Origin of the sequence: Tychonema sp. LEGE 06208, assembly GCF_015207505.1 — a bacterium.
GTDB lineage: Bacteria > Cyanobacteriota > Cyanobacteriia > Cyanobacteriales > Microcoleaceae > Microcoleus.
Window position 1 is genome coordinate 57,672 of the sequence record NZ_JADEWT010000004.1, and the last position, 57,671, is coordinate 115,342.

Genomic DNA, 57,671 nt, shown 5'->3' on the forward strand with positions numbered 1-57,671 from the left:
ATGCTTTTAATCTCCGCGATTCTCTACCTATATTTCCGCTTCCCTTGCGCGAGGAAGATGTAGAACCTATTGTTAACTTACCAGAATTATTTGCAGGTGTTTACGATCGCGCTGGCTATGATTATCGGATCGATTACGATCGAGAACCCGTACCGTCTCTAGCGGAAGAAGATCGGGTTTGGGCTACCCAAATTTTGCAAGAAAAAGAACTTCGAGATAATTAATTATATTTTACTTTATATCCTAGGGTTAGTCGCGAGCGACCATCTCTAAATCAACTTGAAAATTTCGCAGCGAGGCACCCTACAAATATCTCGCATCTTAGCTATGATAATTCACGCAATATTGTTTCTATCGTCACATCTGGCAGACCAAGCAACTGAGCGATTTGGCAGGGTTCGATACCTTGACTGTGCAACTTACAAACGACTTCAGCAACATCAATTTCTAGCCGTTCGATCTGAGTTTTGAATTTCGATTCAGTGGCGTATTTGTTGTCAGATTTGCTAGGCCCAGAAAGACAGGGGTTGAGGTTGAGGGTGTGGACGTATTCGACGTATTGAATATAATCTCTACCGAAGTTTGAAGTATTGCTAATATTTCTGCGATCGATCGCAGCTTTGAGATTGCCTTTTTGCATCTCTTCATTCATAACTACCGATAGAGTTTTGAGTAGCTTGTAGCCGACTTCTCGGACATATTTTGTAGTGTAGCGGGTGTCACGGGCGATCGCTTCGTAGGTTTTGCCATCATACATTCCCTGAAACAGTAGTCGTTGCAGCGTGTTGAGATGTTTGCCAGTTTTCTCAAAGATCAGGAATCAACTAATTTCAGCAGTTCGTTTTCGTCAGGGACGGCTTGCAACGGGCTAGCATCGTTGGGCTGCATGGGTTGAGTAAGGGCAAAATAAAATTGTGTGAAACTTCGGGCTTTTTCAGTCTTTTTCGGGCTTTTTTGGTCAAGACATAAGTGAGACAGATGAGGTACATTCTGAATCAGTTTATTTGTACCAACACGAAGTGAGCGACACAATGCCTGACAATTTAGCTCTGCTGGACAAAAGCGATGAAATACTGAACAGTGATAGCGGGGAGAGTCAAGAGGATTGCGGTTGTCCCTTCAAAAAAGCCGCGACTCAAGAGACGGTATCGAATGCTCAGAATGTTCAGGGTATTCTCAACCTGGCGGGCAACGATACGCTAGAAGGCTCTGTCACGCAAGACTTTTTGAATGGTAACACGGGAAAGGACTTTATCTCCGGTAGTGTTGATGGGGATATCGGGCGATCGACTTCTCAAGTCAGCAGTGGTTCACTTTCAAGCGATGGTAGTGCTTACATTTTAACTGAGGGAAGCGACACATTTACGATCGCGATCGGCTTGCTGGATACCCTCATAGGAGGTTTGCGGGGTTTAGGCGGTGCGGATTCGATTACTGGCTCAGAATCCGGGGATATCGTCTATGGCGATGAAGGAAATGACAGCATTGAGGGCCTCGGTGGTGCTGATTTGCTCTACGGCGGTGCGGGAAACGATTTTCTGAGTGGCGGTGCGGGCCAAAATGGTCTGCTTGGCGGTGAAGGTGCAGACACCTTGCAGGGTGGTGAAACTGCTGATGGTGTTAACGGAAACGCAGGTAAGGACGTAATCTTCGGTGCTGGCGGAGACGACTTTTTGCGAGGTGGTCGCGGTAACGATATTGTGAATGGGGAAGATGGCGATGACTTCCTGATTGGCGATTTGGGCAATGACACTCTGACTGGTGGTGCAGGTCAAGATATATTTTTTCTGCGCTCTGAGGCGGCTTTAGGCTCTCCTACGTTTGACTTAATCACCGACTTTCAAAGAACAATTGATTTCATCGGACTTAGTACAAATCTTAGGGAATCCGATATTGTTTTGGAGTCGAAAGTGCAGCCGTCTGGTGGTTCTGCTGTGGATATTAAGGTGGCTGCAACAGGGTCATTGTTAGGTACTGTTTTGGGAGTGACACCGGACGATTTAAAAGGTCGTTTCAGACCTTATGATGTGGAACCAGAGCGTCCTGAAGATAAAGTTACAATTGATTTACCGGAAGTAACAGAGCTATCTGAAAACAGATTTCAGATGGAGTTTCCGGCGAGTGATGGTAGCAAATATACAGTAGTTTTTCAAGATGATGCTGACGGACGTTTCGTAGAGTCAGTTATATTTGTACCCAATCGCACAACGGGTGTTCGTGGTAGTACAACGCGCTTGAGTCGAGATGGTACAAGCGCGGATATTACTCTTGAAGGCTCTAATGAAACTGTACGAGTTGAGTCTCGCCAGAACGCTGAAAATGGCAATCAGGATGAAGGTGTAATATCGCGGATCAAAGATGGTCAGATTTTTGATACTGTAACTTTTCCTCTGCCAATTGAGCCGACCGTACCTACTAATCCTGAGCCACCAGTTACTCCTCCGACCGTTGGTCAACCAGATTTTGCGACAAATTGTCAGCCGCTTAAAGACTTCTGTGAAGGAATTGGCAAAGTGGCTAAAGTGGTGGATTTTGTTGCTAACGTTGCATTAGTTACTGGTATATTGTTTGCTGCTCCTAGTGGGGGACTTAGCGCATCACTTGACGTTATTGGACTAGGATTGAAGGGAGTATCAACGGCGTTGACAGTCATTGACTACAGTTGCAAACTTCTTACAGGTAGCGATAAAGACCTTGGTGATGCGGTAATTGATCAATTGAAGGGAATAGGAATTGAGAAAGCTCTCAAATCCGCAGGACTTGCTGAAGACTTAGAAAATGCTGTAGGAGGTACTTTAGATTTATCTTCATCTACTAAGGATCTCATTGATTCATTTGGGGAAGAGGAGCCGACAGAACCTTCTAAAACAAACTTTTTGCCTCAGATCCGAAAGTTTCTTGCTAAAAAGTATAATTTTCCATTAGACTTTTGCGACAAACCTGCAACTACGCCTGAACCAGCACCAACTTGTTTGCCAGGAGGAGGTTCATCCATTAAAGTAGAACTCATCCCTGACCGCATCCCCTATGGACAAACGGCACAATACACACTAACATACTGCGATCCAATAAACGACATAGACAATTTTCTCGTACAACTTGATACAAGAAGTGGAACACAAACCAAAATCATTCCCGTTTCCTCTTCCAGTGGGACGATAAGTTTTGGGATACGAAACAAGCCAAACGCTTTTGGGGACTGTATTACATCAGGTCAATCCGTGAGGGTTTCAGCTAGAAATGGCAATCGCGACTTAAATTCTATTTCAAATTTCACAAATTTTGGTCTTGATGGTGGATTACGTGATGGCCCCATTTCTAGTTACTGTGATGTAGAGTTGGTTTAAGGGCGATCGGATTTTTGGGTCGATTCGGGCGATCTAATTTGAAATCCTCGGCGGTTGGAATCCCGGCGGTTGGAAACCGCGTCTACACAAACGATGTCCGCCTACGCGGACTAAGAAATAACCCAATCTTCAACCCGCGAAGGCGGGTTTTGTTTTTGTAGCCGCGGTTTCAACCGCCGGGGTTTTTTGGGTTTCAACCGCCGGGTTTTTGGGTGGATGGGCGATCGGATTTTTGGTTGATGGGCGATCGGGCTATAATACAGAAAACTTGACAACAAAAATGACTGTCATGAGAGAGTTAATCCAACAAGAATTAGAAAAGTTCGATCGAGAACAACTCCAACAAGTATTTGAATTTATTAGCTTCCTGAAATTCCGTGCCAGATTAGTGACTATTCCTGCGATCGATGAAACTAACTTAGCTGCACTCTACAGCGAATTTGCCGAAGAAGACCGACAACTTGCGGAACTCGGAATCAGCGAATATTCAGAACTCCTCAAACATGAGGATTTGGGATGACAATCAGACGAGGTGAAATCTGGATTGCCAACCTCGATCCAACACAAGGTTCCGAACAAGCAGGCGTGCGTCCCACAATTATTTTTCAAAACGATACAATTTCGAGATACACAACTACTGTTATCAGTATTCCTCTCACAACTAATCTGCGCCGCGCCTCTCTTCCTTCCTGTGTTTTAATTCCTGGGGGCGAGGGAGGATTGACTCAAGATTCTGTTGCATTGTGCCATCAAATGCGAGTTTTGGATAAAACAAGATTGCGAAATAAAATTGGTGAAGTCAATCCAGAGATACTGGTAAAATTAGAAAATATCATATTATTTACCTTGGGTTACTTGCCTTAAAAAAGAAATCCTCGGCGATTGAAACCGGCGGTTTCTCACCGCCGGGAATCTAATCATTTTCATCCAATCCCAGCGGCACAAAATACTGACTGTAAACCACACTATCAGGCTCCCAAAGGGGCCGCCAATAGACATTCTGGATCACCGCCTTCTCCCCATCACCCTCAGCCGGCCACTGAAAACTGACGATCGCAATATTACTGTATCCCACAACCTCATCACCCTCTTGTAGCCAGCGATTCCGCCACAACAGCGCTATAAAATTCCACAACCTGTGCAGCCACGACAATTGTTTATTTTTGTGAGTTCTAGTTGACATTTCACCATTTTCATGAGGCAAAAACACCCTAGCTCTTTGTCGTTTAATCCAATCAATTCGATAGCCCCAATCAGGAAAAGATTGCCTATTCCTCACAGCAGCAGCCACAGCCTTCTTTCTGCTACCTCTCGAAATTTTCACCAACTCCAGCGGCTCGTTCCATCCCAAACATTCGTGCGATCGCTCTGGCAATAGCGACTTAACCTTAGTATGAATCACATGAGTTTTCCACTCTTCATTAATCAAAGCACTAGCCGTTAACTGCGCCAATACAGAATATTTTCTACCGGCGATTTGAGATTTTACATCGAACTCAGATGCAGGAGACAAACACTCAACATCCGGGCGACAAATGCCAAAATGCTTGTCAGACCAATAACTCAGCCGCACAGCAGCAGCATAGTGAATATCCCCCGTCAAAACAACCACCCGATCGCGCTGCTTAAAAAACTCCGACAACAGCTTCATAAAAGCCAATTCATGAAAATTCCAAGCATCCCCCGCATCACTATTAAAAACCTTTCCCTGTTTCAAATCTAACTTTTGCACCGCATCAATAATCCACAAACCCACCAAATTAGTCGGCAAAACTACCAGCGTCGCCTCAATCTTAAACTCCCCAGTTTTATTCAACAAATCAGTCTCCCGCAAAGGCTGCTGAATTTGCTCTTCAAAACCCTTGTGAGTCAAAAGCATCGGCGGATCGATCGCACTTTTCACCGGATATCCCCGCCAAGTCCGCGTATCCAGCACAATCACCTCATGCTTAAAACTTCTCACTGTAAAATGCCAACTCAAAACCTCACTTACGCCGTCACAATCGCGATCCAAAATCAAAACATCATCATCTAACTTTAACTTCGGCAAACCAGTCTCAATATCAACCGCCGGAATCCCCAAATACGAAGCCGCCTCTTCCCAAACAGCAACATCAGTCCCCGCCGAATTCGACCACTTTTGGGCAGCCTTTAATAACTTATCTCCGACATTTTCGCGATCGAACTGTGCGGGCGTATTTCCCCAAGCCTGAAACACAGCATAAGCCAGCAAAGCATTCTGCACCACCCGGCGGCCAAGCGGCTTACCCAGCACCCGGTAACACCACTCCCGATTCAAATACCAATCATCACTAACATCATGATCGTCACAAATCATATAAGTCGGAATATTAGCCAGCGCCCGCCTCACCCTCCACAAATTGCCAGCAAAACCGCCAAGTTCAACAACTTCTCTATCCCAGACTTTTGCCAGCTTAGAATCTAGACAAATATCCTTACCCTTCGGAAAATTATCGCACCAAAGTACAGGCGACCAAACTAACAAATACATCGCGCAATATTCGCCCAAACCGAACAAATGACTTTTCGCCTTGTCCGGTTTATTCACCAACATGGCCGTAAAGCCGCCAAAATCTCTGGCAATATCGCTGCGAGTCCCCGGCTTTAACTCAATTGGCTTTTTGTAGTCAGACTCAGCCTTAGACTGTTTCCCAATAGGCGACTCTCTAAAAATTTCCCTTTTTTGGCCAACTACATTTTCGTTTTCTGAATTTTTAGGTATACTGATACACAAATTCAAATTCTTTTTTATTTGGGCATCATTCATCAGGGGCATATTTTCTTCCCAGCCCAAAAGTGTATCGCCAGCATCCGTCAAAGCCCACAGCAGGGGATCTGCAACGTCATCCCCGTAAATTTGGTCGCCTGTTAAAAACAGTTGGTGGGGACGGAAATTTGCCATTCCTGCAAACTGTGCGATCGAATTATCCAAGATTGGCAGCGCATCTCTGCCGTCTCCCTGGGGCTTGCGACAAGAACCGTGAACAATACGCAAATAGTTTAAATCTTGCGGTGGCAGGGCAAAAGTCGGCAACCCGTGAGGGAAATAACCGATCGTCTCCGGCGAGGAAACTGACAAATTAGGGGATGCAGGCCACAAGCAAGAAAGGAGATTTTCTTTCTCTTTGTCTGGAAGTGCAACCTCCGAGGGCGAATCAGGACTTGCAGCAAACTCTATGTCATAAGCATAAATTTTTCCGTATGTCAAGACTTTGCTGTCGATCAGTTGAGCCGTCACGGCCACTACGTGCAGGTATTTCCCGATCGCCACGGTAGTGTTCGTACCTTGGAGTAGCGGTGCACCGAGAATTTCGCCGGTGCCGCCCTCAGTCGCATAAACCTTGAGTTCTACTTCGCGGGGTGCTTTCAGAGCCAGCCAAACTGTCACCGCCCCTGTTTCAGTCCGGCGCAAAATCGGGCCGGCCAGGATGAGCGGCAAGTGATGAATTCGATGATTTAATGGTGTCCACGACATAGGATTAAAAAAAAATAAAATAAAATTAGGGGTTTTCTAGCAATTCAGATGTGAGGCGATCGATCGACCGCAAGTCAATTTTCCATTTTCTATTTTTTATTCACTCCATTTACTTCACAGATCGATCGCCAGAGTCCGAACATCAGTCGAAAATTGGGGGCTTTCCACCACAGCCAGGGGGAGGGTTGTATCTGTTTATCGGTCGGGTAAACCGCTTAATTAATGCTAATTCTGGCAACCCGCGCGCGCAAAATTGTAACAAGTCATTAAGAAAAATTAATAATCACCATGCTACAAGAAGAACATTTACAGCATTTCCTAGATTCAGTCCCGCAACAAGTAATTAAACCATCAGAATCCCCTGTAGAGCGCAACAGCCCACCGCTCTACTTCTCACCTTTAGATCGGGCGATCGACCGCCACCCCCTCACAGTGGCTCCAGAAACCCCGATCGCCCAAGTGTTAGCTCTCATGAACCCGATGCGCGTCTCGTGTCAGCTTTGTAGCGAAAAACAAAAAGCTCTTCCGGGCCCGGCAAAGCGCAGTTGCGTCATAGTTGTGGAGGACGATCGCCCGATCGGCATTTTTACAGAAAGGGATATCGTCAAGCTAACAACCGTCGAAGCTTGCGCCATCAAACTGACAATTGCTGATGTCATGACTCGATCGCCAATTACCCTCAAACAATCCGAGTCTCAAGACATCTTCACAGCTATGTTCACCTTGCGCCAGTACCAAATCCGGCACTTACCCGTAGTGGATGACGGCGATCGACTCGTGGGCATCATCACCCGCGAAGCCATTCACGAAGCCCTGCAACCGGTCAACTTACTCACGAATTTACGCAGTGCAGAAGATGTAATGACTAAGGAAGTCATTTGTGCCCCAGAAACTGCCTCAGCCCTCGATTTAGCCCTGCTAATGGTCAAACATCGAGTTAGTTGTATCGTCATTGTCGAAAAACCAATTCAGCATCCACAGCGGGCGATCGTACCAATAGAAAATTACCTTATTCCCGTCGGCATTGTCACCGAACGCGACATCGTGCAGTTTCACGCCCTCGAATTAAACCTCTCCCAAATTTCCGCCGCTGAGGTGATGAGTGCACCTTTATTTTGTATATCTCCTGTCGATTCCCTCTTCCGGGCCCACCAAGAAATGCAGCGACACGGAGTCCGCCGTTTGGTAGTAGTTGGCAGTCAGAGAGAACTTTTGGGTGTCATCTCTCTCACAAGTTTGCCGCAAGTTTTTAACCAATCTGAAATGTACGGGACGATCGAGCTTTTGCAGCAAGCAGTAGACGATCGAGCCGCCCAATTGCAGAAAACAAACCAACTTTTGCAGCAAGAAATTTTAGAGAAGCAGCGCGCCCAAGAAGCCCTGCGCCAAGCCCACGACGACTTAAAAAAACAAGTTGAAGAACGCACGGCCCAACTTTTAGAATCAAACGAATTATTGAGACGAGATATTATTAAGCGCCAGCGAGTCGAAGAAGTGCTGCGGACAAAGCAAACTTGCTTGAAAAATCAAGCACAGCAATTAGAAGAAACAGTGCGGAAATTGCAGCAAACTCAAAGTCAATTAGTCCAAACCGAAAAAATGTCTTCTTTGGGACAAATGATTGCCGGTATCGCCCACGAAATTAACAATCCCGTGAATTTTATCTACGGCAATCTTTCCCACACCAATCATTACATCAAAGAATTGATCAAACTCTTGGATCTTTACCAGCAGCACTATCCCGAACCAGTCTCGGAAATTCGGGAAGCAGCAGCAGAGATGGAAATCGATTTTTTGGTGGAAGACTTAGCTAAGATGCTGTCTTCAATGCAAGTAGGAACCGAACGCATCCGCCAAATAGTTTTGTCCATGCGTAATTTTTCGCGATCGGATCAATCTAACGTCAAACCCGTTGACATTCACGAAGGACTCGACAGCACTTTGTTGATTTTGCAGCACCGACTCAAAGCTCAAGGCAGACATCCAGCAATTCACATTATTAAGGAATACGGCGATTTGCCCCGCGTCGAGTGCTGTGGCAGTCAAATAAATCAAGTATTTATGAATATTCTCGGTAATGCGATTGATGCCTTAGATGAAGAAATCTATAACGGGGAGTGGGCGAGTAAAAATGGTAAAAATTCACCGCCATCGATTCCTAGTTCTCCCTTAACTATTCCCGCTATTACAATTCGCACTGAAGTTGTTGGCGATTCTGTAGCGATCCGCATTTCTGACAACGGGCGGGGCATACCGGATGATATTCGCAGCCAATTATTTGACCCATTTTTTACTACCAAACCAGTCGGTAAGGGTACGGGTTTGGGGCTGTCTATTTCCTACCACTTAGTCGTAGAAAAGCACCGAGGGCGGCTTGAATGCGTTTCCGAAGTCGGAGTCGGTACCGAATTTGCGATCGAAATTCCGATCGTCAGCAGTTGTTAGGAAAGCAGTTGGTAGTTGGCAGTGGTTAGTGGTTAGGAAAGCAGTTGGCAGTTGGCAGTGGTTAGTGGTTAGTTGTTAGTCAGCAGTTGTTAGTCAGCAGTTGTTAGTCATTAGTCATCAGTCATTAGTCTGATTTTGGAGGAAGAAGGAAGATTTTCCTCATCTCCCACTCTCCAGCAATCTGCCAAATCTGCCAAATCTCCCAAATCTGCCAAATCTCCCACTTTCCCCCAAATCTCCCAGTCCCCCAGCCCGTCGTGCTAAATCCTAAAAATTCACAATTTTTTACATAACACCAGAAACCCTAGCAAAATCAATCTTTCCCAATCTCAAATCGAAAAATGCAAAATCTCAAATCGTCTAACTTTGGCATCCCCATACCCAATTAATCGAACTCACTCTCCCCTTTGGCTCATCCACCAGCGCCTTTGTGCGCGTTCCCCTCGCGCCGTACAAGCCATCAACTGCCCGCATCAGAGCCCCAAAGCCAAAAGCCCAGATTGTTGGAGAAGTTAATTTTTGTTTTATTTTTGTTCCTCTTTAACCAAAAAAAGCATTATAAAATTAACTTAGAATCTAAAAAAAAGCTAAAAATTGATTTGTAAATCAAAAAAGCAGCTAAGATTCCTGAAGATGCAAAATAAATCAAATTACTAGCATTTTCATTTGTCAGCCCCCTTTCTTTTCCTCGCAAGTTAGCTAATAATGCTTTCAACGAGCTAAGACACGGCCGACCCCCAAATAGACAAAAATGGCATAGCAGTAAGGGCATTGGAGGAAAGGCTATTTCATTTGGGCGATCGCAACATCAAAGCGCGAAACCCCAGCCCCGATCGTTTTGATAGAAACCTATAGGAGAACAAAGAGTGAAACTCGCAGTTTACGGAAAAGGTGGAATTGGCAAATCGACAACAAGCTGCAACATCTCCGTTGCCCTAGCCAAGCGCGGCAAGAAAGTTTTGCAAATCGGTTGCGATCCAAAACACGACAGCACATTTACCCTCACAGGCTTTTTAATACCCACAATTATCGACACCCTTCAGCAAAAGGACTATCACTACGAAGACGTTTGGCCTGAAGATGTCATCTACAAAGGCTACGGCGGCGTTGACTGCGTAGAAGCAGGCGGCCCCCCCGCAGGAGCTGGTTGCGGCGGCTACGTAGTCGGAGAGACCGTTAAACTGCTCAAAGAGCTCAATGCCTTCGACGAATACGACATCATCCTGTTTGACGTGCTCGGCGACGTAGTGTGTGGCGGTTTTGCCGCCCCGTTGAACTACGCCGACTACTGCATGATCGTCACCGACAACGGGTTCGACGCATTATTCGCAGCCAACCGCATCGCCGCCTCAGTCCGCGAAAAAGCCCGCACTCACCCGTTGCGACTCGCCGGTTTAATTGGCAACCGCACATCCAAGCGCGACTTGATTGACAAGTACATAGACACCGTACCCATGCCGGTGCTAGAAGTGCTGCCCCTGATTGAAGACATCCGCGTTTCTCGCGTCAAAGGTAAAACATTGTTTGAGATGGCCGAAAGCGATCCATCCCTAAACTACGTCTGCGATTACTACCTCAACATCGCCGACCAGATTTTGGCAATGCCTGAAGGAGTAGTGCCCAACGACACGCCCGATCGCGAATTATTCTCCTTGCTGTCAGATTTTTATCTAAATCCTGTGCAACCAGTGGTCAAGAAGGAGGAAGATGAGCTAGACCTGATGATGGTTTAATACGTCTAGCGATCAGGATGAGGATGAGGTTATGGCTTTTTTTGATACTTTTTCAGTTGCTCTCAAACAGAAGTGGTTGGACTACTACCAGACGAATCGCGCTTGGCTGCTCCTGCACATGACGGCTGACAACACGGTCGCTACACCCGACGGCGGGAAAAGGCCTGTTTCTTACCTCATCCTGGGAATTGCGGCTGCCCTGGAGCCGGAACTCCAGCAACTAATGCTGCCCTTCTCAAAACTAAAGCCGGATGCAGACAGTCTGATAGAAGTGTTGGGGCTAAATTTTGACCCAGACATAGCGCTGGGTATGCCCTCAATTACCGGACTGCAGACTGCAGGCGAATCTCCCGCACCCACAGCAACTCCAACAGCAACTGCTGCACCCACAGCAACTCCAACAGTAACTGCTGCACCCACAGCAACTCCAACAGTAACTGCTGCACCCGCAGCAACTCCAACAGTAACTGCTGCACCCGCTGATGCGAAATCTAATCAATTGGGCGGTGCGGTATTAGCAGCCGGAGTAGTCGCGGGAGTAGCCGGAGTCGCCGGTCTGGTGGCTGCTAATGCACTCAGTTCCGAGGATGAATCCTTCGATGAGTTTGAGGAAGAAGCTGTCTCTGACTTCGACCTGGGCGATGACGAAGAAGAAGTTGTCTCTGACTTCGACCTGGGCGATGACGAGGAAGAAGTTGTCTCTGACTTCGACTTGGGCGATGACGAGGAAGAAGCTGTCTCTGACTTCGACTTGGGCGATGACGAGGAAGAAGCCTCGGCTTTGGACGGTCTCGGTCTAGGCGACGATGAGGAAGACGCCTTATCTGACTTCGATATGGGCGATGACGAGGAAGATGCCGTATCTGGCTTCGATATGGGCGATGACGAGGAAGAAGAAGCCTCGGCTTTGGGCGGTCTCGACCTCGGCGATGACGAGGAAGAAGAAGAAGCCTTGGCTTTGGGCGGTCTCGACCTCGGCGATGACGAGGAAGAAGAAGAAGAAGAAGCCTTGGCTTTGGGCAGTCTCGACCTCGGCGATGACGATCTCGACCTCGGCGATGACGAGGAAGAAGAAGCAGAAGCCTTGGCTTTGGGCGGTCTCGACCTCGGTGATGACGAGGAAGAAGAAGCCTTGGCTTTGGGCGGTCTCGACCTCGGTGATGACGAGGAAGAAGAAGCCTTGGCTTTGGGCGGTTTCGACCTCGGCGATGACGATGAGGAAGAAGCCTCGGCTTTGGACGGTTTCGACCTCGGCGATGACGATGATGAAGAAGTCTCATCACAATTTGGGACTTTGACCTCTGGAGACCTCGAAGCGGCGATATCCGATCCGTTTGGGGAAGAAGAGCCAGATTTTGTCGCCGAAGAAATACCCGATCCGTTTGGGGCATCGACTTCAGATGACCTAGACCTAGACCTGGATCTGGGCGACTTGGACGATGACGGTATGGACGATTTCTCTCTGTCTGATGATGATGATGATGACCTCGACGATCTCGGACTTGACGATCTGGGAGAAGCAACTACCGGAGATCCTGATGAAGATGACTTAGATGCTCTAGGTCTCGGTGATTTGGATGTCGATGATGAAGATGAAGAAATTTCGGGTTTTTTGTCTGATTTTAAATGAGGTTGTTGCGATCGCCCAAGGCTATCTTAGTCTGAAATTTGTCCGCTCTATTTGTGAGTTGTGAGTTGCGAGTTGTTAATTTTTAATTAACTCAAACTCACAACTATCAAAAGGGTTTTTAGCTGAGCGAGTTGAAAAACAAGGCTCTCCCCGCAGTGAGAGATTGTAGACCCTCGTACCGAATTTTTGAAGTTCAATTTGGGATGCTGCGGCTGCAGAAATATTCAGTTTGCTGCATCTATATTGTCAGAGGACTTGCGCCAAGACCAGGTATTTCTATTATTGTTCGCTGCAATTCGAGCGCGATCGCACAAAACAGATATTTTCTCGCCGCTGCACCTTTTATCCTTAGAGATGAAAAAAATCTATGCTTGTCCGCAGCAAGAGATGCGATCGCACAAAACAACTATTTACTCCATCGCGCGCCTGTCCAGTTCGAGACTAAAAACAATTTAAAGGGAGAACACTTGAAATATGACTGCTATTACTACTAACGAACCCGAAGCTTTAAACTTTGAATGCGAAACAGGCAATTATCACACATTTTGTCCCATTAGCTGCGTAGCTTGGCTTTACCAAAAAATTGAAGACAGCTTTTTCCTAGTCATCGGTACCAAGACTTGCGGCTATTTCTTGCAAAATGCAATGGGCGTGATGATTTTTGCCGAACCCCGCTATGCGATGGCTGAGTTGGAAGAAGGCGATATTTCCGCTCAGTTGAACGATTTTGATGAGTTGAAGCGGCTGTGCTTGCAAATTAAGCGCGATCGTAACCCCAGCGTCATTGTCTGGATCGGCACCTGCACCACCGAAATCATCAAAATGGACTTGGAAGGCTTAGCGCCTAAGCTGGAAGCCGAAATCGGCATTCCCATCGTCACAGCCCGCGCTAACGGCTTGGATTACGCCTTTACCCAAGGGGAAGATACCGTTTTAGCAGCAATGGCCGCTAAATGCCCTGACAAAGCTCCTGTAGTAGAATCTCAGAAGCAGGAAAGAAACGCCATCTCTCAACTGCTAAACTTCGGCAAGAAAAAAGAAGAAGTTGCAGCCGATGAATCCGAATATGTCAAGCACACACCGCTGGTACTTTTCGGTTCCTTACCAGACCCAGTTGTCACTCAGCTAACCTTAGAATTGAAGAAGCAAGGAATCAAAGTTTCCGGCTGGCTGCCTTCTAAGCGCTACACAGAATTGCCAGTATTGGAAGAAGGCTATTATGTATCGGGCATGAATCCGTTCTTGTCCCGTACCGCTTCTACGTTGATGCGCCGCCGCAAGTGCAAGCTAATTGGTGCTCCGTTCCCCATCGGGCCAGACGGCACTCGCGCGTGGATTGAAAAGATTTGCTCAGTGTTGGGAATTGAACCCAAAGGTTTAGACGAACGGGAAGCACAAATCTGGGCCGGCTTAGAAGATTACCTGCAAATAATTCGCGGCAAATCTGTCTTCTTCATGGGCGACAATTTGCTAGAGATTTCTTTAGCGCGTTTCTTGATTCGCTGCGGCATGACTTGTCCCGAAATCGGCATTCCCTACATGGACAAACGCTATCAAGCCGCTGAATTGGCTTTGTTAGAAAAGACTTGTCACGAGATGGGAGTTCCTACTCCTCGGATTGTCGAGAAACCAGACAATTACAATCAGCTACAGCGGATTTACGAGCAGAATATCGACTTGGTGATTACTGGTATGGCTCACGCTAATCCTTTGGAAGCGCGGGGAATTAATACTAAGTGGTCAGTAGAGTTTACTTTTGCTCAAATTCACGGCTTTGGTAATGCGCGGGATATTCTGGAGTTGGTGACTCGCCCGCTGCGCCGGAATAATTCGCTGAAGGATTTGGGTTGGGGTAATTTGGTGAAGAATGAAGCGAAGGTTTAGTTTCTGAATTACATCTGATTCCTAGCGAGGGTGGGCAATGCCCACCCTTATTTATTAGAATAGTATAAGCATCCATAAAAAATTATGGGCAAGTTAGGAAAACTGGTAGAACAATTTTTAGCAAATCCACCAGAAGTCCGGTTTGACGATGTGTGCTATATCCTAACTGCTTTTGGGTTTGAAGAAAAGCGATCGAAAGGAAGTCACCATACTTTTGTCAATACTGATGGATTAAATATTACAGTTCCTAAAAAAGGCGGTCAAAAGGTAAAAGGAGTATACGTAAAGCAAATTGTTGCGCTATTGAAACTAGAGGAATGGAGCAATGAATCAGAAGATAGAATTGAAGAATAAATCTTTAGAATATTACTTAAACCTGAGATATGCTGTAAGTTTTTACCCAGATCCAGAAGGAGGCTATACAGTCCTCATCAAAGACATTCCAGGTTGTATGTCTGTAGGAGAAACTTTGCTAGAAGCAATGGAGAACATTGAGGAAGCTAGGGAATTGTGGATAGAGACTGCTTATGAGTGCGGGCATGAGATTCCTTTACCTACAACGGAAATTGAGTATAGCGGAAATTTATCGTTACAGATTCCTAAATCTCTACATTTGAGTTTAGCAGAAAAAGCGGAAAGGGAAGGAGTTAGTCTTGACCAGTACATTTTGGTTCTGTTAAGTAAAGCAAGCTAAAAAATAATATGGATATCAGTGAGCTCATTGTTCAAGGAATTTCTTATTATATGCAACGCAACTACGGCGAGGCTTTTGAATGTTTTAACCAAGCCATCAGTCACGATATAAACTGCGTCCAAGCCTATCACTACCGAGGTTTGATTCGCAGGCGGCAAACAGATAAGCAGGAGGCTCTTGAAGATTTACAGCAAGCGGCAAGGCTCTTAAACGATAAAGAATATACGAATAGATCCCAGAAGTTACAAATATTTATTGAGCAAAATTGTTTCAAGAAAACTGAAAAGGTACAATCAGATACTGAATATAATTGGATATTTCATCATGAAAATTGGTTCGAGTGCTATGACGATCTGGTAGACGCATTTCCCGACGAGTTTATGTCATCTTGCGATATAAATTGTATAATACAAGACATTGAGGGTTCTATAGAAGGCGAGTTTGAACAGCTAGAGGGCAGACTTTCTCGGCGACTAAAACACAGTCAGGTTTTGCAGAAGAAGCGTATTAACAATGCGAAGTTCGATCCGGAGCGATTGCAAAGCAACAACTTGCCATTGTGTAACTCCCATGAAGCGATCGCCCTAGCTATGGAGATTAGTGTCAAAGGATTGCGCTTTCTAGCTTTTTCCCGCAAAAAACACCATTACATCCGTTTCCAAATTCCGAAAAAAACGGGTGGAAATAGGAAAATATCAGCACCAACACACTTGTTGAAGAAAGCTCAAAAGTGGATTCTTGAGAATATTTTAGAAAACATCCAACTACACGAGGCTGCTCACGGTTTTCGCCTTAAACATTCTATAGCTACGAATGCAGAGCATCATATAGGCAAAGAAGTCATCATCAATATCGATCTCAAAGATTTTTTTCCTTCTATTTCCTACATACGAGTTAAGGGACTTTTCAAATCATTCGGCTATTCGGAAACTGCCTCAACAATTTTTGGGTTGATTTGTACTGAACCGAAAATGAAAGAGATTGAAGCGAACGGTAAAACAGCCTTCTTACTTTCGTGGACTGAACGATACTTGCCACAGGGAGCGCCAACAAGTCCCGCAATTACCAATGTTCTGTGTCGCAGACTGGATCGGCGATTACATTCGATGGCGAAACAATATGGCTTTGATTATACTCGCTATGCTGATGACCTAACTTTTTCTACTTCCGGTGAGAGTCTCCGCAATATCTGTAATATCTTCCAAAACACCAGGTTTATTGTTGAGCAAGAAGACTTTGAGATTAATGAACAGAAAACTAGAGTTATTCGCAGATATCAGCAGCAGGAAGTTACTGGTATTGTAGTTAACGACAAACTTAACGTTTCAAGAGAAAAGCTCAAAAATTTTCGTGCTGTTCTTTATCAAATTGAAAAAGACGGTCTCGAAGGTCACAACTGGGGACAGTCTGAGGATATCATAGCATCAATTGAGGGTTTTGCCAATTTTGTCTCAATGGTCCATCCTGAAAAAGGTGCTAAATTTAAAGAGCAGATTGACCGGATTAAAGAGAAATACGGGCGCAAAAAAAATCCTAAAGTTCCTAATGTCAGTCAACCGCTTCTGAGTCGCTCCGACATAGTGGCTCTGATTGATACTAAATTTCAGGAATTGAAATTTTCCAAAATATATACGGATATTTATTTGAATAAAATTTACAAGAAGCAATCACTGAAACAGTTAACAGAGGCAGAATTATTAGAATTGCTGCGTGACTTGACAAGTTCGCCATCAGAAGATGATGACAGAACACAGCTCAATTTTGTAAAAAGATTGAAAGCATTAATAGCCCAACGTATCAGATATTATACTCGCGCTACCAAGGATTCTGATTTTTAAAGATAGGCGCTCGCATTCTTTACTAAAATGCTTGCTATAAATAACTGGAACTTGTTAGAATTAGATAGTCACGCGCCGCTGTAACTCATGTAAAACAGCCTTGCATTTCGGGCGGTGGATCGCCGCCCATACGTTTAAGCTAACTTCTAGTCGCCTATCCTTCGGACTTCGGCGAATTGCCCAGTTACTTACTGACTTTTTAAGTGATTGGATTTCTTCTTTGCGAAGGGGCAACTTGATAGCAGCAGCGCGTGATATTTTTTCAGATTCAACAGTGGTTGTTGAGTTACAATACTCCGGACAGTTTTTATCTGGCCCAATGGCTTATTTTCGCTTGACTTCGCAGCCCCTGTGGATAATTAAATCAATGTCAGCTCCACCCCGCTCATTCATTTAATTAGACTTTTTTACGATCCTTGCCCCGCGTAAGCTTGTAGTCTCGTTCCAAAAACTGTCCGGAGTATTGGAGTTAGAAAGTTATTTATATTGTTTGATCGGCGCGAACAGGATTTTTTGATGAACCGCTGATACAGGCAGATTAACGCAGATGAACGCGGATGAAAAGTGCGATCGCAGTTTTAATTTCGCTCCACCTACTTATTTTCCCAACCCTTCCAGAATCCCAGGCTACTCCCCCGCAACACAATTCAGGAAGCGCCGCCTATAATCGAAACTAGCCCCCATTCTCATCACTTGCAGAACCGCCATGAGTCGAGAAAACGAAAAAATCAGCTATTCAGAAAAAACAGAACGCCTCAAGGTGCTCGGTCAGTTTATCAAAACTGTCACACCGATGATTTGGACGATCGTCATTCTAGTAGTCATCATTCCCCTATTAGGTAACTTTCTCATATCCCAGTCCCTAACAAATACTGCAACCACAGCCGTTGTCGTCTCCCCGCCCCACGACTTCAGCAAAGTCAACCAAGACATTAAAAACGCCATCCAACAATCCCATACAACAGCCGAAGCTTTTGCATCAAAAGAATTGGACAAATGGGAAACCGAAGTAATTGCACGAGTAGACAACAACTTCCTCGATTGGTACTTCGATTACTTCAATCAAAAAAAGATGGAGTTTACAGTCCCTTTCACTTTCGTCAAATCCGCCGTATTCAACAAATTTGACATGACAGCAGCATCTCAATCTGTTGCTGAAAAATTAACCGAAGACTTCCAAAGAGAATTTGCTAACCGCGTGCTGGTTCCCAAAAACGCTCAAATGCGATTTCAATTAATCACTCAAGATACTGCTAACTTGTACATAGCCGAAGTTAGCAAAAATGTCAAAGTAGTTCAAAATAATTATAACATACCGCAAGTACATTGGGACAAATATCTTAACGATATTGCCACCACAATTAATGATCAAGGAAACATTTCTAATTTATCATTAAAAGTATTAGTTGGCGGCAGCGGTTACTTAATTGCCAAACCCTTAATATTAGGAATGGCTGCAAAAATTGGCAGCAAAGTTACCGCAAAAGTTGCCAGCAAAGCCGCAGCCAAAGTAGCTACAAAAACAGGCGGTACAGTTGCAAGTCAGTTGGGAGTAGGCTTAATCGACCCGATTGTCGGCATCGGCATCATCATCTGGGATTTGTGGGATTACAATCACACAGTCACAGTAGAAAGACCGATTTTGCGGGAACACATTGTAGAATACTTGAAAGATGTCAAAAAATCCCTGCTCACAAATCCTGAAACTGGAATTATGGCAGCAATTTATCAGTTGGAAAGCGGCATTTTAAAGTCGCTTTCATAGACTGTAACTCCCTAGGATTTTCCAAGCAAATCTCTCTAGCCAATCACAGCATCATCTAGGAACAAAACCCCTGCAAAAGCAGATGTCCTATTATTTCCGTTCGATTTACCGCAATCAGATTCGTTCGTAGTGCGGACTTAACTTCGCAAAATGAAAGCGTGTGCAAGTCTGTACTACGAACCTTTTTTGTGACGATCGCAAACCGGAAATGATATCATGCTTTTAGGGCGAGAAGTTGTGTTTGATAAGTTTAATATTGAATTTAGGCAAGCCGATGAGGACATTATATTTACCAAACGTGAAGATGTTCTCGCCCTTTAATTATTTCACGTTCTCAAAAATAGTTTCAACCTGGTAAACCCCATCACAATTAACGCCAAAATCGCCGTATATCCAAAACCCCTCAAAAACCCCATAAACGGATTGCTTGAAGTCATCTCAACAATCACCGGTTCCCATTTAGTTAAAACCAGAATCGGCCAGATAATGTTAGCAAATCCTGCGTAGCCAATCATCGGGTTTAACCCATTATCAATAAATAACTGCAAAAACCATCTTTTCTGAAACACATCGATAATTACCGTCAACCCAATTAACAGAAAAATCGCCATTCCCGCCGTTACAAAAAAGTAACTCATCGTCGCCGAATCTTTCTTAATTCCCCCTTGATAAGGCTCAAACAGCAAACCCAAAGCCAGCCAATAAAACCCCCATTTGTAAAGGTGGTTCAATAAATTTTCCGTGACATTTCCAGGTTTTTTCAACAAAACCCAACCGCACAAACACAGCATCAGCGTCACTAAAGAAGTTTGCCACACCCATCTAGCTTGCAGTCCAATTAACAAGATTAAATCAATCGCCAACATCAAAACCAGAATGCTAAAATAGCGCCAATTTTTCCACTTCGCATAACTCGACTCTGCCGGCGAATAATACTCTATCCACCGATTCAGTAAATCCCCGACAACAGTACCGGGAATCACCACAAATAAATACTTCAAATAATCAAATTGAAACAGCCAAGGTGCAGGAGAGGAGGACCAAACTAAGTTAATCCAACCGTCAGCAGGAGAAGACAGTCGCGCCGCTAACAACAGGCCCAAAATTCCTACTCGCAGCCACACATTTGAACGAGTAAACAGCCAAATTAGCGACCCGAAAACGGCCATATTTGCAAGTACCATCAAGATGATGTCGCTGCGGTCAACTGAAAATCCTACACCGCTGGGATATTTGATGTGAGATACGAAGACTATTCCCGCACTCCAAGCAGCCAGAGTCAACCCCCTACGCAGCCATGCAGACCACTTTTGAGGCCAGCGAACGTACATCAAAAATAATAGGAAAAATCCGCACAATCCCAGCCACCACTTTAGTCTGCTAGCTTCCTCCGGGCTAATTACAGTCGGGCGAATGTGCTGGAGAAATATGGCAAAAAATGCCAATAAACAGCCTCTTTGCAAAATAAATAAAACTACTTTTTTTGTATCCCATCCCTTGGCGATGCGGCGGGACAAAGCTAGGGGTATTGCGGCACCCATTGCAAACAGAAAGAAGGGGAAAACTAAATCAACCCAGGTTAATCCTGCTAGTTTGTTATTAAAAACGTGGTCTGGTGGAGGGAGTTGGGCGTGATACATCCACGCCGGCAATGTTTTGCGGGCTATTGTACCTGATAAAACCATTGCTAAAACTGCTATTCCCCGCAGCGCATCCAGCGCGTCGGCGCGTTGGGAAACCGCAGCAACTGCCAAAATCTTTTCGTTTTTCACCGTGTTTTGTGACTCTGATGTTGTGTATTCCAATGCACTTACCGATTTGTTTTGACTGCTGTATAGTTGCCAAATGTTACTTGCCAATTAATTTGTGTAGCCAGCTTCCTGAAGCTAAGCTGCTGAGTCTTTTTGTTGAGTGTTTTTTATTCACTGTCAACCTCGAAATTCGGTATTGATTGGCTGGGAAAAAGCGCAATTTGAGTTTTAAGCTGTTGTACAAGTATCCTGAGTAAAAATATTTAGCAACGTATTTGTCAACTTGTTTGTTGACAGCGCCAAACGGGTAGGCTATGTGCGAGGCGACTGTCCGATTTTGGTCTAAATCTTGGGTGCATTTCCTCAGTCTAATTTGGTCTTCCGATAATTCTCTGTTTAATGCTTTTGCAGAAACTTTTGTAAGGTTTTCGTGATTCAGCCCGTGGGATTGAATGTCATAATAACCTTGCTGCATTCCGTCTCTCAAATTTTGACAAGTTACCTTTTTGATGAGCGAGTCTTGATGGCCCAAGAAGCCGGAGTTGATAAATACAACTACTTTAGTTTTTTTGCCGTATTTATTTTCGAGTCTTTCTAAAATCGGCAGTACGTGGGTATAAATGCTTTCGTTTCCATCGTCAAAAGTAATCATAACTTTTTTGCGTCCGCGATATTCACTCGGTATCGGCTTTTTGGGATTGGCGATGAAATATTCGTAAAGTTCTTGGGTTGACAAAAACCAATAGTTATGAATGACTAAATCTTCTAAAAAAGGCTCTAAGTTTTGCTGGCTGTAGTCGCCGGGAGAATCTCGCCGCTGCGGCGGTATTTCCTGGGGATTCTGAAGGTTTACAATATCGTGAAAGCCAAAAATCGGAATTTCTACTGTGACGATTTCTAAGATGGTTTGATAGGTGATGAAAGTTAGGAAAAAGGCTAGTAAAAAGCTAATAATTCGTTTTTTTTTGGACGTAATACCAGGCTGAAAATACTCGGGCCATTTGTTAATTAAATAATTTACCATTGACAATTACAACCTTATGAGGTAAAGGGTTATGGCGGCAGTATGAGGGTTTTTCGGGGCCTGGTGCTGGGAGCATTGAGATTGTCGATCGCCCGTGTCGTCCTTAAATATCGGCTAAGGCAAGTCTAGCATGATACAATTTATACCGATCGCACTTTTCATGCAACTAGCGCCCCAAGTTGACCATGCTTATTTCTTACCCGAAGTTTTACCTGTAATTTTTGACTTGTGATTTCCCGCCCTAGGTGGTAGTATCTTTGAGCGATCGTCCGATCGAACAACAATCACAAAAATCGCAGTAATTAAGCCTGTTTACAACAAAGCAAACTGCATAGAGCAAACCTGTGACAAAATTTGAGAATTTTCTCAAAAAAATCACGGTTATAATTTTATCATTGTTAACGACGGCTCGACCGGCAATACCCGAAAACTCATCTAAAATAAACTGAAAGCTTTCCCCACACATCACATTTAACTAATTTCTTACAGCCAGCTTCAAGGCAAAGAATATGCGTTGAAAAAACGATGTAAAGATTTAGACACAGACTGCATTTTTTTCATGAATGGCGACTTAGCGTAATCCCTCGAACACCTCGAACCCTGAGTATAAAAATTAGAAAAATTTGATATTTTCAACTATCAACAGTTGAAAGGATTCTCCTTCGATGCAGAAGTGCTATTTTTAGCAAAAAAAAGGATAACTTCTCAGCCTGATATTTTGGTGGCTTGGTCGAAATTGTGGCAAGAAATTCAACCTTTGATCGAGTAGTCGAAAGTTAAGGATGTAGCAGGCAGTTGCGATCGCCCCGCCAAGCAGAGTAAAATCGAGTAAAATTGCCAAAAGGTCGTTAAACGTAGCTATCCCGAGCGTGAATCGCCCCCGCTGCCAGACAAAATTTTGATTCAAGGTTTGCTATACTCACAGAAATAGACACATATTAACCTTTGGAAAATCAATAGGCCGGAGCTATGACATCCTATGCAACCTCTACAGCAAGAGCCGAGATGAGTGAGATCCGGCGCTTGAAAAATATACTGCCCCCAGAACTCCAAAGTTGGGTAACAGTAGAAAAAACAATAGAAGTTAATCCAACCCTGATCCGCAGCGAAGAAATAGGCAAAGACCAGGTAGAAATTCAAATAGACCTGATCCGCTGGGAACAGCTAGCAATGGATCAGCGCAATCTTTTATTTTGGCACGAAGTCGCCAGAATCCAAAACGACACCATCCCCAGAGACGGTTGGGAAATGGCAGCCCTCGCCATTGGTTTAGGCGGCGCAGTCGGCGAACTTTGGGTACAAGACGGCTTGTTACTGCTGTTGGCCCTATCTTTGTGTGGCGTCTCCGGCTGGAGGCTTTACCAAAAAAACAACGGAGAGAAAAGTTTAAAAGAAGCAGTAGATGCAGACGAAAAAGCCCTCGCCCTCGCCACCCGCTTCGGTTACACTCTCCCAAACGCCTACAAAAGCCTCGGTAGCGCCTTAAAAACCTTAATCGAGCAAACCTCGAAAAAACAGCAGCGGGCTAAATACGAAGCTCGTCTCCAGGCCCTCAAACGCAACGCAGCCAAGGCCAAAGCCAAAGTCAAACCCATCACCCGCGAAACCTCCCAGTCAGAAAACGTCTACAATTCTTAACCTCATTTCCCGACGTTTGGTGCAGGGATTTTTCAGTTAACGGTTAACTCTTGACTTTCCAGTTAACTGTTAAGCGTTAACTGCGCTTGCTATCCCGCTACAAAACAGACATCGGAATTTTTCAAGACACAATTAATCGGCCAGAAGCGATCAAAATCTTGATTCATATCATGTCCGGTGGATTACTAGAACAAAAACGGATCGCCCGTGTCCAATGCAAGTCCTCCGGCTGAGGGCGGAGGGTCGTCCGCACTACAAACCTTACTTATTGCGCTCAATGGAACGTATCTGATATCAAAGGTGAAAGTTGGGCCGCGGCTGCGTTCAAAATTATTTTTCCGCCAAAACAGGGACTGGTAGACTAGAGTTTACCTCGGCCTTCGATATCGGGACGATCGGCAACAAGCTTTTCTGGCATTTTTGTAAAGTTGCCATAAAGCTAGCCCGGTGGTAAAAACAATATTTGGTAAAGGTGGAGCGGGTAAGACAGAATAGGTTAAAGATATCAGTTTGAAATTTGAAACTAGGACTTCATGGTCAGCACAACCCCAGAGGCAGAAGATTTTCGGGTTACGTACTTCGACGAGATTCCCTCGGTTCACATACCCGTGCGCTTGAGCGTACTTGAAGCCGTAAACTTCAAAAAAACCTGCCAGCAACTTTTCTCTGAAAGCACCGTTCCCAGCAAAATTGTCCTAGACTTCACTCACACGACGTTTATTGACAGTAGCGGAATTGGTGCTTTAGTCAGCAATCTCAAATTTGCCAAACAGCGCGGCAGCGACTTGGTGCTTCGCAGCCTGAAGCCGCAGGTGATGGCAGTATTTGCTCTCACCAGTTTAGATCAAGTGCTAACGATCGAGCAGACCCCTGCCACCTCAACTCCGGCAGAAACCAACTCCCCGGACAACCACCTACCGATGACGCACCCCTCAGTGCAATCGTTGGTGAAACGGCTGATAGACATTCTTGGGGCCCTAGTCGGTTTGGTGATTACAGCAATTTTGTTCGTACCCATAGCCGCAGCCATCACCATCAACGATCCAGGCCCGATATTTTTTGCACAAACCCGCTGCGGCTGGATGGGGAGAAAATTTCAGATTTGGAAATTTCGATCGATGTGTACCAACGCCGAAGCTATGAAAGACCAAATTAAAAACCAAGCTTCTGGCGCATTTTTCAAAAATGACAACGACCCGCGGATTACCAAAGTCGGGCGCATCTTACGCAAAACCAGTCTCGACGAACTGCCGCAGTTTTGGAACGTGCTCAAAGGCGAAATGAGTCTAGTCGGCACCAGACCGCCTACTCCAGACGAAGTAGATCGCTACGAAGTCCCTCAGTGGCAGCGTTTGGATGTCAAGCCCGGAATGACTGGCGAATGGCAAGTCAACGGTCGCTCTCAAGTCCGCGATTTTGAAGATGTCATCCGTTTAGATTTAAAATATCAAGAAAACTGGAGCCTGATCTATGACTTGAAACTAATTGTTAAAACTATAACAGTCCTGTTTAACAAAAATAGCGGTGCTGTGTAGGAGTCCTCAACAACTCATTGCTGAACTCTCGGGTGCTGTTGCCGAGGGGCTGCTGGAACTCGAACTCGATATTTAGTTAAGCAGACTCGGTAGCGATCGCTAAGTTACTATTAAGTGTTAAAATTCACACCGAAAAAATGGGCAGCTAGTTGCTAAATAGGCGATCGAACTACGAATTAGCAATTTGGCAGTTCTGGTCATGCTCGAATTACGCCACCAGGGTTTTCAATGACGACAAAAACTAACCTATGTTTAGCTAGCGGGCGCGGGAATCCCCACGACCTAATCTTTGATAGGTGGGTGGGATGAAAGCCCGGTTTATGTGTGGGATGGAAGGTTGACCGATGCCGTTGGCGCAGCCCGCCGAAGCCGTAGGACGGGAAAACCTTCACAGCCTGAACAAACAATCTTTGATATACTGCAAAAACAGTGGGGCCCGACGTGTTCCTCACTATAAAACGCCGATCGAGAGAAACATTTTGGAGTACCTCGAAGGAAGATCTCGATATCCTTAACAGGACTCAGATGCCTACACTGTAATCTTTGATTCAGAGTAGGATCGTCACAAAAGTACCGACTGCTAACACGGTGGAAACTCAAACCACTCGTCGCAAGCTGAATCGGGAATTTTCCTAATTTAAACGCCCTATTGAGGCGGGTTACAGTATCGGAAGTCTCTCATTTTCTGTGCGAGTAAATGGTGCGAAAGGAATGCTCACCTTGAGGCAAAACGAGCTTCTTCAACTCAAGCTTGACTTAACTAATATGTTGCCAAGACAGAGTCCTCATTTTCCTCTCTTTCCGGTGCTGAGTATAGCGCTGGTGGGGGCCGACAAGGGGGAAAAAAAATGAAAAACGAGCAACCAAAGGCCGAGTCGCACCTTCAAGTTGAAACAGACTTGGAGGCTTTAACATCCATTTTGGAATGGTTGGAGAATATAGTTTTGCCGCTGCTGCCGGCGGATTTCTGGTGGCAGTGCCGGCTGATCGTCAACGAAGGCTTTACAAACGCTGTCCGCCACGCTCACCAGAACTTGCCCTCCGCGACGCCGATCGACATTGAGGTAAAAGTGTTTGCCGATTACTTAGAAATTAGGATTTGGGACAGGGGTCAACCATTCAACCTGGAAGCAAAGCTGCACTCGATCATGCAAGAGCAGCGCGATCCCTTAGACAGAGAAGGAGAAAGGGGACTTGTGTTCATGTACAAGCTCACAGACGATCTTCGGTATATCCGTACCGACGATCGCCGCAACTGTTTGGTAATGCGAAAAAACCTTACCTGAAAGCGCTTGCGGCCCGCCCGATCCAGAGCGGCTTCTTTTGCAAAAAGTGGAAGGTTCCAGCACCGCCCCCTGTTGTGCTACCCGGAACCCAACCACATCCTCTGCAACTCACCGGGTGTAGACTCGCGTCGCGGCAGGACAATTTGCTGCCAAATAAATATTATGCGTATTCTAATTTATTCCTATAACTACTATCCAGAGCCGATCGGCATTGCCCCCCTGATGACAGAACTAGCGCAAGGCTTAGTCAAGCGCGGCCACCAAGTGCGAGTCATCACCGGAATGCCCAACTATCCCCAGCGCCGGATTTATCCGCAATATCAGGGCAAATTTTACCTCACCGAAGAACACAAAGGCGTCACAATTCAGCGCAGCTACCTGCGCGTCAACGGCCCCCATCCCAGCCTCCTAGACAGACTTTTACTAGACGGCAGTTTTGTCCTCTCCAGCGCCGTCCAAGCCTTCAGCGGCTGGCGCCCCGACGTAATTTTCTCGACAATGCCGCCTTTACCGATTTGCGTCCCTGTTGCCCTCTACGGCTGGAGTCGCGCTTGCCCGATCGTCCTCAACGTACAGGATATAGTCTCAGAAGCAGCCGTGCGCGTCGGCTTGGTGAAAAAAAACGGACTGCTAATTAAGATTGCTGACGCCTTAGAAAAATTTGCCTACAGCACAGCCAGCCAAGTCAGCGTCATCGACAGCGGTTTTATCAAAAAATTGCACTCTCAGGGAGTACCCCCAGAAAAAATAGTTTGCCTTCCCAATTGGGTAGATGTCAATTTCATTCGCCCCTTACCCAAAGAAAATAACCCCTTTCGAGAAACCCACAAACTCAAGGGCAAATTTGTCGTTCTGTATGCTGGAAATATTGCCCTGACTCAGGGATTGCAAACAGTTGTCAAAGCAGCAGCCCGTTTGAAACACATAGTTGAAATTGCTTTTGTAATTGTCGGAGAATCAACAGCACTAGCGCGTTTGCAAAAAGATTGCGAAACTTATAAAGCTACTAATGTAATGTTGCTACCCTTTGAACCGCGAGAAAAATTGCCGGAACTGTTAGCTGCTGCTGATGTGAGTTTAGTCGTACAAAAGCTGCGCGTTACTAACTTTAATATGCCTTCAAAAATTCAAGTAATTCTCGCTAGCGGTAGGGCAATTTTGGCATCGGTTCCCGAAACTGGTACGGCGCACAAAGCAGTCCAGCAAAGCGGTGGCGGGGTTGTAATAGCGCCGGAAGATGCGGAGGCTTTGGCTGATGCTGTGGAGGATTTGTATCTGCATCCTGCTAAGGTGAATGCGTTGGGGGAACAAGGTAGAAATTATGCTGTGGAGAATTACGGATTTGAGGAAGCTTTGAATCATTATGAGGCTTTATTTGCGGCGGTGGCGGCGAATCATTCCGAGAAAGTCTTGGCACCGCTGCCAAAGTAATCAGATAATTGGGTTAGTGCAATAGGTAGAGATCTTTTGTAGTAAGGACTTTAGTCGCGATCCACTAAAAGGCTGATGAAAAAACTGAAGTCCTCATTACAAACTTGATGATAGTCATGTTATCTGATATAATATAATTCAATTTTTCGGTATGTTCCTGATTCTGACAAGGCTTGATTTAGTGCGATTAGTAATAATAATGCCACAGACGATCGCCAATGCACTAAAAATATGCACCAACGAAATCGCTTCACCGAGAAACAGCCACGCAGCAATACCGCTAAACACTGGAATCAGGTAATAGATTAAGGCTGTGCGGTTCGGGCCAATCAGGGCGATCGCCTGATTCCACGCCAGAAACGCCACCACCGACGACAGAACCCCCACATAAAGTAACGCCAGGGCGATCGAAGGATTGAACGCCACAGGGTGATAAATCCAACATTCCAGTGCATAGAAGGGCGATAAAAACAACAGCCCCAAGCTAAAAGTGCATAAAGTGAAAGTTGTCATCCGCAGGTTGGGTGGCTTGCGCTTCACCAGCATAGTGTAGCCAGCAAAGATGATAGATGCCAATAGCATATACAAATCGCCGATCGCAAAGGAAATACTCAGCAGCCTTTCTAACGAGCCTCCCGCGATTAACAATACAACACCGCTGACGGCGATCGCAATGCCGGCAGCGCGCGTTAACGAGATAGTTTCTCCGTAAAAAAGACGAGACATAAGTACAATAAAAACCGGGGAAAAACTGGCAATTAACGCCATATTCACCGCCAGGGTTGTGTGACCGGCAACATAGATCAAAGTGTTAAAAGTAGTCACGCCTAACAGGGCCGATACAGTCAAGTAAGGGAGAGATTTTTGAATCAATTTCCAATCTGCAACTGCCGCCCGCACGGTGAATGGTGCTAATGTAGCCACAGCAATCGTCCATCGCCAGAAAGCTAGACCGATCGGCAAAACATCCTGATTCAAAGCTCTAGCAACGATGAAATTACCGGCCCAAATAGCAGTCGCAACTACTGCCAAAACATAACCGATTGATACTCTATTATTCATTTATTAGTAGGCGAATTTTTGTGAGGTTTAGCCAATTTAATTTGAATTAAGTTAAACAACGGAATGAGATACAAATAAAAGGCATAAGGGATAAAATATGCATTGACGCTCAAGATGGTTGCAGGCACTAATCCGGCAATATTCCAAGGAATTAAGGGAGAAATCACAACAGCGGTGTTTTCTAAATCTACAGCAAGTTGATAATTATCTAATCCTTCTTTTCGGTATTTTTCCTCAACTAACTGATGAGTCAGGAGGATTGCGATTGTTTGGGTACAGCCAAATGCTGCGGATAAAATGGCTATGATTGTCGTTCCCAAAAATAAATCACCTCTCGATCGAGCTTTGTTTAGATACAATTCAATAAATTCTAGCGTTTTCGTCCCCGCAAAAAGGCCGGCAAATGCTGTCGATACAATTACAATTATTGAAACTTTGACCATCGACAAAATCCCTCCTCCCGCCACAATATCTTTTAAACTCGAAGTTGATTCTAACTTGAATCCGGCGATCGCGAATTGCAGAATCTCGATCGGCGAATAACCTTGCACGAAAATGGCGATCGCACTTCCGGCAATTAGACTAACAGTCATGGCAATTTTGACCTCAACTCGCAAAACACAAAGAATTAAAATTGTCAAGGCTGGCAACCAAGTTATCCAGTTGAGATTGAAGGCTTTGCCAAGTTCCAAAGCCAGGTTATTGCCAGCAACTTCTACGGGATTTGCTAAGGATAAGATTAAATACAAGATGCTGGAAACTATCAGCGGATAAAAAGCTGTTACCGCCATATTTTTGAGGTTCTTATAAATGTCTGTGCGGGTAATGGCGGCAATCAAATTAGCGCTAGAAGACATGGGAGAACACCGATCGCCAAAATAAGCTCCGGCAATTATTGCCCCCGCGATCGTATTGGGATTGACACCGCTGCCCTTGGCTGCGATCGTTAAAGCAATGCCGATAGTGCTCGCAGTACCAAAGGAAGTTCCCAGCAGCACAGAAACCGTGCTAGTTAAGATAAACGCCCAAAAAATAAAATATTGAGGGCTAATTAATTTAATTCCCCAATATACGAGAACCGGAACCGTCCCCGCAGCCATCCATACGGCCATGACTGCCCCGATTAACAGTAAAATACCGATTACTGAAAAAGACTTTTGACTGCCAGCCACAGCCATTTTGATTAAGCTGTTTATCTGAAATCCCCTTCTCAACAAAATGGCAATAAAAATTGCCATAGAAGCTAGCAACGGATAAAGTACAAAATAACCTTTAATCGCACTAAATAAAAGTAAAACAAATGAAATAATAACAAAAAATAGCAAATCCATTATTGATGGGCTTTCATGTATTCTCGCAGTAAGGTATTGATCTGGGTTTGATAACCACGACCTTGAGATTTAAACCACTCCAAAACATCACTGTCAATGCGTAAGGTAACTTGAGCTTTAGTCTTAGGGTTGGGCAAGCCTCGCTGAACTATGGCTTTAGCAAACATTTCAGGCGTAATTTCAGGGCAATCAGAGAAATCAATATCTTCATCAGTCATGGCATCTAGGCGTTGCCAGTCAGTTTGAGATTTGCTCGAAGTAAATTCGTTGTTCATATTTAGTTGCTTTTCTAGCAGAAATAATGCGGGTACATTCCTCTCGTTCTGTATGGACGATAGCGACTACTCGCCCTTGCAACAAACCAAAAGTCACAAACCTTTGCTCTCCATAACTGAATCGTTCATCCTCAACTGTTACGATTTATCCATCAAAAACTAATGGAACGTCGATAAAGTCAATTCCATGTTTGCTAAGGTTGGTAAGACGTTTAGTCTCATCCCACTCAAATTCCATACCTTGATTGTCACTAGATATTGTAACTACAATTTGTCGTTACAGCCACTTACTTTAACACATCTTTGGATCGCCCACTTCGCCCCCTTCGCCCAATCACCCCAAATATCCCAACACCGCTGCTACCCGACGCCGCAGTCCATTAAAACAAAACGCTAAAATAGTAGATCCTACAATTTGGGAGTTAATATTTGACACTTGCACCTACGCGCGAAAACGTCCTAGCTTGGCTCTCGCAGCGCGTTCCTGCTGCCCGCATCACACATATCCTCGGCGTCGAACAGACAGCAGGTGACTTGGCCAGACATTACGGCCTCGACGAAGCAAAAGCTCGATCGGCCGGATTGTTGCACGACGCAGCAAAATACTTCAAACCCCAACTGCTGCTGCAAATGGCTCAGAAGGAAGGTTTAGAGTTAGACTCATTGTTGGAAGCACACCCGCATTTGCTGCACGCAGACGCGGGCGCGATCATCGCTAGAGACGAATTCGGGGTGGTCGATCGAGAAATTTTGGACGCAATCGCCAATCACACCCTCGGCCGACCAAGCATGAGCCAGCTCAGTTGTACCGTATTTGTAGCAGATACTATAGAGCCGAGCCGCGGCAACACCGCCCAACTAGCAGCACTGCGCGAGGCAAGCTGGCAAAATCTTTATGCAGGCGTGTGGCAAACTAGCGATTATTCTCTGAAATATTTGCTAGAAACTCGCTGCTACATTCACCCGCGCACCGTACTTACGCGCAATTGGGCGCTGCAAATGGCTCGCCAATCGCCGGAAACAGGAAATTCGACAGGGAAGTCGATCGAACAAATCACGAGTTAAAAGTAAAATTTACCAGCAATCCTTTACTTACTTCTGGCTTCCACCTAACTCCTATTTCCAGTTTCAAACCGCCAACAACCGATTTTCCTTTACTGTCTCAATTAGGAACTTAAACACTTAATGTCAGATCTAACCCAACTCGAATATTCCAGAACTCAGTCTACAGAAACAGACAGCGCCACCTCAGACGAAACGCGCGGCCTGATCGTGACCGCTGCCCAAGCAGCCGATGACCGCAAAGCCGTTGATATTGTATTGCTCCAAGTGTCAGAAGTATGCTATCTGGCAGACTACTTTGCGATCGTCACCGGATTTTCCAACGTCCAAGTACGAGCCATCTCCCAAGCCATCGCCGACCAAGTAGAAGAAGAATGGGGACGGTTGCCACTACGTACACAAGGGCTATCAGACGCAAGTTGGGTAGTCATGGACTACGGCGACGCGATTATCCACATCTTGAAACCCCAAGAGCGCGAGTTTTACAATTTAGAAGCGTTTTGGGGACACGCCGAACGGATTGATTTTTCCACCGCAGAGGAATGCTAATGTGAAAAACGCTTCTGTTTCTATTTGTCCTGTTCCGCAAGAACAGCGCCCGGTTAATGAATACCAAGAACTTACAGAATCTGGTTTTTTTAGCTGGGTAACTCTCGATTGGCCTGAGTATTTGGCAAAACTAGCTTGGGTTTGGGGTTGGAGTTGCTTGGTATCCGGGCCGATAGCTGCTTCTAGCTTTGCTCCCTTCAAGTATCCAGTTCAGTTTGCCCTGTGTGCGGCAGCCGGTGCCAGTTTTATTCTAGGATTGGCTTTGCTGCGACTTTACTTGGGTTGGTTCTACGTGCGATCGCGCCTTGTAAATCCCACCGTCGTCTACGAAGAGTCAGGCTGGTACGATTGTCAATCTTGGCCTAAAACACCGGAGATTTTAGCTCAAGACCAGTTGATAGTCAACTACGAACTAGAACCAATTCTCAGGCGTTTGCGGCAGACATTTTATGGTTTGACTGTATTGCTGGTTGCCGGGGGACTAATTTGGAATTGTTTGTAATCGGGAATCGTGACAGGGAAGTTTTGAGTTGTCCGGGCGGTGTGCTTTTGTCGCCGCCCCCTTACAACTTCCTCCACCAAATCTAAAATCTAAAATCTAAAATCTAAAATTGATATGACAAGGGGAAAACGAACCCAAGCTCCCGAACTGGAAGTCACACTGCTGCGCGAAGGTATTGTGGAATCTAGGCATCGCGCCCAAGCCGCTGTCTGTGACAAACGCGGCCGCGTTCTGTCCGTTGCGGGTAACTCGGAAACGGCGGCATTTGTCCGTTCTTCTCTCAAACCGTTTCAAGCTTTGGCTGTGACGGCGAGCGGGACTTTGGAACGCTACGAATTGACCGATCGAGATTTAGCGATTATTTGCAGTTCTCATCAAGGTACGATCGAGCAATCGCGACAGGTATTTAACGTCCTGTGGCGCTGCGACATAGACCCATCTAAACTTCAATGCCCCATTCCTGAAGGCAAAAAAAGCCCCCTGCAATACAACTGTTCCGGTAAACACGCCGGAATGCTGGCTGTCTGTCAGCAAATGCACTGGCCGCTGGATACTTATTTGCGCCGCAAACATCCCGTCCAGCAACTTATTTTGGGCAAGGTTGCTGACTTGCTGGCCATGCCTGCCGAAGAGTTTATCAGCGCTCGCGACGACTGCGGCGCTCCTACCTATTTGTTGCAGTTGGGACAAATGGCATCTTTGTACGCTAAGTTAGCCTCCGGCGACAATGTGGATATGGAGCGGATTGTCCGCGCTATGACTCACCACCCGATGATGGTTGCCGGTGAGGGAAGATTTGACACGGAACTGATGCGCTTGACTCAAGGAGAATTGGTCAGCAAGTCCGGCGCAGAAGGGGTGCAGTGCATTGGCCGCGTTGGTGAAGGTATGGGCTTGGCCATTAAAATCGCCGATGGTGGCAAGCGCGCTAAATTTGCTGTGGCAATTCACTTGCTCAAGCAGTTGGGGTGGATTACTCCGACTCAGGCCGAAACTCTTTCGGACACTTACCTGACTCTCAGCGATTTTAAGCGCTTGGAGGTAGTGGGGGAAGTTTCGATGCTTTAAGTTGTTCTACATCCAAATTGTAGATCGACATCACCGACCAAAAATCCTCTCCCCCTCTCCCCCTCTCCCTCTTCGATCAATACTCTGAGCCGATTTCAGCAACCCCTCCCACAATCTCAATTTTTTTTTTGATTTAGGGGTTGCAATTTTTCGGAAGGTATGTTTATATTAGAGAGTAGACAAAGCGACGCGGGATAGAGCAGCCTGGTAGCTCGTCGGGCTCATAACCCGAAGGTCAGTGGTTCAAATCCACTTCCCGCCACCAACTTGAAACAAACCCTGTAATTGTTGAAGTTCCAGGGTTTGATTTTTGAGAATAGAGAGTAGACAAAGCGACGCGGGATAGAGCAGTCTGGTAGCTCGTCGGGCTCATAACCCGAAGGTCAGTGGTTCAAATCCACTTCCCGCCACCAAATTTAATCAGATCAGCCCCGGCAACCAAAAAGTTGCTGGGGTTTGTTTTATCATAAAATTCAGAAAATAGAGACGCAGCATTGCTGTGTCCCTACCGCATATTTGTGTTCCAAAGGAAAAAATCAAACAGACCCTCAACACTCAACCCCATACTTTTCTACGCCCGTTTGTGCAAGCTTTATTTCTCAAAAATCAGCAATTCAATATCCCTGTTTTTAAACTTTGCATTTTAAATTGCTAAGCCGATTGAGCTTGCAGCCAATCAAAGATCAAATCTAACTGTTTCAGCGTCACTAACCCGTACTGCCACAACACCATCGGCAGTTGGCTGGCATCTTCTTCGCCGTGTCTGAGAGCAACGGCGATCGCAGAATTCGATAGCGCCAATTCCCCCCGCAAATAATCGATCAGTTGAGCCTTTCCCATCACATTCACCGCCTGTTTTATGCGATTTTGTAAAGATATGTATCCGAGTTGACTGAATTTGAAGTTTAATAGTTCTAATTTTCTGTTGATAAGGGGCGATGTGCTGTGATGGAAAGCGCACGCAACTTGTGATAAAACTCATAAAAAAAGGCGATCGCAGTCACAATATCTCCCAGCCTAAAAAATAGGATCGGGCGATCGATCGCTTGACATCAATTCACTTAAAATGGCTACAGTCCTAGCTGAAGCTGAACTCCCGCTTCTGTGCCGCTGTCGCTCGGTTTAATAGGTAAGGGATTTCCTTGGCGTCGGGCGTCGGAAGGAGTAGTAATAAATTCCAATTCCGGGCCAACTTTGAGGCGAAATGTATCAGCCAAGCTGCGCTCCCTGCTAGCAGAATTAGCCCCCGTTTGTGATTCACCAATCAAGTTTTGGTAGTCCGAGTCCACTGTTCTGTCCTCCACAGTCCTCAGAGAATCCCCCGATAAAGTCGTTTCCGAATTTTGGGGTTCTGATTGCATTCTTTGTTGGGCGAAAACCGCCGGGGTGAAACCGATCAAAATTGAGCTCAGTCCGAGAACAGTACCAAAATTAGCCATAACTGCGTTCATCATCCATGCCTCCGCTAGCTGCATCCTACTATCCTAATTGTACCCAACCGGAGTTTAGTTGCGCTATATCAAAAGTAACTGGTTGTGAAAATAAGCTGGCACCAAGTGGAATTGTCTGTGATTGTTGACGGAGAGAGGGAGAGAAGAAGATCAGGAGGAGAGGATTTTACTGTTGGAGGAATACAAATCGAGAAATATACAGAAACCGTTCCATGAAACCGCGTTTACGAACATACTTAGTTGCAGCAACGCTCAAATACTTAGGACTTACGCACGGAGGACTAAACAAGAAACACGCTTCGGTGCTGGACGCATTAATAGTGCAGAAATCTGGTTTCGATGGGGATTAAAGGTCTAGATGGAGTATAGTCGATCGTCAAACCCGGTTTTTCACCAAAGAGCTCACAAAAGTCTGTCTCAATCTTAAATCGTCAGGGCGATCGCGCGCCGATGTCTCAAATCTCAAATCTCCCAGAGTACGATCGTCCCAGAATGTGTCGAAGACTCATCTCGATCGCCCTCCCAAAGCTCCCGATCGCGTTAAGATGGCGGTGGCAGCCGTTAAAAATTCAGTAACCAGCGACAGATTCCGATTTCTTAACAGCACTTTGCCTGCTCAAACAATCTCAACGTTCAAAATCTGCGCTCATCAGGTTGTACCTTACTTAAATGTTGTGGATTCATAATATTTCTGCTCGATCATGCCAATCAGATCTCTGACAGACCGGATTTTCAAAATGTCGGGTAAAGTGCCAATTCGCATCGTCCTTGTCGTGCCTTTTGCCCTCCAGACTTTCGCTGCGGTAGGGCTGACGGGGTGGCTGTCGTTACGCAACGGGCGCAGGGCAGTCAACGATGTTGCCGCGCAACTGCGGGCGGAAGTCACATCGCGCATCGAGCAACACATTCACAGTTATATCGAAACGCCGCACCAAATCAATCAACTCAATCTCAATGCCATCAGTCTAGGCATTTTGAACCTGCAGGATTCCGCTAGTTTACGCAATTACTTCTCCAAGCAAATCAAAATCTTTGATAAAATTAGCTACATTCAATTCGGCTCCGAACAAAAAACTTTTACGGGAGTTGAACGCCTCGACAACGGCAAGTTGCAAGTTCGGATTTCTAATCAATCTACTGGCTATAACTTTTACAGCTACGTGCCGTCGGAGTTCGGGGAAGCAACCGAGGTATTAAAGACTATTCCTAACTACGACCCCCGCCTCCGACCTTGGTACACGGCTCCGGTGCGGACTGGCAAACCAACCTGGAGTAAAATTTATAGTTATTTTGATACTCCAAAACTGGCGATTACGGCTGCACAACCAGTTTATGGCAACCGAGGAGAATTGATTGGAGTCCTGGGTGCGGATTTGCTACTTTCCCAAATCAATCAATTCTTGGAAACTCTAAAAATTGGTAAGTCTGGCAAAACTTTTATTATAGAAAGGTCTGGACAATTGGTGGCAAATTCTACTCCAGAACCGCCATTTATTGTGAGCAATGGCGTTGCGAAACGGATTGCTGCAACGAGCAGCCAAAATGTTCTGATTCGATCGACAGCCCGCTATTTGACACAGCGCTTCGGGGATTTGAGCAAGATTGACGGTACTTACCAGCTAGATTTTGCGATCGGCCAAAAACGCCAATTTCTACAGGTGACACCATTCTCAGACAGCAGGGGCCTCGACTGGTTGATTGTGGTGGCGGTTCCCGAAGCCGATTTTATGGAAAAAATTAACGCCAACACTCGCTACACAGTGTGGCTGTGTCTCGGTGCTTTGGTGGTGGCGACGGTTCTAGGGTTTCTGACTTCGAGGTGGATTGCGATCCCGATTCAGCGTCTGAGCAAGGCTGCGGAGGCTCTGTCGCGGGGAGAATGGGACTCGATGGCGCTAGATCCATGCTTGATGGTGTCTGTAGAGCGGGAGGATGAAGTGGGTGTCCTGGCCCGCTCTTTTAATAAGATGGCCGGTCAATTGGAAGAGTCGTTTGCTACTCTCGAAGAACGGGTGGAAGCTGCGATAGCTGATAAAACTCAATTAATTGGCTCTCTGAAACAATCTCAGCAAAAACTTGCTTTCCATCTTTATCAAACTCCTTTGGGGGCGATCGAATGGAATCTGAATTTTGAAGTAGCCGACTGGAATCTGTCAGCCGAAAGAATTTTTGGATACAATCGCTTGGAAGCAATGGGACAGCACGGAGTCGATCTCATAGTTCCTGAAAATGCTAAGGAGTATGTCAGGCAACTATCTATTACTTTGCTCGCTAATCAAGGAGGAGTTAGTAGCATTAACCAGAACATTAGAAAGGACGGTAAAATAATTCTTTGTGAATGGTACAATACTACTTTGGTTGATGCTGACGGCTGCATAATTGGACTGGCATCGCTGGTTCAAGATGTTACGGAGTTTCACACGGCGATGGAGCAATTGCGCGCTAGTGAGGAGCGGTTTCGCCAGTTGGCAGAAAATATTCATGAAGTATTTTGGATTAGAGAACCCAATAAACAGCAAATAATTTATGTGAGTCCAGCTTGCCAGAAAATATGGCATTTGAGCTATCAGAGTTTGCTGTCAGAACCGGAGGCTTTTTTGAATGCTATTCACCCGGAGGATCGCGATCGCGTCAAGGCTGCTTTTGAGAAACACCTGCGGGGCGATTATGATGAGGAGTATCGGGTAGTGCGATCTGACGGTTCAGTTTGCTGGGTGCGCGATCGGGCTTTTCCAGTCCGCAACGAAACCGGAGAAATTTACCGCATCGTCGGCATTGCAGAAGACATTACCCAGCGCAAATTAGCAGAAGAATTCCAAAAAGTCGCTCAAACCGCTCAAGCTGCAAGCCAAGCCAAAAGCGCTTTTTTAGCCAATATGAGCCACGAATTGCGTACTCCCCTCAACGCAATTATCGGTTACAGCGATATGCTCAAAGAAGATGCTGAAGATTTAGGCCACGAAGATATTATCCCAGACTTGCAAAAAATTCAAACTGCCGGCAAACACTTGCTGTCTTTAATTAGCGATATTTTAGATATTTCTAAGATTGAAGCAGGGCGCATGGAACTTTACCTAGAAACTTTCAACCCAGTTACTTTGATTGAGGAGGTAGTTTCTACAGTCGAACCATTGGTAGAGAAAAATAATAATCAGTTTAAAGTTAATTGTGCTAGCGAGTTGGGAATGATGTATGCTGACCTTACCAAAACTCGTCAAATATTGCTCAACCTGCTGAGCAATGCAGCCAAATTTACGGAAGGTGGCACTATTACCCTATCCGTTGAAAGAGTTAAACATGACAGCTTAACAACTCAAGAAATAGCAGAACCTTCCGACTTAATAATTTTTCGCGTTGCTGATACCGGCATTGGGATTCCGGCCGAACAAATGCAGCATTTATTTCAAGCTTTTATGCAGGGCGACGCTTCAACTACGCGCAAGTACGGCGGCACAGGTTTGGGATTGACTATTAGCCGTCATTTTTGCTTGATGATGGGGGGGGATATGCAGGTTCAAAGCCAGTTAGATTGCGGTTCGGTTTTCATCGTATGCTTGCCGGCTCAAGTTGAATTATTGGTCAGCAGTTAGTCTTACTTTTCGGGATGCAATTGTTACAAAATACACCGGATTTGTTGACAAAAAACTTATACTTTCAGATAACACCAATTATAAATTGTAATGCAATAGTAGCCGTAGGGTGCGTCGCCGTTGAAAATCCCTAAATTTGACAGACAATCTCGTAGCGATGCACCTGAGATATAGCCTTTCTCGTAAAGATGAGGTATGTCCGGTAATGGGTAATTGGTAATGGGTAATTGGTAATTGGTAATTGGTAATTGGTAATTAAGAATTGGTAATTGGGAATTGGGCGGAGCGAAGCGGAGGGATTGGGCATTGGCCCGCGCAGGGCATTGGGCGGAGCGAAGCGGAGGGATTGGGCATTGGCCCGCGCAGGGCATTGGGCGGAGCGAAGCGGAGGGATTGGGAATTGGGCATTGGGAATTGGGAATTGGGCGGAGCGAAGCGGAGGGATTGGGAATAGGGCATTGGGAATAGGGCATTGGGCATTGGGCATACTAGGGCTGAAAAAAACATCAAAATTTTTGTTTTCAGCAATGTTTTTCATAAATGATATAAGGTGCGGTTCCGTGAAATTTTAGATTTAATGCTGCAGGATTTTTTATGGCGATACACCCTACAAATACTGTTGCATAACTTTTGAAAAATGGTATAAGTTATCAGCAGCCAACCAAGGTTGTTATACGATGCAGCACAGGTCTGATTTTAGTTGATTTGCCGTTTTTTTCGCCCCAAAAGTTGAGCGGCTAATATCCCGCCGACAAAGCCAAAGAAATGTGCTTGCCAGGAAACTCCCGGCTGCGAAGGCAGAACTCCCCAAATTAAACCGCCGTAGAAGAAACCGACTATTAAAGATATCGCAATAGAGGTAAAGCTGCGTTCAAAATATCCGCGCAGCAGTAGAAAGCCGAAGTAACCAAAGATTAATCCGCTGGCACCTATGTGGACGGAATTGGGCGCGCCTGTCAGCCAAACGCCGAATCCGCTGACTAGGATAGTGACGGCACTCACGATGAAAAAGTCCCTAGTTTCTCGCAGCATGATTAACCAACCAAATGTCACAAACGGGAGGGTATTGGCTGCTAAGTGAGCAAAACTGCCGTGCAAAAAAGGCATGAATATGATGCCTTCAAGTCCTTGGATGCTGCGGGGGCGGACTCCGTAGGAATTTAGTGCGCCTCGGAATAGGAATACATCGACAATTTCGATAATCCAGAGGAGGGAGACGAAGCCGCCGAGAATGGCGGCGTGGCTTTGCAATTCGCGGGTGATGCTTTTGCTTTCTGGGTTGCTCATGGGTTTTGAGGGCGGTGAAACCGATTATTTATAATTGTAGGAGTTGTTTGCCGATCGCGCGAAGCGACACTTGGCACTAGCTTTCAGGTTTTTTGCAGTCGAGCTTATTTGAAACTATTATAACTTTGATTTGAAATTCCGCATTTTCACCTATAGAATAATTCACCTTAATGCGTCACAATGATCGAAGAACTGCACTAGGAGAGTTAACCAAAGGTTAAAGTTAGAACGTATCAGGCAGAGTTTTTACCCCATAGGTAAATGCTTGAGCTGGCAGTGAGGACATTTTGGCGATCGCACACTGTCTCTAAAAACTCAGGAACTACTTGTCTCGGTTCTAGTCATTAATTCAAGAACTTTCATCCGGTAAAGCAAAACGAGCTGCTGTAGGTACTTATTGTAGACAAAATCCAGTACAAGCTCTACAAAGAGTTCTTGGCACCTCGTTCTAAAAGAGGAGAAGAGCAATATGAACGTATTTGAGCAAAAATTACCCCAGAGAATTCTGCCAATTTGGGTATGGCATGGCAAAGAAGAAATTACTGTTACTGTCGCTACAATTTCTCAGCCTTACAGCAAAAAGCCGCGCTTTGATTTGTTACATCCCCTGAAAGAGTGGATCGAGAACACGGAAATTAAGAGTCAAAAATTTGCTCGATTTTTGTGTAAATATATTCCGTCGCAGTGTCCGTTTGAGCGGGAAGTCAAAGTTGGCGATCGCACTTTATTTTCCATTCCGCCGTTGTGCAAGTTAAATCCGCTTTACGAGCAAGTGGTTGGGATTCGCTTTCGGGCTTTGTGTTATTTGGCTGATGAGTGCGGCGTGGATGTAACTCCCTATTGTTAATTTTCCAAAAACTTTAATTTCTAACTCTATTTTTATCTTACCTTCTCTTTGTTGGGGAGGTTTTTTTATTTTCAGATTATGCGGCGGTTGAAACCACTACTGCACAAGAACGTCGGCGGTTGAAACCGCTACTACATAAACAAAGTCTGCCTTCGCAGACTAAGAGAGCGCGATCGCATTTAAAGACTAGAGAGAGCGAATTACTCGTGGTTGGAGAAAGAGTTTGCCGTTTTTAGAAACACTGAGGCTGGCTCCTGTAAAGCACACTTCCCACTTGGCATTCTACGGGTAGTGATTCCCCCGTCAATGGATTGGTCAACCTGTGCCGGATCGCCTGACAAAAACCGCACATCTGCGGGGACAATATCGCCCAGACGCAACCGGATCAGGTCGCCTAGAACCAGTTCGCGGGCAGGGATATGCGTCCAGGTGTTGTCTCGTTTCACCCGTGCCTGGAGTGCTAATTTTGCCTTGAGAGCGGCGATCGCATTCCCTGCTTGAAATTCTTCCCAAAAACCCACTACTCCGTTGCCGATTAGGAGTACCAAAATGATCCCAAAATTTACCCAGTCTCCAACTATTGCCGAAAGAATCACTGCCGCCTCAATCATCCAGGCGATCGGCCCCCAAAAGTGCGATAGGAATTGCATTATTGGGCTGACGGTTGTTTCGGGTAACTCGTTGTAGCCACCTTTTGATTGTCGTTGCAGTGCCTCTTTTTTGCTTAATCCCTGATTGGAAGTAGTCAGTTGCTTTTGTAGGTCTTCTAACGATAGATGCGAAAGCGTTTCTCGATCGGTAGATATAGTCATGAGATGGTTCCTCTACTTGTAAATCACAAGCTATTCAAGATAAGACGAGAACAATATTGAAAGCGCAAAACTCCCGATAAATGTCAACATAGACCAATTTGTATCTTGAGTTTGATGCACTTCAGGAATAATTTCTTCAGCGATCGCCACCATCAAAGTGCCTGTTGTAAATGCAAGCACAACTAGCTTGGGAAGCTCGGCTTGTCCGCGCAATCCCCAATAGCCCAGCGTCGTGCCCAGCCAAACAGGAATAATAAATGCCGCAAGTAACAAAAATCGCAATGTTCGCGGCATATTTTGACTCTTAAACGCTGCATTAGTGACAAATCCTTTTTTGCTTAAGTTGAGAAGTTGATTAACCCATACAAAAAAAGCTCCACCTAAAAACAATGCTAGAACCGTTGCCCAAACAGGTTTAGCGATAACAACTTTTGGTATCAGCTCGGTAGATGCGATCGCTTGTGGAGGAGAAGAAGAATAAGTTAATCAAATGGAATTCACCTTACCGATCCTCTAGTTCAATACTTCTAATCCTTTGGTAGTCCTAAATCTGGCAAGCTTTTTACAATTATAACGGTTTCTAAGCTGACGGTGATTACTTGTTTGATTAAGCGCACGATGTATTCTTCATCATCGAGTCGGTTGGGATCGTTGGTGATACCGCTTCGTTTATCGGTGCTGATTTGGTATTGATCGACGATCCAATCTAGGGCGGAACGGTTGCCGAGGCGATATTCTAATACTTCTGGGGGAATGCCTGTCAGCGTCAGGAAGTCGTTATATTTGATTTGGGTTTTGTCTTTGCTGAGGCGCATTTTTTCGACTCGCCAATCTATCGGGAGGTCTTTGTTTTCGATATGTTTGAGGCGATATTCGGGTTGTTGTTCGTAGTTGATATGGATTTCGGCGAGGCGTTTTCCTGCTGTGGCAAAAGGATTAAATTCTGGCGCGAAGGGGATGCGCGGTAGTTCGCGTTTGAGGTTAGCGGCGTAACGTTGGCGATAGTGGGGATGATGGAGTACGGCGTAGGTGTAATGGAAGATGTCCCATTTGGTAATCTTGGGATCTTGATAATGGGTGTGAAATTGTTCTAACGCCCAATTTGTAATGTTTTCTTGACGATTATTTCCATTTTCATCATAGATATAAAATGGAAAACATTGAACTTGTCTCCCACCATAGTGCATATTTGGCAAACACGCACAGGCTAATGTTAAAAAAGGAATTTGAGGCTCAATTACTACTCCAATCACTTTGTTTTCTATTTCTGTATTTAGATTTGGGAAGAACCGAGCATTACTACCTGCTTCATCAATAATCACATCATCAAAATAGAGAAATCTTTTAGTGAAAGGTCTATATAAACTTGATCTTGCTTTAGATGAGTTAAAATTTAGTTTTTTATAATTCTTCAGCGATCGCTTTAAATTGCGGCTCCATTTTACATTTTCATAGTCAAGAAAACTGTCAATATCAATAGGTTTTATTGAATTATGATAACTAATGAGTTGAGTATTGTAATCACTACAAAAAACCTCTACTCTTTTAAGTAATTCGTCAAGAGTGAAATCATAGACTACTGAATCTCGATTAGTAGAAACTCCTAAAGAATAAAGTTTAAAAACTGCTTCATCTTTATTCTGACTACTTCCTGATTTAACTTCTTTACTTCCTAAAGCAATAAAATTAAGAAAATCATTGCTCATATTTTGAGTCAACCAATTATTTTGACTGTCAGGAATAAGTTCTTGCCATTCCAAGTTATATAAACTTTGAGCATTTTCCAAGATCGTGAATTTATCTTTTCGTTTTGCTCTCCAGTCAACCTCTGAATACAGTAATTTATGCTCATCTATATTTCGCTTCTTTACGAAAAATGTTACGGCAACTCCTACCATTGCAGACAAGCCAAATACAGTATGTTTTTCACCAAGAGGAATTCCATCCCTCATTGAATCCTGTCTAATATCTCCCTTTAAATCCAAAACATAAATAGTGTTGAAATCTTTGGACAGATGATTTCTCATCGAATCAAAAGCTTTCTTATCTAAAAAACTGTTGTTAGTAACAAAAGCGACTATACCTTCATCCCCAATTCGATCGGATGCCCAACGTATAGCTTTAACATAAGGATCGCTGAGCTTGCTGAGTAGACTAGCTCTTGAATCTTTAGCATAGGTATCTGAGACTCTATCATCTACACCTTTTCTATCGGTTCTTTTATATTTACGATTTTTGTTATTGTCATTTTCATCAACTTGGTTGGTATTGTATGGTGGATTACCAAGAATCACAAAAATTGGAGATTCTTGCTGTCTTTTGACTCTTTGTGTATTTTCTGGGACAAACAACGATAGCTGTTGCTCATCAATCATTTCAAAAGTATCAACTAAACAAATCCCCTCAAACGCCTCATACTTTCCAGTCTGCTCAAAATACTCATGCTCAATATTCATTGCAGCAATGTAATAGGGCAACAACATCACCTCATTGCAATGCAACTCATGCTCATACTTATGAGGCAAAGCCGACTTCTGGATATCCGCAATCTCACGCATCACCCGCATGATGAAATTTCCCGTACCCACAAACGGATCGAGAATATGCACACCCTTATCCACCAGAGACTTGCCAAACTCCCGTTGCAAAATCTCCTCCACACTCTTCACCATAAAATTCACAATCGGCTGTGGTGTATACACAATCCCATGCGTATCCGCCACCTTCGTCGAAAAGCCCTGAAAGAATTTCTCATAGACTGTATTCAAAAAATCTTGCTTTTGCGAAAAATCATCAATCGTTGCAGCCGTCTCCTCGATCGCCCCATAAAACCGATCCAAACTACTCAAAAAATGAGCGCGGCTGAAATGCTTAGAAGTCAAGGCATTGATCACTTTCTCAATCTCAACCGCAATAATATTCCGTTGAGCAAAATCTGGATTATTGAACACACTCCGAAAAATCCGTTCCGTCAATAAATGTTGAATCAACATCTCCTCAACCGCAGACTCCGATAGATTCGGATTAATCGACTGACGGCAAAGCTGCATAAATGTCGCAAACGCATCGATGAATTTTTTGTTAGTCTTCTCCTGTGTACGGATTAACTCAAGTAGCGCCGTTGCATGATCCTTTACGCGATCGCCAAATTCCTCAGCAGCTTTTTCCCATTGCGCGATCGCAGGCGCACGATATTCAAAAAACTGGCGCACCACATCCACCAATTCCTGATCCTTGGTAATGTCTACATCCATCACCAACTTGCCATCTTGATAAAGAATGGCGCGATCGGGCTGCTGAAAAATAATATTGTCTTTGGGATAGCCCACTGCAAATTTTTTCTGAACTTCCTTCTTCAGATCATCCTTACTATCCTTCGCTTCCCAGTAAGCACGCGGTAAATGATAAATATCTACCAACGCCCCATCGATGCGAATTGGCTGCTTGTTCGATCGCTTAATTGCAAATTGCTGTTCCAAAGTCCATTCAAACTGTCGCCCACAGGACTCCAGCAATTGCTGAAAAGCCGATAACACCGCCCCTTCATGGACTATACCTAACTTGGCGTAGCGATCCAACGCTTCATAGTAATTTTTGATTGGCTTGTGCGATGGCTTGAGGCTAAGACTAGGCATATTCAGTCTGTATGAGATAGGGGATAAGACTACTATAAACTAACTGCGAAAATCTGGCGATCGCCGATTTTTGATTTTGTTTAACTTAAGATGGATGAGTAATCATTTTATTCCTGGGTTGAATAGACATCTCCAGAAATCATAGATCGACTCAAGCATAGCCAGGGCTTGAAATTCATTTTTGGAGATGTCTAATAGGCGAATTTATTAAACAATCGATCGCACCACTCCACCCTCGACTCGCAAGGCAGCACCATTAATTGCAGAGGCTAAAGGACTAGCAACAAATGCAACTAATGCAGCAACTTCAGACGTTGAAGCAAATCGCTGAATCAGGGAAGATGGACGAGTCTTGGTAAAAAACTCTTTCTCAACTTGTTCGGCTGAAATATTTTGCTCCTTGGCAAGTCCCTCGATAAAAGTTTCCACTCCTTCGGAACGGGTTGGCCCTGGCAATACGGTATTCACCGTGACACAACTGCCTGCGGTTGTTTCAGCTAAACCACGAGCCAAGGCTATTTGTGCAGTCTTGGTAACGCCATAGTGAATCATTTCAGCGGGAATATTCAAGCCAGATTCACTAGAGATGAAAATAATGCGTCCCCAATCTTTTTTTAGCATCAAAGGTAAGTAAAAACGCGATAGCCTTACACCGCTCATCACGTTTACTTCCATAAAGTTCATCCACTCTTCATCGGAGATATTTTCAAATGCTGTAGCGCCATAAATTCCCAAGTTGTTGACCAAAATGTTGACGAATGGCACTTGTTGAAACAACAATTCAGCTCCAGCTTGCGTTCCCAAATCGGCAGCAATTCCCTGAAGTTTGGCCTTGGGGACGCTTTGCTGAATGCTTTTGAGGGCATGGTTTACGCGCTCTTCCGTTCTGCCATTGACTATGACAGTTGCTCCTTCCTGGGCAAGTGTCGTGGCGATCGCTAATCCAATTCCGGCGGTGGAACCGCTGACCAATGCAATCCGATCTGATAGTTGGAGATCCATACTTTCTTAAACCAAATAATTTATCAGCGATCTAGGGTTTCAATTTGCTCAAATAATGAAGCAACTGCCGACTCAATCAGTGGCTACCCATTAGTGTCAACTTAAGGCTGAAAGCTTTGGTATTTATCGCTTTTACCTAAGTCGAGATCCCCCTAAATCCCCCGGATAGTCGGGGGACTTTGAAAAGACTCCTATCCCCCCCGACTATCCGGGGGAGTAGGGGGCAAGCTAAGGGGGGATATAGATTTAATAGTCAAACAACAGTCTTTGGCTGGGTTTGACGTTAAGTTGACACTAATGGCGGCTACCTAATCCAGTTTTACCACCATTTTACCCACATTTTTGCCTTCAAAAAGACCGATAAACGCATCCACCGCTCGCTCGATTCCTGCCACCTCTGTTTCCTTATTCTTCAATTTTCCAGCTTGGAAATAGCCGCCCACTTCTTGTTCAAATTCACTCTGGCGATCGAGCCAATCGCGAACAATTAGCCCTTTCATCGTCAAGCGTTTGCCAATCATATTAAATAGATTGGAAGGGCCCGGCTGCGGTTTTTCATCGTTATAACCGGAGATGCTGCCACAAGCGATAATCCGGCCGTGCACGCGCAATGCCGAGAGCGCCGCTTCCAGCGTTTCGCCTCCTACATTATCGAAATAGACATCAATTCCGTCGGGTGCTGCCTGATTCAGTTGTTCGAGAATAGGGCCGGCCTTGTAATCGAAGGCGCTATCAAATCCGCATTCTTCCTGCAGAAACTTGATTTTTTCCATTGAACCGGCTGAGCCGATGACATGGCATCCGCGCAATGAAGCCAGTTGTCCGGCGACATTTCCCACCGCGCCTGCGGCTCCCGAAATAAAAATAACATCGCCGGCTTTGACTTCTACCAAATTCAACCCAACCCAAGCAGTCATACCTGTCATGCCGAGGGCACCGAGGTAAACTGAGAGCGGTTGAATGTCGCGGCTAACCTGATGCAAATCTTTGGGTGCAGCGATGAAGTATTCTCGCCAGCCATAGTTGGAAGTCACAACATCACCCGGCTTTAATTCCTGGGCACGAGACTCGATTACCTCGCCGACTGCGCCGCCTTCGAGTGCTTTTCCTAACGCGAAGGATGGAACATAGGATTTCCCCTCGTTCATGCGACCGCGCATATATGGATCGACTGACATATAGAGATTGCGAACGAGCACTTGCCCATCTTGAATTGGCTCTAGTTCTGTTTGCGCGATCGCAAAGTTATCTGCGGTAGGAATCCCCTTGGGGCGGGAGACTAGCCGAATCTCGCGGCTCACGATCTCTGTCATAATTTTATCCTCATTAGTTATTAGCCCAAATTTATTGGTTTACCTCATCAATTGACTGTTTTTTGTTTTGCGATCGCCCCATTAATCTAAAGTTCTTGACGAGTCGGACGGATGATCATTTCATTCACATCAACATCAGCGGGCTGTTCAATCGCATAGGCGATCGCCCTAGCAATAGCATCTGCATCAATAGCTATTTCATAAAGTGCATTAATGTTCGCTGCTGTATCTTCATCGCTAATCGTAGTAGTCAACTCAGTCGCAACTGCCCCTGGTGAGATATTAGTCGATCGAATTTCACCGTTTGACTCTAATCGCAGCCCTTCCGAGAGCGCTCGCACTGCGAACTTAGTAGCACAATAAACCGCCGATCCGGGAAACACTTTATGTCCGGCGACAGATGATAGATTAATGACGTGACCGGACTTTTGCTGGCGCATAGTTGGTAACACGGCCGCAATCCCATAGAGAACGCCCTTGATGTTGACATCAATCATTTGATCCCACTCTTCCACCTTGATTTGGTCGAGGGGAGAGAGCGGCATCAACCCGGCATTATTGATTAGCACGTCGATCCGGCCGTAGGTGCTCAAAGTTTTTTGCGCCAAGGATTCCACCTGTGCGCGATCGGTGACATCCGTCACTAAGTAGGTTGCAGTTCCTCCCGATCGGGCGATCGCATCAACCAGTTCTTTGAGCCGATCTTCGCGGCGGGCAGCTAACATTAGTTTGGCTCCACTAGCAGCAAGTCGCTTCGCTGTCGCCTCACCTAATCCACTGCTGGCTCCGGTGATAATTACCACTTTGTTTTGAATTTCAGACATATTAATTTCTGCGGGTTATTGAGTGTGGGTCATCAAACATTTGATGCTGAAATCAGCTAAACTCAGCATTATTCTATCAGCTCAACTAGCTTGTAGCTTGATCAATGTTTGTGTACCAGCAGCATCACTAATCCGAACCGCTATCATCACGCCATTTGAGTCTTGTCCGGTTAAAATTTCAGTTGGTGAATCGATGGTGTGAGCGTAAGTCACCTCATCTTTACCCACTTCAATCACCAAATCATCTCCCTTGCCAGGGCGATCGTAAACAATAGCATGAAGAGGTGCGTTCTTAATCACTTCGGCATCACCGAGTTCTGAATTGAGGATTTCGATGGAAATATGCCGTCCGCGATTACCATCTGAAAACTGATCGAAAAATTCACCCCATCGCTCGCGCGGCACAGATTTGTTGATGTCAATTTTATTTGTCATTATCATTCCTTGTGAAAAATCTTAAAAACAAAAAGAGCAATACAATAGTTGCTAAGTTTCACTATTTTATTGCTGTTAATTCAAAGCGTTAAACAGCGATCGACAAACTGATTTCATGACTAATTCTGTCTAGTCTCTGCTTCGCCTGACTGACATCCTCATGGCTGCCTGTCACAAGGATCGTGAACTCCCCTGCTTGGATTTTAGTCTCGTACTTCAGTACCTCGTTCTTCGGGATTCCTAACCCTCCCAAGGCACCCGCTAGTCCTCCTACAGCAGCAGCACCAGCGCCACCAACAAGCGTTCCTTCCAACCAACCCGCCAACACTCCAGCAACGGGGCCAGCAATGATGAGCGGAGCCATTCCGGGAATAAACAGCACTCCAGCACCTGCTAAAATACCAAATAAACCTCCAACAAAGCTACCCCAATAACCACCTCCTGCGGCTCCAGCTTTCGCTGTATCTTTCCAGGTTAGAAATCCGCGCACATTTTCAGTAGTCTGGTAGTCTTTGCCAATAATCGAGAGCTTTTCCATATCGAAGCCTTCTTTTTCCAACTCCAATACCACCCTTTCTGCTTCTGCATGGGATGGGAAAGAAGCAACAATCGTATGTGTGTATGCCATGAGTTAGTTTCCTTGGTTGTTTGTCCGAATGACGGAAAAAAAAATTGGTTCTTGATTTGTTTTCTATTTTTTGACGTTCGATTTTACCTGGTCGAGCTTCGATTGAATCTCAACTTTGGTTTCTTTCGTCGTCAAATGAACTTTAACAAAAATTGCCTAATATAATCTCTACCTTTTGATTGAATTTTAACAAGAATTACCCAATATGATCTCTACCCTTTGATTGCTTTAAGGAGATGTTATATCAAAGGAAAATAGCGGAAAAAATGGCATTGTTCCGCTCATAAGCATCTATCCTGAATCAGGTAAAATCTGGCGCATTTGAAAAGCGAAAGTCAGGAAACGGCACTGCCGTGTCCCTACAATTAATCGGCGTAGGGAAACGGCACTGCCGTGTCCTCTTACAATTAAGCAAGGTATGGAAACGCCACTGCCGTCTCCTCCTACAATTAAGCAAGGTATGGAAACGGCACTGCCGTCTCCTCCTCCTACAATTAATCGGCGTAGGGAAACGGCACTGCCGTCTCCTCTTTGCTGTCAACTGTCAACTGTCAATTGCGTCGCCCTGAGCGTAGTCGAAGGGTCAACTATCAACTGTTTAATCGTGTCTTACTTATGCGTCGTAGTTCCCGCAGCAGTTGTGGCATCTAATCTGGTGGAAATCGCTTTCAAGGTAGCTTCTTCGGCTTCTTCCATCGTCGCCATTGCGAATAAGATCGCTGTGTTGGCATAATCCTCAGCTTTATCCGCCCGATGTTCGAGTTTCTTGACTTCGCGACTCGCTTTCCATTCCTCGACGTTCGACTTCACCTCAGTTTCTTTTTCCTCAAATTGAGTTTGGAGCTTTGCCCGATACTCATCAAATTCTTGTTTTTTAGCATCTAGATTTGTCTTCATTCCGTCAAGTTTCGATTGCAGCTCAGATTGAGTATTTTTTGTGGCAGATTGAACGCTTTCCTTCAGCGACTTTGCCCGGTCTTCAATCGCTTCTAAATTGTCGTGTAGTTGGTTGGTGAAGTTGTCAATTGTCGTACTCATGGTGATTCCTCTCGTATGTTGAGTTTGTCGAATTGTTGGTAGTGTTATTAAATTGCCATCTGGCTACAAAAGTTTTTGTTCTAAGTAACCTCATCTACTGGTGAAAAACTAAAACAACTCTTTAATGATTTGATGCTGGTGAGTTATTATTTTTAATAATAGCTTTAAATTGTGAAGAAAATCTGAGGTTTTGGTGAAATAAATATATCGCTAATTTATGACTATGCCGAGGCGTTTTGGCGCATCAGAACGGTTGATATCATTCCGGCTATGCCGGAATGATATAGAGGAGACTGCACGTGCTGTTTCCCTACAATTAATCTGGCGTAGGATACGGCACTACTGTGTCCTGATTTCTCCCAAATGCGGGCTGTGGATTGATTATTTGACACCTAATTTTTAAATTTTATATAAGCAACCTTTGCTGCTAGAACTAATGTTTGACCGTCTCTGACTATGGCCTAATTTTTGTAGTTTGCTTTAACAGTTCAAACCAAAGCAAGCTAATCAATCCACCGCCCAAACAGATAGCAAGATCGATCGCACTTAGCAGAGAAAAGCTGAACAAATGACGCAAAAACGGGACATACAGCACCAACCCAAGGAACAACAGTCCCCCACCAAGCACCCACCACAGGGCAGGATTTGGGGATTTCAGTATTTTAAAGCTGAGGCGCGAGGTTGAACCTTCGCTCAAAATTAGTCCTAAATTTGCCAAAATCAACGTCGTAAACGTTAACGCCCGGGCTTCAAATTCGCCTTGTCTGCGATATAGGGCGATCGCAAAAATCGCCAGTACGATCGCCAAAATTCCGCCCCCTTGCAACACAGCCAAGCCCAGCGTTTTCTTGCCAAATAAAGGTTCTTTGGGGTTGCGGGGAGGGCGCTTCATCACCGTTGTTTCTGCGGGTTCGGCTTCTAAAACGATCGAGCAAGCTGGATCGATAATTAAATGTAAAAATGCCACATGAACCGGAAGCAATACTAACGGTAACTTAAACAATACTGGAATCAAAGACATTCCAGCGATCGGGATATGAATCGCAATCAGATATGACATGGCTTTGCGGAGATTATCAAAAATTCTGCGCCCCAGTTTGACCGCTTGGACGATCGACGAAAAATCATCATCCAATAATACCAACGCCGCAGATTCACGGGCCACATCCGTTCCTCGCTCACCCATCGCAATCCCGATTTGAGCAGCTTTGAGAGCAGGAGCGTCATTCACGCCATCTCCCGTCATTGCAACGACTTCACCCTTGGCTTTCAAAGCATTAACTAACCGCAATTTTTGTTCGGGAACGGCTCGTGCAAAAATATTTGTACTTTGAATCCGCTGCTCTAATTCAGCATCGCTCATGCCATCTAATTCTGCTCCGGTGATAATTGCTCCCATCTGCATCAATCCAACTTGACGGGCAATACTTTGAGCAGTTTCTGGATAATCACCTGTAATCATCACGACTCGAATCCCTGCGGTATGACATTCTTGAATCGCCGCCGCCACGGTTGGACGTACTGGATCGGACAGTCCAACTAATCCGATAAATTGAAACGGAAAGTCATGTTGTTTTTCGGGCAAATGATTAGGATTGAGCGACGGATGAGGCGGCAAAAATGGCGGCGGCGCACCAACAATAGACGCTTTGGCAACGCCTAATACCCGCAATCCTTGACTTGCCATTGCACTGACTTGCGCTGCCATAATTTTCTGCTGTTGGGGCGTGAAATGGCAGAGATCCGCCATCGCCTCCGGTGCTCCTTTTGCCGCAACTTCATACAATTTGCCATCGGCTGACTCCCAAACATGAGACATTGCCAGTAGATGCGGTGACAGCGGATATTCTCGCAACAGTTTCCAATCGCTGTGCAAATGTTCGGTATGCGCCAGATAGCGATCGCCCAATTCCTTAAACGCTTTTTCCATTGGATCGAATGGATCTCTTTGGCTCGCCAGAATACAGAATTCGACTAATTGATGAACTGCTTCTGGGAGTGCCTCTGATGAATGCAATCCCAAATCATAAGGCTGAGGATTTTCTGCCTGGTTGTAGGATAACAACTGCTGCACAGCCATCTGATTCTGAGTCAATGTCCCGGTTTTATCCACGCACAAAACGGTTGCGGAACCTACGGTTTCAACGGCTGAGGCGCGGCGTGCTAAGACATGATTCTGAGAAATCCGCCAAGCTCCCAAGGCTAAAAAGATTGTCACGACAACCGGAAATTCATTCGGCAAAATTGCCATCGCTAACGTAATGCCGGCGAGAATTCCTTTAAGCCAATCTCGTGTCGTGAATCCATAAATTACAACAATTGCCACACACAGCGATAAAGCGATGCCAAACAAACGACTAACCAAGCGATTCATTTCCTGTTGCAAGGGGGTCGTTTCTGGCTTGATTTTTTGCAAAGCCTTGCCAATCTTGCCCATTTCTGTTTGAGGGCCGATCGCCTTAACTTGAGCAATTCCCTGTCCCTGAACCACCAATGTGCCAGAATACACAAACGGCAATTCATCGCCTCCCGGACGCGCCATCTCCACGTTACCCACAGCGGTAACTTTGCGAACGGGTAGCGATTCCCCGGTTAATAACGACTCATCGGTTGAGAGATTTGTGCAAGATAGGACGATCGCATCCGCAGACACTCGATCGCCTTCAGCCAGCACTAAGAAATCTCCCCGAACCACTTCTCGCCCCGCAATCCGTTTTCGTTCCCCATCCCGAATCACCAAGGCGCGAGGACTGGAAAGATCGCGCAAGGCTTCTAAGGCGTGTTCGGTTTTGCCTTCTTGATAAAGGCTAATTCCGGTGATAAAAAAGACGAAACCTAGCAAAATCAAGGCTTCTTGTAAGTCGCCTAAAATCCAGTAAATGATACCACCGCCGACTAGCAAGAGAAAGATCGGATCTTGAACTGTATTCCAGGCGATCGATAACAGATTGCGAGACTGAGCCGAGGGGAGTTCATTGTAGCCGTCATCTTTGAGTCGGGCGATTGCTGTCGCAGACGGCAAGCCGTTCGCGTCTTTTTCAGATAAGCCAGTTACGGTATTGATCTCAACTGGTGAAACCATAATCTTGCTTTTTGATAATAAACATAAAAAACAGGTAAATTCGTCTTGATACTGCCGATTGCTACGTGGTAAAGTGCTGTCGAATCTTCGCCGCAATCTGATAATCAGTCATTTTGTCAACTGTTTCAATACCTACAACGCGACCACTGAGGTTATTTCTTTCAAGACGTTCTTTTAGTTCATCTTTTGCCTCACCCGGCCCAAATATCAGAATAGATTCTGCATCACGAATATACGCAATGACCTCATCGTAGTAAATATTGAGTTCTCCCGTAAAAGTTCTCTGGCGGCTATTATCAGCGGGAATCTGACGCGATTCATAAGTGCCCTTAAGAGGTGAATCACCAGAACGCCGAGGCTGTTTTTCTACGTCAGAAATTATCTCTTTTATCTCTTCTCCTTTCTCCGTAATCGCCACGACAGTAGCTTTCCTATGGTCAATCCACAGCCCTACTTGTGTTTTCATTTATATCTCCTTTGTTAACGAGTTCCACCTAATGTGTACTATGCAAAATTAATTTTGCTTTTTTAAATTCTGTATCTTTGATTGGATTAGGCACAGAAGCAAATGAGTTGTGACAATAATTTTGGTTGTGCTTATGAATGGGTTTAAGTAAATACACTTAACCCCTTAACTTCAATCATTATTGGGCAAAGCTTGTTAAAGAATAAGTTGAAGTGACTAATATGGCGATGGTTTTGCCACTGCAATGTAGTTTACGAGCAGCCTACCCTTTATAATTGGCGAGGGTATCGTTCTTAAGGAATAGTTTTTATGAAAGCAGGGTTTTATTTAATTTCCGATCCTTAACAAGTTATTGCTTTAAATCTCGTTGTGCTAAGGCTTGAACCTCAGTTCGCAGTGCGGAGATTTCTGCTTGTAGAGCTTGAATTGATTTTGCACCTGCTAGTTCTGCTTCATCATCCTCAGCATCCTGACCTACAAAGAATGTTGCTAGCATTGCTGTCGCATAACCACATACTGCGATCGCATACAACCCCAGTAAAAAACATAGCACCCGCCCTTCCGGTGTTTTCGGAAAGTAATCAGATCCAATCGTGGTCATCAGCATTGCCGTCCACCACAGCGCAGTACCATAGTCGGTGATATTGCTATTAGGAAGTTCGCGCTCAAACGCATAAATTCCAGCCGCTCCAACTAAGATAACGATCGCAGTTAATCCCATCACATAGCCAAACCCTCGACGCTGAACACTTACAGCGAGTAATCGCATTCCTCTGTTAGTTCGTGTCATCATTCCCAACAACTGTAACCCTCGAACCGCATGAACCGATCGCAAAGACTGTATGAATCGCACAATCCGAAGGGTTCGTAGCGCTGGGATGAACAGTGAGAAGGCAATTAACCAGTTGTGCTTGAGGTAAGAAAGTTTGCGAGGAGCGAGGAGAAATTTGATGCAAAAATCCACGATCAAGACAATCCAAATGGTAATGCCGATCGCTTCTAAAAGAGGATTTAGTCCCCAAACAAGCTCAACGATAAACAGTCCTAACCAAGCAAAGCTCAGCACTAGCATCGGCATTTCTAGCCAATCTTCCCACTGTTGCAGCATTTCGCTGCGCTCCCGATCTAATGTCGGCTTTTCAGTTAGGTTCATATACCTCATAACGCATTTGATGGATGAGATTGATACGCCCTAAGTTGTGCTCGTAATTGGGCAATTTCAGTCGCCATATCTAACACCATTGCGGCTCCGACTAAGTTCAGTCCCAAGTCTTGACGCAACCGCTGAATCTGAGCAATTCTAGCAATCTCGCGGGAATGCAGCAGGTCGCCAATTGGTTCGATCACACCTAATTCAACATAAATTTTCACTAGCGTAATTGAAGTTTCAGTTACCAATGCAGCATATTCAAAGGTGTAGAGTTGTTCACCTTCGGGTGAAACCACAATTTTTGAAAGGCTAAAGCTCATAACTTAATTTCCTCTAACTGGATACGCGGATTAAAACTCGTATTTGCTTGGATTTTTTCGTAGCATTCTTCCTCGATCTCATTCAGGTCTTTCGGAGTGACTATCTGAAGTTTAGCTAATAAGTCACCTCGTCCTCCTTTTGGCAACGTCCAACCTTTGCCGCGCAGTCTTAATGATTGTCCCGATCGCACTCCTTTGGGTACTTTCATTGTAACGCTACCATCGGGAGTTGGCACGCTGATTTCTGCCCCTAAAACGGCTTCATCGGGGCGAATTGGAATGTCACAAACGAGGTCATCACCCTCGAATCGAAAGAAAGAATGGGGCAAAATCTCGATAGTTAAATACAAATCGCCGCGCTGTTGAGAGAATGGACTAGGACGACCTTTACCTTTGAGTCGAATTCGACTACCGGGTTTTGCGCCTGCGGGAATGCGGACGTTGATTGTTTCATCGTCGAGTTGTAGCCGTTTCTGGACACCGTGAAATGCTTCCGAAAATGTGAGTGCGATCGCAGCTTCGGTATCCGGCGCGGGCGCTTGAGAACGAAATCCGTCCCCAAAATCATTAAAACCATTGGTCGCAGTTTGATAGTTCTGAGTTCTACGTTTCGATCCACCTTTCATTCCCCCCAGCAAATCGTTGATAAAGGAATCAAAGTCCTCGTAGCGATCGAAGTCTTCCGCCGAAACATTAGTTCCTCTAGGAGTTGGCGCTTCAGTGTATCCCGGCTGATTCCAATGTTGACCAAAGCGATCGTACTTTTGCCGGTTCTCTGGATCGGAAAGTACCTCATTTGCTTCGTTCAAGTCTTTGAACTTTGCCTCTGCATCTTTATCCCCAGGATTGAGGTCAGGATGGTACTTGCGGGCCAGTTTGCGGTAAGCCCGTTTGATTTCTTCAGGAGTTGCAGTTTTGCTCACTCCCAGGATGGCGTAATAGTCTTTAAAATCCGTTGCCGTTGGCATCACTGACCTCTCAATATGTAATGCTGCTATCTGAAATACTATCTGAAATGCTAAAAATGATGATTCATCTAAACTTAATTTGAATTCAAAAAAATGACTTATAAACTAGGTGGGAGTTGTCACTTATCCAGAATTTCGGGAGCGTGAATTGTTCATTATTTTGTCCTAGTTTTTCCATAGTCCCTTAATTGTTTTCAGGCTCCCATCTCCTCCATCGCGACCTTGTATTCGCCACGACGCGCCGCCCAATTGCACTTAGCTCGATGCAACAAAGCCTGCTGTGCGTTTGACACATTCGCCTCTTTGCCTTGCCAAAGCTCTAACGCTGGTTGCTGGATGGCGCGGGCAAAGGAAAACGCTAATGCCCAGGGGAGCATCTCACTTTTGCAGCCAAGCTAGAAATTGGAGGTAGGAGACAGGAGACAGGAGGAAAGAGGAAGAAAGAAGGAGTCAAAAGAAGTCTTTTTACAAATATGAGATGCTCCCAAATTTATTGACTATTTATATCTAGTTCGTGGATGGGTTGCAGCAACTCTTTGGCATCCTGTCCACGCAGTCCTAGCGCCAGCAATTTTTCGACCGTTTGTCGAACCAAATTCTTTAACCGAATCGGATTTTGCTGGGTTTCGATTCCTAAACCTCTCAGTCAATTTTTTGCTCAAGTTTGTATCAGGTTTTAATCAATGGCTAATCAGGGTTTGCCATTCCTGAATTGCAGCAGAGGGAACAGATAAGCTGACGGATTCACCGTCGATGGTTGGTAATGTCAGTTGCAGGGGAATCTCCGCTTGTAACTGAGGTAGGGCAAGCTGAATATCATATTCTGCGACATTCGCTGGGGCTGGTGTGTCCTGAGAAATTTCGCTAGAAATATCCTTGGCGGTTAGAGTTTCGCCCATAGATGTTGTCAAGGTAAGCGGTTGAGTGCGATCGAATTCCACCGCACCAGGAAAGCCCACGACGCGCAGAGAGAGACTAGAACTACCTTCGGGATGGATGCGCTTAAAGGCGATCGCCTGCCAGGAATTTCCGTTCCGATCTTGCAGGGTTTGCCGGGATTGGTAGAGCATTTGCCCTGGATATTCTTCGATTTGCGTCACAGATGCAAAAGCGGGTAAGGGAGTCCAGACAACCAGTGAAATGCAGATTAAAGCAGCTAGCAGCCAGGGCAGCGGGTGAATTTTCAACCCGTTAAAGCAGATAGAGTTCATCACAAAAATCCTCTTAAAGTAAGTTAAAAGCTTTGGCAATTGCAGAGTAAAAATTCGGAATTTTAACTAGAAGCGATCGCTTCTCCTGCGGTTTTCCAACCTGCTTTCGCTAGGTGGAAACCCCTGGACATTATCATAACCCAATAAGTGCAGTGTCATTACTCCCATTGCCGCTCGATAACCGGCGGAACAGTACAGCACATCGCGAGCGGTCGTGCGGAATTTGCTCCAGATTGTGCGCCAAGGTTTGGAGGGGAATATTGATG

At 45.2% G+C, this 57,671-nt stretch carries 54 protein-coding genes and 2 tRNA genes (2 of these 56 cut by a window edge); 27 read left to right on the plus strand and 29 right to left on the minus strand.

Features of this window, described 5'->3' with window-relative positions; all coding sequences use genetic code 11:
• Positions 1–224, plus strand: the final stretch of a protein-coding gene (locus IQ263_RS01955) for a DUF4058 family protein (protein ID WP_194065934.1). Its footprint begins 580 nt before the window's first position; only the last 224 of its 804 coding nucleotides appear in the window; its start codon lies off the left edge, out of view; the stop codon is at positions 222–224.
• 101 nt (positions 225–325) lie between these two features.
• Here IQ263_RS01955 and IQ263_RS01960 read toward each other — a convergent pair whose 3' ends face one another.
• Positions 326–757, minus strand: coding sequence for a helix-turn-helix domain-containing protein (locus IQ263_RS01960; RefSeq protein WP_228049724.1), 432 nt, complete (start codon positions 755–757; stop codon positions 326–328).
• 274 nt (positions 758–1,031) lie between these two features.
• Here IQ263_RS01960 and IQ263_RS01965 point away from each other — a divergent pair, with 274 nt between their 5' ends.
• The 3 genes from IQ263_RS01965 (at position 1,032) to IQ263_RS01975 (ending at position 4,211) form a co-directional block, all read left to right on the plus strand.
• On the plus strand, positions 1,032–3,347 hold the full coding sequence (locus tag IQ263_RS01965; protein WP_194065935.1) for a calcium-binding protein: 2,316 nt from the start codon (positions 1,032–1,034) through the stop codon (positions 3,345–3,347).
• A 289-nt stretch (positions 3,348–3,636) separates the two neighbouring features.
• Positions 3,637–3,867 carry a hypothetical protein gene (locus IQ263_RS01970; protein WP_228049725.1) on the plus strand — a complete coding sequence of 77 codons (231 nt, stop codon included), beginning with the start codon at positions 3,637–3,639 and terminating at the stop codon, positions 3,865–3,867.
• On the plus strand, positions 3,864–4,211 hold the full coding sequence (locus tag IQ263_RS01975) for a type II toxin-antitoxin system PemK/MazF family toxin (RefSeq protein WP_194065937.1): 348 nt from the start codon (positions 3,864–3,866) through the stop codon (positions 4,209–4,211). Before IQ263_RS01970 ends, IQ263_RS01975 begins: the two co-directional genes overlap by 4 nt.
• 49 nt (positions 4,212–4,260) lie before the next feature.
• On the opposite strand, the gene IQ263_RS01980 is transcribed toward IQ263_RS01975, so the two are convergent.
• On the minus strand, positions 4,261–6,843 hold the full coding sequence (locus IQ263_RS01980) for an alkaline phosphatase D family protein (RefSeq protein WP_194065938.1): 2,583 nt from the start codon (positions 6,841–6,843) through the stop codon (positions 4,261–4,263).
• 288 nt (positions 6,844–7,131) lie between these two features.
• On the opposite strand from IQ263_RS01980, the gene IQ263_RS01985 reads away from it, so the two are divergent.
• The 9 genes from IQ263_RS01985 to IQ263_RS02025 all read left to right on the plus strand — a co-directional run bounded on the left by IQ263_RS01985 (position 7,132) and on the right by IQ263_RS02025 (position 18,832).
• The gene (locus IQ263_RS01985; protein WP_194065939.1) at positions 7,132–9,288 is read left to right on the plus strand and encodes a CBS domain-containing protein; all 2,157 of its coding nucleotides are present in this window, start codon (positions 7,132–7,134) and stop codon (positions 9,286–9,288) included.
• A gap of 866 nt (positions 9,289–10,154) precedes the next feature.
• On the plus strand, positions 10,155–11,021 hold the full coding sequence (bchL, locus tag IQ263_RS01990) for a ferredoxin:protochlorophyllide reductase (ATP-dependent) iron-sulfur ATP-binding protein (protein ID WP_194065940.1): 867 nt from the start codon (positions 10,155–10,157) through the stop codon (positions 11,019–11,021).
• A 31-nt stretch (positions 11,022–11,052) separates the two neighbouring features.
• A complete protein-coding gene (locus IQ263_RS01995; RefSeq protein ID WP_194065941.1) occupies positions 11,053–12,651 on the plus strand; it encodes a DUF5331 domain-containing protein in 1,599 nt (532 codons plus the stop codon).
• Positions 12,652–12,933: 282 nt separating this feature from the next.
• Entirely contained in the window at positions 12,934–13,107 is a 174-nt protein-coding gene (locus IQ263_RS02000) for a hypothetical protein (RefSeq protein WP_228049726.1), read from the plus strand.
• Positions 13,108–13,125: 18 nt separating this feature from the next.
• Positions 13,126–14,535, plus strand: coding sequence for a ferredoxin:protochlorophyllide reductase (ATP-dependent) subunit N (locus IQ263_RS02005; RefSeq protein ID WP_228049727.1), 1,410 nt, complete (start codon positions 13,126–13,128; stop codon positions 14,533–14,535).
• 84 nt (positions 14,536–14,619) lie between these two features.
• Positions 14,620–14,889 carry a type II toxin-antitoxin system HicA family toxin gene (locus tag IQ263_RS02010; protein WP_194065943.1) on the plus strand — a complete coding sequence of 90 codons (270 nt, stop codon included), beginning with the start codon at positions 14,620–14,622 and terminating at the stop codon, positions 14,887–14,889.
• Positions 14,861–15,229, plus strand: coding sequence for a type II toxin-antitoxin system HicB family antitoxin (locus IQ263_RS02015; RefSeq protein ID WP_194065944.1), 369 nt, complete (start codon positions 14,861–14,863; stop codon positions 15,227–15,229). Before IQ263_RS02010 ends, IQ263_RS02015 begins: the two co-directional genes overlap by 29 nt.
• Before the next feature lie 8 nt (positions 15,230–15,237).
• A complete protein-coding gene (locus tag IQ263_RS02020; RefSeq protein WP_228049728.1) occupies positions 15,238–17,067 on the plus strand; it encodes a reverse transcriptase domain-containing protein in 1,830 nt (609 codons plus the stop codon).
• A 706-nt stretch (positions 17,068–17,773) separates the two neighbouring features.
• A complete protein-coding gene (locus tag IQ263_RS02025; RefSeq protein ID WP_194065945.1) occupies positions 17,774–18,832 on the plus strand; it encodes a hypothetical protein in 1,059 nt (352 codons plus the stop codon).
• 326 nt (positions 18,833–19,158) lie between these two features.
• On the opposite strand, the gene IQ263_RS02030 is transcribed toward IQ263_RS02025, so the two are convergent.
• A complete protein-coding gene (locus IQ263_RS02030) occupies positions 19,159–20,637 on the minus strand; it encodes a DUF5009 domain-containing protein (RefSeq protein ID WP_228049729.1) in 1,479 nt (492 codons plus the stop codon).
• A 43-nt stretch (positions 20,638–20,680) separates the two neighbouring features.
• A complete protein-coding gene (locus IQ263_RS02035; RefSeq protein WP_194065947.1) occupies positions 20,681–21,607 on the minus strand; it encodes a polysaccharide deacetylase family protein in 927 nt (308 codons plus the stop codon).
• Positions 21,608–22,576: 969 nt separating this feature from the next.
• Between IQ263_RS02035 and IQ263_RS02040 the strand changes: the two genes are divergently transcribed.
• The 4 genes from IQ263_RS02040 to IQ263_RS02055 all read left to right on the plus strand — a co-directional run bounded on the left by IQ263_RS02040 (position 22,577) and on the right by IQ263_RS02055 (position 27,497).
• Positions 22,577–23,245 (plus strand): DUF3318 domain-containing protein, encoded by a 669-nt coding sequence (locus tag IQ263_RS02040; protein WP_015178535.1) that lies wholly within the window; start codon positions 22,577–22,579, stop codon positions 23,243–23,245.
• A gap of 533 nt (positions 23,246–23,778) precedes the next feature.
• Positions 23,779–24,780 (plus strand): sugar transferase, encoded by a 1,002-nt coding sequence (locus IQ263_RS02045; RefSeq protein ID WP_194065948.1) that lies wholly within the window; start codon positions 23,779–23,781, stop codon positions 24,778–24,780.
• An 848-nt stretch (positions 24,781–25,628) separates the two neighbouring features.
• Positions 25,629–26,066, plus strand: coding sequence for an ATP-binding protein (locus tag IQ263_RS02050; RefSeq protein ID WP_194065949.1), 438 nt, complete (start codon positions 25,629–25,631; stop codon positions 26,064–26,066).
• 162 nt (positions 26,067–26,228) lie between these two features.
• The gene (locus IQ263_RS02055; protein ID WP_194065950.1) at positions 26,229–27,497 is read left to right on the plus strand and encodes a WcaI family glycosyltransferase; all 1,269 of its coding nucleotides are present in this window, start codon (positions 26,229–26,231) and stop codon (positions 27,495–27,497) included.
• Between the two features lie 138 nt (positions 27,498–27,635).
• On the opposite strand, the gene IQ263_RS02060 is transcribed toward IQ263_RS02055, so the two are convergent.
• The 4 genes from IQ263_RS02060 to IQ263_RS28130 all read right to left on the minus strand — a co-directional run bounded on the left by IQ263_RS02060 (position 27,636) and on the right by IQ263_RS28130 (position 30,262).
• Positions 27,636–28,559 (minus strand): DMT family transporter, encoded by a 924-nt coding sequence (locus IQ263_RS02060; protein WP_194065951.1) that lies wholly within the window; start codon positions 28,557–28,559, stop codon positions 27,636–27,638.
• Positions 28,556–29,797 carry a Na+/H+ antiporter NhaC family protein gene (locus IQ263_RS02065; RefSeq protein ID WP_228049730.1) on the minus strand — a complete coding sequence of 414 codons (1,242 nt, stop codon included), beginning with the start codon at positions 29,795–29,797 and terminating at the stop codon, positions 28,556–28,558. Before IQ263_RS02065 ends, IQ263_RS02060 begins: the two co-directional genes overlap by 4 nt.
• 92 nt (positions 29,798–29,889) lie before the next feature.
• Positions 29,890–30,165, minus strand: coding sequence for a BrnA antitoxin family protein (locus tag IQ263_RS02070; RefSeq protein ID WP_106334313.1), 276 nt, complete (start codon positions 30,163–30,165; stop codon positions 29,890–29,892).
• A complete protein-coding gene (locus IQ263_RS28130; protein ID WP_339384859.1) occupies positions 30,128–30,262 on the minus strand; it encodes a BrnT family toxin in 135 nt (44 codons plus the stop codon). The genes IQ263_RS02070 and IQ263_RS28130 overlap by 38 nt, the downstream gene beginning before the upstream one ends.
• A 332-nt stretch (positions 30,263–30,594) precedes the next feature.
• On the opposite strand from IQ263_RS28130, the gene yqeK reads away from it, so the two are divergent.
• The 6 genes from yqeK to IQ263_RS02105 all read left to right on the plus strand — a co-directional run bounded on the left by yqeK (position 30,595) and on the right by IQ263_RS02105 (position 33,759).
• Complete coding sequence (gene yqeK / locus IQ263_RS02080) at positions 30,595–31,230, plus strand: bis(5'-nucleosyl)-tetraphosphatase (symmetrical) YqeK (protein ID WP_194065953.1); 636 nt, start codon at positions 30,595–30,597, stop codon at positions 31,228–31,230.
• A 120-nt stretch (positions 31,231–31,350) separates the two neighbouring features.
• The gene (gene rsfS, locus IQ263_RS02085) at positions 31,351–31,776 is read left to right on the plus strand and encodes a ribosome silencing factor (protein ID WP_194065954.1); all 426 of its coding nucleotides are present in this window, start codon (positions 31,351–31,353) and stop codon (positions 31,774–31,776) included.
• A 1-nt stretch (position 31,777) separates the two neighbouring features.
• On the plus strand, positions 31,778–32,278 hold the full coding sequence (locus tag IQ263_RS02090; RefSeq protein WP_194009380.1) for a CGLD27 family protein: 501 nt from the start codon (positions 31,778–31,780) through the stop codon (positions 32,276–32,278).
• A 114-nt stretch (positions 32,279–32,392) separates the two neighbouring features.
• Positions 32,393–33,346 carry an asparaginase gene (locus tag IQ263_RS02095; RefSeq protein WP_194065955.1) on the plus strand — a complete coding sequence of 318 codons (954 nt, stop codon included), beginning with the start codon at positions 32,393–32,395 and terminating at the stop codon, positions 33,344–33,346.
• Between the two features lie 188 nt (positions 33,347–33,534).
• Positions 33,535–33,611: transfer RNA gene (locus tag IQ263_RS02100), tRNA-Met, on the plus strand.
• Between the two features lie 71 nt (positions 33,612–33,682).
• A tRNA-Met gene (locus IQ263_RS02105) sits at positions 33,683–33,759 on the plus strand.
• A 238-nt stretch (positions 33,760–33,997) separates the two neighbouring features.
• Here IQ263_RS02105 and IQ263_RS02110 read toward each other — a convergent pair.
• Together IQ263_RS02110 and IQ263_RS02115 are read right to left on the minus strand one after the other, a co-directional pair.
• Positions 33,998–34,186, minus strand: a complete 189-nt coding sequence (locus IQ263_RS02110) for a DUF2949 domain-containing protein (protein ID WP_194011192.1) — start codon at positions 34,184–34,186, stop codon at positions 33,998–34,000.
• 230 nt (positions 34,187–34,416) lie between these two features.
• Positions 34,417–34,821 (minus strand): hypothetical protein, encoded by a 405-nt coding sequence (locus tag IQ263_RS02115; RefSeq protein ID WP_228049731.1) that lies wholly within the window; start codon positions 34,819–34,821, stop codon positions 34,417–34,419.
• 470 nt (positions 34,822–35,291) lie between these two features.
• Between IQ263_RS02115 and IQ263_RS02120 the strand changes: the two genes are divergently transcribed.
• The 3 genes from IQ263_RS02120 to IQ263_RS02130 all read left to right on the plus strand — a co-directional run bounded on the left by IQ263_RS02120 (position 35,292) and on the right by IQ263_RS02130 (position 38,841).
• Complete coding sequence (locus IQ263_RS02120) at positions 35,292–35,483, plus strand: hypothetical protein (RefSeq protein ID WP_194065956.1); 192 nt, start codon at positions 35,292–35,294, stop codon at positions 35,481–35,483.
• A gap of 15 nt (positions 35,484–35,498) precedes the next feature.
• The gene (locus tag IQ263_RS02125; RefSeq protein ID WP_194065957.1) at positions 35,499–38,387 is read left to right on the plus strand and encodes a PAS domain S-box protein; all 2,889 of its coding nucleotides are present in this window, start codon (positions 35,499–35,501) and stop codon (positions 38,385–38,387) included.
• Between the two features lie 262 nt (positions 38,388–38,649).
• Positions 38,650–38,841, plus strand: coding sequence for a hypothetical protein (locus tag IQ263_RS02130; protein ID WP_194065958.1), 192 nt, complete (start codon positions 38,650–38,652; stop codon positions 38,839–38,841).
• Between the two features lie 242 nt (positions 38,842–39,083).
• On the opposite strand, the gene IQ263_RS02135 is transcribed toward IQ263_RS02130, so the two are convergent.
• Entirely contained in the window at positions 39,084–39,674 is a 591-nt protein-coding gene (locus IQ263_RS02135; protein ID WP_194065959.1) for a rhomboid family intramembrane serine protease, read from the minus strand.
• A gap of 469 nt (positions 39,675–40,143) precedes the next feature.
• On the opposite strand from IQ263_RS02135, the gene IQ263_RS02140 reads away from it, so the two are divergent.
• Entirely contained in the window at positions 40,144–40,521 is a 378-nt protein-coding gene (locus IQ263_RS02140; RefSeq protein ID WP_194065960.1) for a Mo-dependent nitrogenase C-terminal domain-containing protein, read from the plus strand.
• 200 nt (positions 40,522–40,721) lie between these two features.
• On the opposite strand, the gene IQ263_RS02145 is transcribed toward IQ263_RS02140, so the two are convergent.
• The 18 genes from IQ263_RS02145 to IQ263_RS28140 form a co-directional block, all read right to left on the minus strand.
• Positions 40,722–41,333, minus strand: coding sequence for a cation-transporting P-type ATPase (locus IQ263_RS02145; RefSeq protein WP_228049732.1), 612 nt, complete (start codon positions 41,331–41,333; stop codon positions 40,722–40,724).
• Between the two features lie 30 nt (positions 41,334–41,363).
• The gene (locus IQ263_RS28135; RefSeq protein ID WP_228049733.1) at positions 41,364–41,627 is read right to left on the minus strand and encodes a ZIP family metal transporter; all 264 of its coding nucleotides are present in this window, start codon (positions 41,625–41,627) and stop codon (positions 41,364–41,366) included.
• A 233-nt stretch (positions 41,628–41,860) separates the two neighbouring features.
• The gene (locus IQ263_RS02155) at positions 41,861–44,968 is read right to left on the minus strand and encodes a type ISP restriction/modification enzyme (protein ID WP_194065961.1); all 3,108 of its coding nucleotides are present in this window, start codon (positions 44,966–44,968) and stop codon (positions 41,861–41,863) included.
• 207 nt (positions 44,969–45,175) lie between these two features.
• Positions 45,176–45,970: an SDR family NAD(P)-dependent oxidoreductase gene (locus tag IQ263_RS02160; protein WP_194065962.1), complete on the minus strand. Its 795-nt coding sequence runs from the start codon at positions 45,968–45,970 to the stop codon at positions 45,176–45,178.
• A 308-nt stretch (positions 45,971–46,278) separates the two neighbouring features.
• The gene (locus IQ263_RS02165; protein WP_194065963.1) at positions 46,279–47,283 is read right to left on the minus strand and encodes an NADP-dependent oxidoreductase; all 1,005 of its coding nucleotides are present in this window, start codon (positions 47,281–47,283) and stop codon (positions 46,279–46,281) included.
• Between the two features lie 86 nt (positions 47,284–47,369).
• Positions 47,370–48,107 (minus strand): SDR family oxidoreductase, encoded by a 738-nt coding sequence (locus tag IQ263_RS02170; RefSeq protein WP_194065964.1) that lies wholly within the window; start codon positions 48,105–48,107, stop codon positions 47,370–47,372.
• An 81-nt stretch (positions 48,108–48,188) separates the two neighbouring features.
• Positions 48,189–48,542 carry a DUF5335 family protein gene (locus tag IQ263_RS02175; protein WP_194065965.1) on the minus strand — a complete coding sequence of 118 codons (354 nt, stop codon included), beginning with the start codon at positions 48,540–48,542 and terminating at the stop codon, positions 48,189–48,191.
• Positions 48,543–48,630: 88 nt separating this feature from the next.
• The gene (locus tag IQ263_RS02180; RefSeq protein WP_194065966.1) at positions 48,631–49,170 is read right to left on the minus strand and encodes a general stress protein; all 540 of its coding nucleotides are present in this window, start codon (positions 49,168–49,170) and stop codon (positions 48,631–48,633) included.
• Positions 49,171–49,779: 609 nt separating this feature from the next.
• Positions 49,780–50,208, minus strand: coding sequence for a hypothetical protein (locus IQ263_RS02185; RefSeq protein WP_194065967.1), 429 nt, complete (start codon positions 50,206–50,208; stop codon positions 49,780–49,782).
• A 221-nt stretch (positions 50,209–50,429) separates the two neighbouring features.
• On the minus strand, positions 50,430–50,600 hold the full coding sequence (locus IQ263_RS02190; protein ID WP_194065968.1) for a hypothetical protein: 171 nt from the start codon (positions 50,598–50,600) through the stop codon (positions 50,430–50,432).
• A gap of 62 nt (positions 50,601–50,662) precedes the next feature.
• Complete coding sequence (locus tag IQ263_RS02195) at positions 50,663–53,290, minus strand: cation-translocating P-type ATPase (protein ID WP_194065969.1); 2,628 nt, start codon at positions 53,288–53,290, stop codon at positions 50,663–50,665.
• Between the two features lie 61 nt (positions 53,291–53,351).
• On the minus strand, positions 53,352–53,756 hold the full coding sequence (locus IQ263_RS02200) for a hypothetical protein (RefSeq protein ID WP_194065970.1): 405 nt from the start codon (positions 53,754–53,756) through the stop codon (positions 53,352–53,354).
• A gap of 349 nt (positions 53,757–54,105) precedes the next feature.
• Positions 54,106–54,909: a potassium channel family protein gene (locus tag IQ263_RS02205; RefSeq protein ID WP_228049734.1), complete on the minus strand. Its 804-nt coding sequence runs from the start codon at positions 54,907–54,909 to the stop codon at positions 54,106–54,108.
• Positions 54,910–54,914: 5 nt separating this feature from the next.
• Complete coding sequence (locus IQ263_RS02210; protein WP_194065972.1) at positions 54,915–55,226, minus strand: chaperone modulator CbpM; 312 nt, start codon at positions 55,224–55,226, stop codon at positions 54,915–54,917.
• Complete coding sequence (locus IQ263_RS02215; protein WP_194065973.1) at positions 55,223–56,194, minus strand: DnaJ C-terminal domain-containing protein; 972 nt, start codon at positions 56,192–56,194, stop codon at positions 55,223–55,225. The genes IQ263_RS02210 and IQ263_RS02215 overlap by 4 nt, the downstream gene beginning before the upstream one ends.
• Before the next feature lie 194 nt (positions 56,195–56,388).
• A complete protein-coding gene (locus IQ263_RS02220) occupies positions 56,389–56,571 on the minus strand; it encodes a class I fructose-bisphosphate aldolase (RefSeq protein WP_228049735.1) in 183 nt (60 codons plus the stop codon).
• Positions 56,572–56,874: 303 nt separating this feature from the next.
• Entirely contained in the window at positions 56,875–57,405 is a 531-nt protein-coding gene (locus IQ263_RS02225; protein ID WP_194065974.1) for a DUF3122 domain-containing protein, read from the minus strand.
• Between the two features lie 133 nt (positions 57,406–57,538).
• Positions 57,539–57,671, minus strand: the 3' end of a protein-coding gene (locus tag IQ263_RS28140; protein ID WP_228049736.1) for a rhodanese-like domain-containing protein. Its footprint extends 179 nt past the window's final position; 133 of the gene's 312 nt are visible here — the last part of the coding sequence; the start codon falls outside the window, past its right edge; the stop codon is at positions 57,539–57,541.

What these genes read in the sequence shown, in the direction of transcription:
- IQ263_RS01975 (WP_194065937.1), top strand. Translation starts at nt 3,864, where the DNA reads ATGACAATCAGACGAGGTGAAATCTGGATTGCCAACCTCGATCCAACA.
- rsfS (WP_194065954.1), top strand. Translation starts at nt 31,351, where the DNA reads ATGTCAGATCTAACCCAACTCGAATATTCCAGAACTCAGTCTACAGAA.
- IQ263_RS02215 (WP_194065973.1), bottom strand. Translation starts at nt 56,194, where the DNA reads ATGCCAACGGCAACGGATTTTAAAGACTATTACGCCATCCTGGGAGTG.
- IQ263_RS01965 (WP_194065935.1), top strand. Translation starts at nt 1,032, where the DNA reads ATGCCTGACAATTTAGCTCTGCTGGACAAAAGCGATGAAATACTGAAC.
- IQ263_RS02140 (WP_194065960.1), top strand. Translation starts at nt 40,144, where the DNA reads ATGAACGTATTTGAGCAAAAATTACCCCAGAGAATTCTGCCAATTTGG.
- IQ263_RS01985 (WP_194065939.1), top strand. Translation starts at nt 7,132, where the DNA reads ATGCTACAAGAAGAACATTTACAGCATTTCCTAGATTCAGTCCCGCAA.
- IQ263_RS02035 (WP_194065947.1), bottom strand. Translation starts at nt 21,607, where the DNA reads ATGGTAAATTATTTAATTAACAAATGGCCCGAGTATTTTCAGCCTGGT.
- IQ263_RS02180 (WP_194065966.1), bottom strand. Translation starts at nt 49,170, where the DNA reads ATGGCATACACACATACGATTGTTGCTTCTTTCCCATCCCATGCAGAA.
- IQ263_RS02160 (WP_194065962.1), bottom strand. Translation starts at nt 45,970, where the DNA reads ATGGATCTCCAACTATCAGATCGGATTGCATTGGTCAGCGGTTCCACC.
- IQ263_RS02170 (WP_194065964.1), bottom strand. Translation starts at nt 48,107, where the DNA reads ATGTCTGAAATTCAAAACAAAGTGGTAATTATCACCGGAGCCAGCAGT.
- IQ263_RS01995 (WP_194065941.1), top strand. Translation starts at nt 11,053, where the DNA reads ATGGCTTTTTTTGATACTTTTTCAGTTGCTCTCAAACAGAAGTGGTTG.
- IQ263_RS02065 (WP_228049730.1), bottom strand. Translation starts at nt 29,797, where the DNA reads ATGGCAATTTTTATTGCCATTTTGTTGAGAAGGGGATTTCAGATAAAC.
- IQ263_RS02115 (WP_228049731.1), bottom strand. Translation starts at nt 34,821, where the DNA reads ATGCAGCTAGCGGAGGCATGGATGATGAACGCAGTTATGGCTAATTTT.
- IQ263_RS02020 (WP_228049728.1), top strand. Translation starts at nt 15,238, where the DNA reads ATGGATATCAGTGAGCTCATTGTTCAAGGAATTTCTTATTATATGCAA.
- IQ263_RS02200 (WP_194065970.1), bottom strand. Translation starts at nt 53,756, where the DNA reads ATGAAAACACAAGTAGGGCTGTGGATTGACCATAGGAAAGCTACTGTC.
- IQ263_RS02070 (WP_106334313.1), bottom strand. Translation starts at nt 30,165, where the DNA reads ATGAACAACGAATTTACTTCGAGCAAATCTCAAACTGACTGGCAACGC.
- IQ263_RS02015 (WP_194065944.1), top strand. Translation starts at nt 14,861, where the DNA reads ATGAATCAGAAGATAGAATTGAAGAATAAATCTTTAGAATATTACTTA.
- IQ263_RS02010 (WP_194065943.1), top strand. Translation starts at nt 14,620, where the DNA reads ATGGGCAAGTTAGGAAAACTGGTAGAACAATTTTTAGCAAATCCACCA.
- IQ263_RS02005 (WP_228049727.1), top strand. Translation starts at nt 13,126, where the DNA reads ATGACTGCTATTACTACTAACGAACCCGAAGCTTTAAACTTTGAATGC.
- IQ263_RS01960 (WP_228049724.1), bottom strand. Translation starts at nt 757, where the DNA reads ATGTATGATGGCAAAACCTACGAAGCGATCGCCCGTGACACCCGCTAC.
- IQ263_RS02185 (WP_194065967.1), bottom strand. Translation starts at nt 50,208, where the DNA reads ATGAGTACGACAATTGACAACTTCACCAACCAACTACACGACAATTTA.
- IQ263_RS02225 (WP_194065974.1), bottom strand. Translation starts at nt 57,405, where the DNA reads ATGAACTCTATCTGCTTTAACGGGTTGAAAATTCACCCGCTGCCCTGG.
- IQ263_RS02040 (WP_015178535.1), top strand. Translation starts at nt 22,577, where the DNA reads ATGACATCCTATGCAACCTCTACAGCAAGAGCCGAGATGAGTGAGATC.
- IQ263_RS01970 (WP_228049725.1), top strand. Translation starts at nt 3,637, where the DNA reads ATGAGAGAGTTAATCCAACAAGAATTAGAAAAGTTCGATCGAGAACAA.
- IQ263_RS02095 (WP_194065955.1), top strand. Translation starts at nt 32,393, where the DNA reads ATGACAAGGGGAAAACGAACCCAAGCTCCCGAACTGGAAGTCACACTG.
- IQ263_RS02205 (WP_228049734.1), bottom strand. Translation starts at nt 54,909, where the DNA reads ATGAACCTAACTGAAAAGCCGACATTAGATCGGGAGCGCAGCGAAATG.
- IQ263_RS02175 (WP_194065965.1), bottom strand. Translation starts at nt 48,542, where the DNA reads ATGACAAATAAAATTGACATCAACAAATCTGTGCCGCGCGAGCGATGG.
- IQ263_RS02210 (WP_194065972.1), bottom strand. Translation starts at nt 55,226, where the DNA reads ATGAGCTTTAGCCTTTCAAAAATTGTGGTTTCACCCGAAGGTGAACAA.
- IQ263_RS02055 (WP_194065950.1), top strand. Translation starts at nt 26,229, where the DNA reads ATGCGTATTCTAATTTATTCCTATAACTACTATCCAGAGCCGATCGGC.
- IQ263_RS02165 (WP_194065963.1), bottom strand. Translation starts at nt 47,283, where the DNA reads ATGACAGAGATCGTGAGCCGCGAGATTCGGCTAGTCTCCCGCCCCAAG.
- IQ263_RS02155 (WP_194065961.1), bottom strand. Translation starts at nt 44,968, where the DNA reads ATGCCTAGTCTTAGCCTCAAGCCATCGCACAAGCCAATCAAAAATTAC.
- IQ263_RS28135 (WP_228049733.1), bottom strand. Translation starts at nt 41,627, where the DNA reads ATGCCGCGAACATTGCGATTTTTGTTACTTGCGGCATTTATTATTCCT.
- IQ263_RS02195 (WP_194065969.1), bottom strand. Translation starts at nt 53,290, where the DNA reads ATGGTTTCACCAGTTGAGATCAATACCGTAACTGGCTTATCTGAAAAA.
- IQ263_RS02025 (WP_194065945.1), top strand. Translation starts at nt 17,774, where the DNA reads ATGAGTCGAGAAAACGAAAAAATCAGCTATTCAGAAAAAACAGAACGC.
- IQ263_RS02110 (WP_194011192.1), bottom strand. Translation starts at nt 34,186, where the DNA reads ATGGGAAAGGCTCAACTGATCGATTATTTGCGGGGGGAATTGGCGCTA.
- IQ263_RS02220 (WP_228049735.1), bottom strand. Translation starts at nt 56,571, where the DNA reads ATGCTCCCCTGGGCATTAGCGTTTTCCTTTGCCCGCGCCATCCAGCAA.
- IQ263_RS02125 (WP_194065957.1), top strand. Translation starts at nt 35,499, where the DNA reads ATGCCAATCAGATCTCTGACAGACCGGATTTTCAAAATGTCGGGTAAA.
- IQ263_RS02135 (WP_194065959.1), bottom strand. Translation starts at nt 39,674, where the DNA reads ATGAGCAACCCAGAAAGCAAAAGCATCACCCGCGAATTGCAAAGCCAC.
- IQ263_RS02050 (WP_194065949.1), top strand. Translation starts at nt 25,629, where the DNA reads ATGAAAAACGAGCAACCAAAGGCCGAGTCGCACCTTCAAGTTGAAACA.
- IQ263_RS02060 (WP_194065951.1), bottom strand. Translation starts at nt 28,559, where the DNA reads ATGAATAATAGAGTATCAATCGGTTATGTTTTGGCAGTAGTTGCGACT.
- IQ263_RS01980 (WP_194065938.1), bottom strand. Translation starts at nt 6,843, where the DNA reads ATGTCGTGGACACCATTAAATCATCGAATTCATCACTTGCCGCTCATC.
- IQ263_RS02045 (WP_194065948.1), top strand. Translation starts at nt 23,779, where the DNA reads ATGGTCAGCACAACCCCAGAGGCAGAAGATTTTCGGGTTACGTACTTC.
- IQ263_RS02145 (WP_228049732.1), bottom strand. Translation starts at nt 41,333, where the DNA reads ATGACTATATCTACCGATCGAGAAACGCTTTCGCATCTATCGTTAGAA.